The 55885-nt window shown below is 68.7% G+C and carries 53 protein-coding genes, 1 tRNA gene and 2 pseudogenes (2 of these 56 only partly in view); 28 read left to right on the forward strand and 28 right to left on the reverse strand.

What is annotated here, in order from left to right; all coding sequences use genetic code 11:
• Window positions 1-277, forward strand: partial view of a MucR family transcriptional regulator gene (locus ASC70_RS09035; protein ID WP_056049124.1) — the 3' portion only. Its footprint begins 155 nt before the window's first position; only the last 277 of its 432 coding nucleotides appear in the window; the start codon falls outside the window, past its left edge; it ends in the stop codon at window positions 275-277.
• A gap of 225 nt (window positions 278-502) precedes the next feature.
• Here ASC70_RS09035 and ASC70_RS09040 read toward each other — a convergent pair whose 3' ends face one another.
• From ASC70_RS09040 to ASC70_RS09050, 3 genes are all read right to left on the reverse strand, one after another.
• On the reverse strand, window positions 503-2311 hold the full coding sequence (locus tag ASC70_RS09040; RefSeq protein ID WP_056049127.1) for an ATP-binding protein: 1809 nt from the start codon (window positions 2309-2311) through the stop codon (window positions 503-505).
• A gap of 82 nt (window positions 2312-2393) precedes the next feature.
• Entirely contained in the window at window positions 2394-2942 is a 549-nt protein-coding gene (locus ASC70_RS09045; RefSeq protein ID WP_056049131.1) for a GNAT family N-acetyltransferase, read from the reverse strand.
• A gap of 131 nt (window positions 2943-3073) precedes the next feature.
• Window positions 3074-5257, reverse strand: a complete 2184-nt coding sequence (locus tag ASC70_RS09050) for a S9 family peptidase (RefSeq protein WP_056049132.1) — start codon at window positions 5255-5257, stop codon at window positions 3074-3076.
• Window positions 5258-5292: 35 nt separating this feature from the next.
• Between ASC70_RS09050 and ASC70_RS09055 the strand changes: the two are divergent.
• Window positions 5293-6238: pseudogene (locus tag ASC70_RS09055) on the forward strand (serine protease).
• Between the two features lie 69 nt (window positions 6239-6307).
• Window positions 6308-6489, forward strand: a pseudogene (locus tag ASC70_RS09060) (CsbD family protein); the annotation flags it as partial.
• Window positions 6490-6547: 58 nt separating this feature from the next.
• On the opposite strand, the gene ASC70_RS09065 reads toward ASC70_RS09060, so the two are convergent.
• Window positions 6548-7480 carry an alpha/beta fold hydrolase gene (locus ASC70_RS09065; RefSeq protein ID WP_200939210.1) on the reverse strand — a complete coding sequence of 311 codons (933 nt, stop codon included), beginning with the start codon at window positions 7478-7480 and terminating at the stop codon, window positions 6548-6550.
• Window positions 7481-7602: 122 nt separating this feature from the next.
• On the opposite strand from ASC70_RS09065, the gene ASC70_RS09070 reads away from it, so the two are divergent.
• Entirely contained in the window at window positions 7603-8406 is an 804-nt protein-coding gene (locus ASC70_RS09070; RefSeq protein WP_056049140.1) for a helix-turn-helix domain-containing protein, read from the forward strand.
• Here ASC70_RS09070 and ASC70_RS09075 read toward each other — a convergent pair.
• The 8 genes from ASC70_RS09075 to ASC70_RS09110 form a co-directional block, all read right to left on the reverse strand.
• On the reverse strand, window positions 8388-8861 hold the full coding sequence (locus ASC70_RS09075) for an OsmC family protein (protein ID WP_056049143.1): 474 nt from the start codon (window positions 8859-8861) through the stop codon (window positions 8388-8390). The genes ASC70_RS09070 and ASC70_RS09075 overlap by 19 nt on opposite strands.
• A 3-nt stretch (window positions 8862-8864) precedes the next feature.
• Window positions 8865-9182 (reverse strand): DUF1272 domain-containing protein, encoded by a 318-nt coding sequence (locus ASC70_RS09080; protein WP_056049148.1) that lies wholly within the window; start codon window positions 9180-9182, stop codon window positions 8865-8867.
• A gap of 232 nt (window positions 9183-9414) precedes the next feature.
• Window positions 9415-9864, reverse strand: coding sequence for a MaoC family dehydratase (locus ASC70_RS09085; protein ID WP_056049151.1), 450 nt, complete (start codon window positions 9862-9864; stop codon window positions 9415-9417).
• A gap of 117 nt (window positions 9865-9981) precedes the next feature.
• Complete coding sequence (locus ASC70_RS09090; protein ID WP_056049154.1) at window positions 9982-10398, reverse strand: surface-adhesin E family protein; 417 nt, start codon at window positions 10396-10398, stop codon at window positions 9982-9984.
• A 109-nt stretch (window positions 10399-10507) separates the two neighbouring features.
• Complete coding sequence (locus tag ASC70_RS09095; RefSeq protein WP_056050542.1) at window positions 10508-11839, reverse strand: Nramp family divalent metal transporter; 1332 nt, start codon at window positions 11837-11839, stop codon at window positions 10508-10510.
• 224 nt (window positions 11840-12063) lie between these two features.
• Window positions 12064-12432: a DUF4180 domain-containing protein gene (locus ASC70_RS09100; protein ID WP_056049156.1), complete on the reverse strand. Its 369-nt coding sequence runs from the start codon at window positions 12430-12432 to the stop codon at window positions 12064-12066.
• Window positions 12433-12473: 41 nt separating this feature from the next.
• Complete coding sequence (locus ASC70_RS09105; RefSeq protein ID WP_056049158.1) at window positions 12474-14012, reverse strand: acyl-CoA synthetase; 1539 nt, start codon at window positions 14010-14012, stop codon at window positions 12474-12476.
• Between the two features lie 142 nt (window positions 14013-14154).
• Complete coding sequence (locus ASC70_RS09110; protein ID WP_056049162.1) at window positions 14155-15822, reverse strand: GMC family oxidoreductase; 1668 nt, start codon at window positions 15820-15822, stop codon at window positions 14155-14157.
• A gap of 314 nt (window positions 15823-16136) precedes the next feature.
• Between ASC70_RS09110 and ASC70_RS09115 the strand changes: the two genes are divergently transcribed.
• The 7 genes from ASC70_RS09115 to ASC70_RS09145 all read left to right on the forward strand — a co-directional run bounded on the left by ASC70_RS09115 (window position 16137) and on the right by ASC70_RS09145 (window position 20823).
• On the forward strand, window positions 16137-17021 hold the full coding sequence (locus tag ASC70_RS09115; protein ID WP_056049165.1) for a crotonase/enoyl-CoA hydratase family protein: 885 nt from the start codon (window positions 16137-16139) through the stop codon (window positions 17019-17021).
• 212 nt (window positions 17022-17233) lie between these two features.
• Window positions 17234-18457, forward strand: coding sequence for a DUF2336 domain-containing protein (locus ASC70_RS09120; RefSeq protein ID WP_056049168.1), 1224 nt, complete (start codon window positions 17234-17236; stop codon window positions 18455-18457).
• 227 nt (window positions 18458-18684) lie between these two features.
• The gene (locus tag ASC70_RS09125) at window positions 18685-19104 is read left to right on the forward strand and encodes a MucR family transcriptional regulator (RefSeq protein WP_047410521.1); all 420 of its coding nucleotides are present in this window, start codon (window positions 18685-18687) and stop codon (window positions 19102-19104) included.
• A 196-nt stretch (window positions 19105-19300) separates the two neighbouring features.
• Window positions 19301-19795, forward strand: coding sequence for a PAS domain-containing protein (locus tag ASC70_RS09130; protein WP_082539648.1), 495 nt, complete (start codon window positions 19301-19303; stop codon window positions 19793-19795).
• Window positions 19796-19901: 106 nt separating this feature from the next.
• Window positions 19902-20288 (forward strand): hypothetical protein, encoded by a 387-nt coding sequence (locus ASC70_RS09135; RefSeq protein ID WP_056049173.1) that lies wholly within the window; start codon window positions 19902-19904, stop codon window positions 20286-20288.
• On the forward strand, window positions 20285-20551 hold the full coding sequence (locus tag ASC70_RS09140) for a DUF5985 family protein (RefSeq protein ID WP_056049176.1): 267 nt from the start codon (window positions 20285-20287) through the stop codon (window positions 20549-20551). Before ASC70_RS09135 ends, ASC70_RS09140 begins: the two co-directional genes overlap by 4 nt.
• Entirely contained in the window at window positions 20548-20823 is a 276-nt protein-coding gene (locus ASC70_RS09145) for a DUF5985 family protein (protein ID WP_056049177.1), read from the forward strand. Before ASC70_RS09140 ends, ASC70_RS09145 begins: the two co-directional genes overlap by 4 nt.
• Window positions 20824-20921: 98 nt before the next feature.
• Here ASC70_RS09145 and ASC70_RS09150 read toward each other — a convergent pair whose 3' ends face one another.
• From ASC70_RS09150 to ASC70_RS09160, 3 genes are read right to left on the reverse strand one after another with little or no spacing between them, the layout of a single operon-like run.
• On the reverse strand, window positions 20922-21833 hold the full coding sequence (locus tag ASC70_RS09150; RefSeq protein WP_047410534.1) for a ribokinase: 912 nt from the start codon (window positions 21831-21833) through the stop codon (window positions 20922-20924).
• Window positions 21834-21862: 29 nt separating this feature from the next.
• The gene (gene fliP / locus ASC70_RS09155; protein ID WP_047410800.1) at window positions 21863-22663 is read right to left on the reverse strand and encodes a flagellar type III secretion system pore protein FliP; all 801 of its coding nucleotides are present in this window, start codon (window positions 22661-22663) and stop codon (window positions 21863-21865) included.
• Entirely contained in the window at window positions 22660-22977 is a 318-nt protein-coding gene (locus ASC70_RS09160; RefSeq protein ID WP_056049180.1) for a flagellar biosynthetic protein FliO, read from the reverse strand. Before ASC70_RS09160 ends, fliP begins: the two co-directional genes overlap by 4 nt.
• A gap of 116 nt (window positions 22978-23093) precedes the next feature.
• Here ASC70_RS09160 and flgB point away from each other — a divergent pair, with 116 nt between their 5' ends.
• The 4 genes from flgB to ASC70_RS09180 are packed head-to-tail and all read left to right on the forward strand — an operon-like array spanning window position 23094 to window position 26413.
• Window positions 23094-23537, forward strand: coding sequence for a flagellar basal body rod protein FlgB (gene flgB, locus ASC70_RS09165; protein ID WP_047410804.1), 444 nt, complete (start codon window positions 23094-23096; stop codon window positions 23535-23537).
• 11 nt (window positions 23538-23548) lie between these two features.
• The gene (flgC, locus tag ASC70_RS09170) at window positions 23549-23968 is read left to right on the forward strand and encodes a flagellar basal body rod protein FlgC (RefSeq protein WP_047410538.1); all 420 of its coding nucleotides are present in this window, start codon (window positions 23549-23551) and stop codon (window positions 23966-23968) included.
• Window positions 23969-23978: 10 nt separating this feature from the next.
• Window positions 23979-24293 (forward strand): flagellar hook-basal body complex protein FliE, encoded by a 315-nt coding sequence (gene fliE / locus ASC70_RS09175; RefSeq protein WP_047410540.1) that lies wholly within the window; start codon window positions 23979-23981, stop codon window positions 24291-24293.
• A gap of 59 nt (window positions 24294-24352) precedes the next feature.
• Window positions 24353-26413 carry a glycoside hydrolase family 2 protein gene (locus tag ASC70_RS09180; protein WP_056049183.1) on the forward strand — a complete coding sequence of 687 codons (2061 nt, stop codon included), beginning with the start codon at window positions 24353-24355 and terminating at the stop codon, window positions 26411-26413.
• Window positions 26414-26502: 89 nt separating this feature from the next.
• Here the strand turns inward: ASC70_RS09180 and ASC70_RS24900 are convergent, their stop codons facing one another.
• Window positions 26503-26670, reverse strand: coding sequence for a hypothetical protein (locus ASC70_RS24900; protein ID WP_156136832.1), 168 nt, complete (start codon window positions 26668-26670; stop codon window positions 26503-26505).
• 170 nt (window positions 26671-26840) lie between these two features.
• Here ASC70_RS24900 and ASC70_RS09190 point away from each other — a divergent pair, with 170 nt between their 5' ends.
• Window positions 26841-27605, forward strand: a complete 765-nt coding sequence (locus tag ASC70_RS09190; RefSeq protein ID WP_056049189.1) for an ABC transporter ATP-binding protein — start codon at window positions 26841-26843, stop codon at window positions 27603-27605.
• Window positions 27598-29151 carry a glycine betaine ABC transporter substrate-binding protein gene (locus ASC70_RS09195; RefSeq protein ID WP_056049192.1) on the forward strand — a complete coding sequence of 518 codons (1554 nt, stop codon included), beginning with the start codon at window positions 27598-27600 and terminating at the stop codon, window positions 29149-29151. Before ASC70_RS09190 ends, ASC70_RS09195 begins: the two co-directional genes overlap by 8 nt.
• Before the next feature lie 87 nt (window positions 29152-29238).
• On the opposite strand, the gene hutU is transcribed toward ASC70_RS09195, so the two are convergent.
• The 4 genes from hutU to hutI form a co-directional block, all read right to left on the reverse strand.
• Complete coding sequence (gene hutU / locus ASC70_RS09200) at window positions 29239-30903, reverse strand: urocanate hydratase (protein ID WP_056049194.1); 1665 nt, start codon at window positions 30901-30903, stop codon at window positions 29239-29241.
• Window positions 30900-31721 (reverse strand): N-formylglutamate deformylase, encoded by an 822-nt coding sequence (gene hutG, locus ASC70_RS09205; RefSeq protein WP_056049197.1) that lies wholly within the window; start codon window positions 31719-31721, stop codon window positions 30900-30902. The genes hutU and hutG overlap by 4 nt, the downstream gene beginning before the upstream one ends.
• A 163-nt stretch (window positions 31722-31884) precedes the next feature.
• Window positions 31885-33423, reverse strand: coding sequence for a histidine ammonia-lyase (hutH, locus tag ASC70_RS09210; RefSeq protein WP_082539630.1), 1539 nt, complete (start codon window positions 33421-33423; stop codon window positions 31885-31887).
• Window positions 33408-34613 (reverse strand): imidazolonepropionase, encoded by a 1206-nt coding sequence (hutI, locus tag ASC70_RS09215; protein WP_056049202.1) that lies wholly within the window; start codon window positions 34611-34613, stop codon window positions 33408-33410. The genes hutH and hutI overlap by 16 nt, the downstream gene beginning before the upstream one ends.
• An 84-nt stretch (window positions 34614-34697) precedes the next feature.
• On the opposite strand from hutI, the gene ASC70_RS09220 reads away from it, so the two are divergent.
• From ASC70_RS09220 to ASC70_RS09235, 4 genes are all read left to right on the forward strand, one after another.
• Window positions 34698-36077 (forward strand): formimidoylglutamate deiminase, encoded by a 1380-nt coding sequence (locus tag ASC70_RS09220; protein ID WP_082539629.1) that lies wholly within the window; start codon window positions 34698-34700, stop codon window positions 36075-36077.
• Complete coding sequence (hutC, locus tag ASC70_RS09225) at window positions 36074-36781, forward strand: histidine utilization repressor (protein WP_056049205.1); 708 nt, start codon at window positions 36074-36076, stop codon at window positions 36779-36781. The genes ASC70_RS09220 and hutC overlap by 4 nt, the downstream gene beginning before the upstream one ends.
• Window positions 36782-36821: 40 nt before the next feature.
• On the forward strand, window positions 36822-37361 hold the full coding sequence (locus ASC70_RS09230; RefSeq protein ID WP_056049208.1) for a DUF1993 family protein: 540 nt from the start codon (window positions 36822-36824) through the stop codon (window positions 37359-37361).
• Window positions 37362-37432: 71 nt separating this feature from the next.
• The gene (locus tag ASC70_RS09235; protein WP_056049211.1) at window positions 37433-38233 is read left to right on the forward strand and encodes a hypothetical protein; all 801 of its coding nucleotides are present in this window, start codon (window positions 37433-37435) and stop codon (window positions 38231-38233) included.
• Here ASC70_RS09235 and ASC70_RS09240 read toward each other — a convergent pair.
• The 3 genes from ASC70_RS09240 to ybaK all read right to left on the reverse strand — a co-directional run bounded on the left by ASC70_RS09240 (window position 38230) and on the right by ybaK (window position 39289).
• Window positions 38230-38643, reverse strand: coding sequence for a GFA family protein (locus ASC70_RS09240; protein WP_056049213.1), 414 nt, complete (start codon window positions 38641-38643; stop codon window positions 38230-38232). The two genes, ASC70_RS09235 and ASC70_RS09240, sit on opposite strands and share 4 nt — an antisense overlap.
• Before the next feature lie 41 nt (window positions 38644-38684).
• Window positions 38685-38761, reverse strand: a tRNA-Met gene (locus tag ASC70_RS09245).
• 51 nt (window positions 38762-38812) lie between these two features.
• Window positions 38813-39289, reverse strand: a complete 477-nt coding sequence (ybaK, locus tag ASC70_RS09250; protein ID WP_056049216.1) for a Cys-tRNA(Pro) deacylase — start codon at window positions 39287-39289, stop codon at window positions 38813-38815.
• Window positions 39290-39425: 136 nt separating this feature from the next.
• Between ybaK and ASC70_RS09255 the strand changes: the two genes are divergently transcribed.
• Window positions 39426-41018: a fatty acid--CoA ligase gene (locus tag ASC70_RS09255; protein ID WP_056049218.1), complete on the forward strand. Its 1593-nt coding sequence runs from the start codon at window positions 39426-39428 to the stop codon at window positions 41016-41018.
• A 124-nt stretch (window positions 41019-41142) separates the two neighbouring features.
• Here the strand turns inward: ASC70_RS09255 and ASC70_RS09260 are convergent, their stop codons facing one another.
• From ASC70_RS09260 to ASC70_RS24905, 4 genes are all read right to left on the reverse strand, one after another.
• Window positions 41143-42066 (reverse strand): Gfo/Idh/MocA family protein, encoded by a 924-nt coding sequence (locus ASC70_RS09260; RefSeq protein ID WP_056049220.1) that lies wholly within the window; start codon window positions 42064-42066, stop codon window positions 41143-41145.
• Window positions 42067-42234: 168 nt separating this feature from the next.
• Window positions 42235-44514: a beta-glucosidase gene (locus ASC70_RS09265; protein WP_056049222.1), complete on the reverse strand. Its 2280-nt coding sequence runs from the start codon at window positions 44512-44514 to the stop codon at window positions 42235-42237.
• 60 nt (window positions 44515-44574) lie between these two features.
• A complete protein-coding gene (locus tag ASC70_RS09270; RefSeq protein WP_056049225.1) occupies window positions 44575-45618 on the reverse strand; it encodes a LacI family DNA-binding transcriptional regulator in 1044 nt (347 codons plus the stop codon).
• A 194-nt stretch (window positions 45619-45812) separates the two neighbouring features.
• On the reverse strand, window positions 45813-46109 hold the full coding sequence (locus ASC70_RS24905; protein WP_156396163.1) for a hypothetical protein: 297 nt from the start codon (window positions 46107-46109) through the stop codon (window positions 45813-45815).
• 156 nt (window positions 46110-46265) lie between these two features.
• Here ASC70_RS24905 and ASC70_RS09275 point away from each other — a divergent pair, with 156 nt between their 5' ends.
• The 3 genes from ASC70_RS09275 (at window position 46266) to ASC70_RS09285 (ending at window position 52583) form a co-directional block, all read left to right on the forward strand.
• Entirely contained in the window at window positions 46266-49346 is a 3081-nt protein-coding gene (locus ASC70_RS09275; RefSeq protein ID WP_082539628.1) for a TonB-dependent receptor, read from the forward strand.
• 140 nt (window positions 49347-49486) lie between these two features.
• Window positions 49487-51007 (forward strand): tryptophan halogenase family protein, encoded by a 1521-nt coding sequence (locus tag ASC70_RS09280; RefSeq protein ID WP_056049230.1) that lies wholly within the window; start codon window positions 49487-49489, stop codon window positions 51005-51007.
• 10 nt (window positions 51008-51017) lie between these two features.
• On the forward strand, window positions 51018-52583 hold the full coding sequence (locus ASC70_RS09285; protein ID WP_056049233.1) for a tryptophan halogenase family protein: 1566 nt from the start codon (window positions 51018-51020) through the stop codon (window positions 52581-52583).
• A gap of 180 nt (window positions 52584-52763) precedes the next feature.
• On the opposite strand, the gene ASC70_RS09290 is transcribed toward ASC70_RS09285, so the two are convergent.
• Window positions 52764-53372, reverse strand: coding sequence for a peptidylprolyl isomerase (locus ASC70_RS09290; protein WP_056049235.1), 609 nt, complete (start codon window positions 53370-53372; stop codon window positions 52764-52766).
• Window positions 53373-53493: 121 nt separating this feature from the next.
• Here ASC70_RS09290 and ASC70_RS09295 point away from each other — a divergent pair, with 121 nt between their 5' ends.
• From ASC70_RS09295 to ASC70_RS09305, 3 genes are all read left to right on the forward strand, one after another.
• A complete protein-coding gene (locus ASC70_RS09295) occupies window positions 53494-53883 on the forward strand; it encodes a YciI family protein (RefSeq protein ID WP_056049237.1) in 390 nt (129 codons plus the stop codon).
• A gap of 140 nt (window positions 53884-54023) precedes the next feature.
• Window positions 54024-55691 carry an MFS transporter gene (locus ASC70_RS09300; protein ID WP_056049240.1) on the forward strand — a complete coding sequence of 556 codons (1668 nt, stop codon included), beginning with the start codon at window positions 54024-54026 and terminating at the stop codon, window positions 55689-55691.
• Window positions 55692-55778: 87 nt separating this feature from the next.
• Window positions 55779-55885 carry the start of an RNA polymerase sigma factor gene (locus ASC70_RS09305; protein ID WP_162247196.1) on the forward strand. Its footprint extends 487 nt past the window's final position, so 107 of the gene's 594 nt are visible here — the first part of the coding sequence; it begins with the start codon at window positions 55779-55781; the stop codon falls past the right edge of the window.

The raw sequence follows: 55885 nt of genomic DNA on the forward strand, positions 1-55885 counted from the left end.
AGCCGTAAGCAAGGCGACGCCGGCTCAAATCCGCAAGAGCATCACACCAGAGGCCCTGATCAGCTTCGAGGACGGCAAGCCGTACAAGACGCTGAAGCGCCACCTGACCACCCACGGCATGACCGTGGCCGAGTACAAGGCCAAGTGGGGCCTGCCGAACGACTATCCCACGACCGCGCCCGCCTATAGCGAAGCGCGCTCGAAGATGGCCAAGGCCCTGGGCCTGGGCCAGGGCGGTCGCAAGGGCAAGACGGCGCCGCGCGGCCGCAAGGGCTGATCGGCTTCCAAAGCCTTCCAGACACGGAAAAGGGGACGCGGCGGGCGTCCCCTTTTTTGGTTCCCCTCTCCCCTTGCGGGAGAGGGTGGCCGCCGAAGGCGGTCGGGTGAGGGGTTGAAGAACGAAAACGCCGCGACCGGCCCATCGGCTAGTCGCGGCGTTTCTGTCTGTGCGACCCCTCATCCGGCCCTTCGGGCCACCTTCTCCCGCAAGGGGAGAAGGGTGCTACGCCGCGCCGCGCGCTTCCGCCTCGTCTTCGCTGTCCAGCGCCAGCACCTTGGCGAGCGCCTCGACCAGGCGCGGAATCTCGACCGGCTTGGGCACCAGAGCGTCCATGCCGGCCTCGGCGTAGAGCGTCCGCTCGTGGGTCAGGACGCTAGCGGTCACAGCGATGATCGGGGTGCGGGGACGGCCTGTGCGGCGCTCGCCTTCGCGGATCGCCTGGCTGGCCTGGACGCCGTCCATCACCGGCATGTGGACGTCCATCAGGATGGCGTCCCAGCGGTCCTTTTCCCACATGGCCACGGCGTCGCGTCCGTCGACCGCGAAGTGGCCGTCGACGCCCAGGTGGCTCAGCAAGGTCAGCAGCACCGCGCGGTTGGTCTGGTTGTCGTCGACCACCAGGACCTTCGGCGCGGCCATGTCGTCGATTTCGGCCGGCGCGATGTCCAGGACGGGGGCGGGCGGCGCGGCGGCGACCTGGGGCAGCGGCACGGCGATCGAGAAGCAGGCGCCGCCTTGGGCGGGGGTCGAGAAGTCGATGGTCCCGTCCATCAGCTCGACCAGGGTCTTGCAGATGGCCAGGCCGAGGCCCGATCCGCCGGCGCGGCGGGTGCTGGAGCTGTCCAGCTGGGCGAACTTGGTGAAGAGGCGGTCTTGCTGCTCTTCCGGGATGCCGACGCCGGTGTCGATGACCCGCGCCGACAGCGTCCGGTCGTCGCCCTCGACGATGATCCGCACGGAGCCGGCCTCGGTGAACTTCACGGCGTTGGAGATCAGGTTCGACAGCACCTGGCGCAGGCGCTCGGCGTCACCCAGGCGCCAGCCGGCGGCCTCGGGGGCGATTTCCAGGCTGAACTCCAGGTCCTTGTCGCGGGCCAGGCCGCCATAGAGCTGGCGCAGGGCGTCCAGCTGAGCGGTCAGGTCGAACGGCGCGGCGACGATCTCCATCTTGCCCGCCTCGATCTTGGAGATATCGAGAATGGCGTTGATGACGCTCAGCAGGGACTGGCCCGAGGCGCTGATCGTGTCGAGCCGCCGGCGCTGGTCGGTGTCCAGCGCGCCGGCGCTCATGATCTGGGCCATGCCGAGGACGCCGTTCAGCGGCGTGCGGATCTCGTGGCTCATGGTGGCGAGGAACTCGGTCTTGGCCCGGTTGGCGGTCTCGGCCGCCAGGGCCAGGTCCTGGGCGGCGGTCTTGAGGCGGCGGTTCTCGGCCAGTTCGTGCGCCAGCTCGGCGTTCAAGGCCTCGCTGGCCAGGCGCGCGCGGACCTCGCGACCCACCACGCCGCGCATCAGGGCCGACATGCCGACCGCCGAGAAGGCGGCGGCGAAGCCTACGAACATGAACTGGTCGATGGTCTCCCGCGAGGCGTGGCGAGCCACCCAGGCCAGGCTGGCGATGGCGGCGGCCACGCTGACCAGCGACACCCGCCGGCTCGGGGCCGAGGTCGCGAAGACCAGGGCCATCAGCACGAAATAGACCAGCTTCTGCGGCTCGAAATGCAGGGTCTGGTAGGCCAGGACATTGCTCAGGAACAGGGCGTTCATGCCTAGGACCACGGCCTCGAGCGGCCGGCCCATGATGTGGCCGCGCCGTACGGCGATCCAGCTCCAGAACGCATAGAGCGCCGAAAACGCCGCCAGGCCTTCCAGCACCAGCAGCGCCAGGCGCTGCTCGTAGAACGGGTGGGATAGACTGATCAGAACATAGTAAATCGCCGCGGCGATCAGGTAGCCGCGGGCGATCGGCACGTAGGCCTGCATCAGCGCGACCTTCGTCCGCTGGCGCTCGTCAGTCTTCGAAACCGCCAAGACCTGTCCCCGACTTTCCTCAGCTGAGTAGTCTAGGGGCGGGTTGGTTAAGCCTTGTTTCGGAAGAACAAAATTTTACAATTCAAACGCCGCTGAGGCTCAGTCCCGGCCCGTCGGGCGGGGTGTCGCCGCCGCCGTTCAGCGAGCGCTGCATCCAGACCAGATCGACCCAACGGCCGAACTTGTGACCCATGGCCGGGAAGACGCCTTTCTTTTCAAAGCCCAGCGACGCATGCAGGCCGATCGAGGCGGCGTTGCCGCTGTCGCCGATCACCGCGCACATCTGGCGCAGACCCAGGTCCTCGCAGGCCTGGATCAGCGCCGTCAGCAGGGCCTTGCCGACGCCGGCCCCGACCGCCTTGGGCGAGACATAGACGCTGTCCTCGACCGTGTAGCGGTAGGCCGCGCGCAGGCGGAAGGGGCCGGCGTAGCAATAGCCGACCACCTCGCCGTCCAGCTCGGCCACCAGATAGGGCAGGCCGCGATCCAGGAAGGCCGCGCGGCGACGGCCCATCTCGGCCTCGTCCGGCGGGATCTCCTCGAAGGTGCCCAGGCCGTTCAGCACGTTCCAGGCATAGACGCCGGCGATCGCCGGCACGTCGGCGTCGGTGGAGGGGCGGATAGTCAGCATCTAGATCCTCGAAAGCACGAACCCCTCCCCCCTGCGGGGAGGGGCAGGGGTGGGGGTGTCGGCGCTATCGCCGGCCGATACGGAGCGGGCGCCCCCATCCCCAACCCCTTCCCCGCGAGGGGGAAGGGGCTTTACGCCCAGCCCTGTTCCACCGCCCACACCGCGAAGGCGTAGTCCAAGGCGATCTCCTTGAGGAAGTCAAAGCGTCCGGACGCGCCGCCGTGGCCGGCGTCCATGTTGATCTTCAACAGCACAGGCTTTGCGCTGGTGGTGTGCTCGCGCAGCTTGGCGGCCCACTTCTCGGGCTCCCAATAGGTGACGCGCGGGTCCGACAGGCCGCCGGTGGCCAGCACGGCCGGATAGGGCTTGGCCGCCACGTTGTCGTACGGCGAGTAGCTGGCGATGTAGTCGTAGGCCTCCTTGTCCTCCAGCGGATTGCCCCATTCGGGCCATTCGGGCGGGGTCAAGGGCAGGGTGGTGTCGCTCATGGTGTTGACCACGTCGACGAACGGCACGGCGGCGATGATCCCGGCGAACAGGTCCGGCCGCATGTTGGAGATCGCGCCCATCAGCAGGCCGCCGGCCGAGCCGCCATAGGCCACGGTGTTGGCCGGCGCGCCATAGCCGGCCGCGTGCAGGTGCTCGGCGCAGGCGATGAAGTCGGTGAAGGTGTTCTTCTTCTTGAACTTCTTGCCGTCCAGGAACCAGCCCCAACCCTTTTCCGAGCCGCCGCGCGGGCAGGCCGTGGCCCAGATCCAGCCGCGGTCGACGAGGCTGAGGTTCCGGATCGAGAAGCTGGGCTCCATGGCGATGCCATAGCTGCCATAGCCGTACAGCAGCAGCGGGGCCGAGCCGTCCAGCTTGGTCCCCTTCTTCATCAGGATGAAGATCGGCACATCGGTCCCGTCCGAGGCCTTGGCGTTCAGGCGGCGGGTCTCGTACTGGGCCGGGTCGTGGCCGGAGGGGATCTCCTGCGTCTTGCGCAGGGTCCTTTCGCGGGTCGCCATGTCGTAGTCGAACCACTGCCGGGGCGTGGTCATCGAGTTGTAGACGAAGCGCAGCGTGTCGGTGTCGTACTCGTAGCCGCCCTCCAGCGAGAGGGCGTAGGCGGCCTCGTCGAAGCCGATCGTGTGCTCGCCGCCGCCAGCAGATGTGACGACCGCCTGGTTCAGGGCGTCGACCTTCTCCAGCCGCACGAACCAGCGCTTGTAGGCCATGGTCCCGGAGATCAGGCGGCCGGGCTGGTGGGCGATCCAGTCCTTCCAGTGGGCCTTGCCGGTGGCGGTCTCGGGACAGACGACCAGCTTCCAGTCGACCGCGCCGTCGGCGTTGGTGCGGACCACGAAGTGGTCGTTCCAGTGCTCGACCTCGTAGCGGAGGCCGACCTCGCGCGGGTGGAAGACGACCGGCGCGGCGGTCGGCGTCGCGGCCGGGATCAGCAGCGCCTCGCTGGTCTCCTGGTTGCCGCACGAGATGACGACGAACTTCTCGGACGACGTGACGCCGACGCCGATGAAGAAGCCCTCGTCGGGCTCGTCATAGATCAGCACGTCGTCCCGGGCGGTCCCGCGCGCCGGCCGGCGATAGATCTTGGCCGGGCGGCCGTTGTCGTCCCGGAACGTCCAGTAGAGCCACTGGCTGTCGGGCGAGAAGCAGAAGTCGCCGGTGGTGCTCTCGACCGGGCTTTCCAGGACCTTGCCCGAGGCTAGGTCCTTCACATGGACGCGGTAGACCTCCGAGCCCTGCTCGTCGACGGCCCAGGCGTAGAGTTTGTGGTCCGGCGAGTGGCTGGCCGCCCCGACCTGATAGAAGGCCTTGCCTTTCGACTCGGCTTCCTCGTTCAGCAGAATCTCCTCGGCCCCCCCACCAAGGGCCTTCCGAGCATGGATCGGGTGCTGCGCGCCCTTCTCGAAGCGGGTGTAGTACTCGAACGGGCCGTCCTTGGCGGGCACCGAGGCGTCGTCCTCCTTGATGCGACCTTTCATCTCTTCGAACATCCGCGCCTGCAGCGCTTCGGTCGAGGCCAGCATCGCCTTGGTGTAGGCGTTCTCGGCGGTCAGGTGCTCCTTGACGTCGGCCTTGATCAGGCTGGGGTCGCGCAGGACCTTTTGCCAGTTTTCGTCCTTCATCCAGGCATAGTCGTCGGTCCGGGTGCGACCCAGTTGTTCGATGGTCTTGGGGACCTTTCGCGCGACCGGGGGAACAGGGCGAGCGGCGTCTGAGGACATGGCGGTTCCGAAAGCTATTCCAGGAAGGACTGTGGGGGATGACGTAAGCGTCGCGGCGGCGCGCGTCATCATCTGTCGCCGGTTCATGGCCAGAATTTTCCCCAACAGGCTTTAACGCGCGACTGCGGCAGAACGACAACTTGCGGCGCAAGATTCCTGTGGTCAAACTCACTCAATAGTCGGGCGACTAGCAGTAGCTAAGCGTAACAAGGGGGCGTCATGCCGTTGGATCTGTCCGTCGACCTGATCAAGGCGACGGTCCAGCTTGAGCAGCCGTTGGGCGATGGTTCGCGGACCGTCGGCACCGGCTTCCTCATTTCCGATCCGACCCCGGACGGCAAGCCGCGGACCATCCTGATCACCGCCGCCCACGTCTTCGAGAAGATGCCCTCGATGTCGGCCAAGATCGGCTATCGCATCCAGGGCGCCGAAGGCGTCTGGCGCTACGATCCCGAGACCCTGAAGATCCGCGACGGCGACCATCCGCTGTGGGTCAAGCACCCGACCCGCGACGTCGCGGCCATGGTGGTCGAGGCCCCGCCCGAGTTCGTCAAGGCGGCTATCCCGATCAACTACCTGGCCCAGGACGACACCTTCAACAAGTTCAACCTCGGCCCCGGCGACGAGATGATGGCGCTGGGCTTCCCGCGCGGTCTGGCCGCCAATCCGGCCGGCTTCCCGATCCTGCGCTCGGGCCGCGTGGCCTCGTACCCGCTGGCCCCGGCGACCAATTTCCCGACCTTCCTGATGGACTTCTCGGTGTTCCCCGGCAATTCCGGCGGGCCGGTGTTCATGGCCGAGGGCGCGCGTCGCCGGCCGGGCGCCAGCGAAAGCCAGGAGGTCCAGTTCGTGGCCGGCCTGCTGACCCAGCAGGTCGAGTTGTCGGGCGAACGCCTCGAGATCGGCATCGTCACCCACGCCAAGTTCATCCGCGAGACCCTGGCCATCCTGGACAAGGTTCCCGGCGCGACCGTGACCCAGGCCAAGGCGTCCAAGCCCGAGCCCGCCATGCCCGGCGCGACGCCGGCGGTGGCGGTTTCGGCCATGGCGATGGGCGCTTCGCACTAGGGATTTCTCGGAACGACAGGCCCGCCGCGCCCGTTCTTGTTGGGACTTCAACACCAACAGGAGCGAGTTATGAGCACCAATCGTGTCGAAGGCGCCATCGACAAGGGCGCGGGCGCCGTCAAGCAAGCCACGGGCAAGGCCACCGGCAACGAACGTCTCGAAGCCGAGGGCGCGGCCCAGAAGGCCAAGGGCGACGTGCAGAACAAGGTCGGCAAGGTCCAGGACAAGATCGGCGACGCGATCAAGCACTGACCGTTTGCCCAAGACTGACGAAGCGGCCGCCGGAGCGATCCGGCGGCCGTTTTGCATTCAGCTCCGTGCGAACCGGATGATGTCCCCATTCAGCCGCTCGATATGGGTGAACATCAGCCCGTGCGGCGCGCCTTGGTAGACAACCAGCTCGGCGTTCGGGGCCAGGGCCGCGTAGCGCCGGCCGCTGGTCTCCAGCGGGGTCGAGGCGTCCTTGTCGCCCTGGATCACCAGCGCCGGGACCGTCACGTTCGGGATCTCGGGACGCAGATCGGCGGTGGTGGCGGCGCGGTTGCACTCGACCAGGGCCTTGGTCGTGGTCCCCAGCATCAGGCCGCGCACCCAGTCCACCATCTCGGCCGAGGTGTCCGGCGTCACGAACGGACGAGCGTTCTCCTCCAGCCAGCGCGGATAGTCGCGCATCAGCACCTGGGCCCTGAACTGCTCGAACGTCTCGGGCGGCAGGCCGGTCGGGTTGTCGGCCTTGTGGGCGGGGCAGGGGTCCAGCGGGGCCAGGAACAGCACCTTGCCGACGCGCGCGCCGCCGTGGCGGCTGAAGTAGCGTACGATCTCGCCGCCGGCCATCGAATGGCCGACCAGCACCACGTCGCGCAGGTCCAGCTGCTCCAGCACCGCGGCCAGGTCGTCGGCCAGGGTGTCGTAGTCGTAGCCCTTCCACGGCGCGTCCGAGCGGCCGTGGCCGCGCCGGTCGTATGAGACGCAGCGCAGGCCCTCCTCCGAGAGGGCGGCGGCTTGATAGGCCCAGCACTCGGATGGCAGGCCCCAGCCGGCCAGGAACACCACCGGCCGGCCCTCGCCCCAGTCGCGGTGGTAGAGACGGGTCCCGTCGCGGGCGACGATCGAGGCCGGGCGTTTGGGGGCGGGAGCTGGCTTGGGCGCGGCGGTCGCCGGCAGGCTGGCGACGATGGCCCCGATGCCGGTCATCACGGTGATCGCGCGGCGGCGGGGCAGGGGAGCGAGGGCGGCGGTCATGACGGTCTCCGGCGAGGTGTCGCTCGTCGTTCGAGCCTCGCCAGGATCTTGCCGACCGCGCCGACCGTCGATTACGCGGCAGGTAATGGCGCAGCCGCGCGGCGGGCCCTAGCTTCCGGACTATGAACACCGCGACCACCTCCGCCCCGACCAAGGTCCCCACGATCGGCGAGCGCCTGCGCGACTGGCGCCAGAAGCGCCGGCTGAGCCAGCTGGACCTGGCGCTCGACGCCGAGATCTCGACCCGCCACCTGTCGTTCCTGGAGACCGGCCGCGCCGCGCCCAGCCGCGACATGGTCCTGCGCCTGGCCGAATGCCTGGAAGTTCCCTTGCGCGAACGCAACGCCCTGCTGCTGGCCGCCGGCTACGCGCCGGTCTTTCCCGACCGGTCGTTCGAGGATCCAGGCTTGGCGCCCGTCCGCGCGGCGGTGGAGGCGGTGCTGCACGCCCACATGCCGTTCCCGGCGCTGGCCATCGACCGCCGCTGGATCCTGCTGGCCAGCAACGCCGCCCTCGCGCCGCTGCTGGAGGGCGTGTCGCCGAAGCTGCTGGAGGGGCCGGTCAACGTGTTGCGGATCAGCCTGCATCCCGACGGCGTCGCGCCACGCATCGCCAACCTGGCCGAATGGCGCGGCCACATCCTCTCGCGCCTCCGCCGCCAGCTGGCCGACAGCGGCGACGCCGAGCTGGCCGACCTGATCAAGGAGCTGTCGGCCTATCCCGGCGGCGAGGCCCATCCCCGGGCCGGCGAAGGCCTGATCGCCGCGCCGCTGCGGCTGAAGACGCCGGGCGGGGAGCTGTCGTTCCTGTCCGCCACCATGACCTTCGGCTCGCCGCTGGACGTCATGGTCTCGGAGCTGGCGATCGAGACCTTCCTGCCCGCGGACGCCGCGACGGCTCGGGCGCTTCAGTCGACCTCCTCGTAGGTCGCCGCGTAGTCGACCGGGAAGTTCACCGAGCGGGCGATGAAGCAGACCTTGTGGATCTCGTGGTGGATGGCGTCGGCCTTGGCCAGGTCCGCGCCGCGCTGGACCCGGATGTGCGGCTTCAAGGTCGCGCTCAGGAAGCGGCCGGCCCCGTCGGGCGTGCTCTCACCGACGCCGATCGGCTGGTCCTGGTAGCCGCGCACCACGATCCCGGCGCTCGAGGCCAGGTGCAGGTACCACAGCATGTGGCAGGCGCTCAGCGACGACAGCAGCAGGTCTTCGGGATTGTGCAGCGTCGGGTCGCCACCCAGCAGCGGGTCGTTGGAGCAGCTGACCACCGGCTTCCCCGGGGTGGCGATGTTCCAGGTGCGGTCATAGCCGCGATAGGTCTTGGTCCCTTCGCCCCGGTCGCCGGTCCACTCGATCAGGCAGGTGTAGTCGTGCTGCTTGGCCATTCCTCAACGCTCCTCTGGACGGACATCCTTCAGTCGCGCGGTCATGGCGGCGATCTCGTCCCGACTCCAGCGCGTGTATTTGCGGATGTCGCTGGCCGGATTGAAGCCCAGGCCCAGTGAAATATGCGGATGGTGGTAAGCCTGCCGCGGTCGGATCGGCCGGGGCGCGAAGCCACCGCCGCAGGTCGGGCAGACGTTCTGGAGCACCGTCTCGGCGCAGTCGGCGCAGTAGGTGCATTCGTAGCTGCAGATCCGCGCGTTCGGCGCGTCCGGCGGCAGGTCGAGATCGCAGAGTTCGCAGTTGGGGCGCAGCTGGAGCATGGGCTTGGCTAGCGCGCGCGGGTAGGGCGCGAAATGACGGCTATCCCTCGATTTCCGCCAAACAAATCTTGCCTCCCTAGGCCTTGTGCCTAGGGCCCAGTGTTCCGCCGGCCAGATCGTGATCGGAGCGCGCCCACGCTAGCGGAGCGCTCTATGCGAGATCCCACCTGGCGGAACCATGGGTCCTCGCCACAAGGGCGAGGAAGGCAGTGTTAGTTGCGAAGGAGAGAGCTCACCCCCCGTAGATCACCGAGATCGTCTCGGCCACGCAGGCGGGACGTTCCTCACCCTCGATCTCGATGGTGCACTCGTTCTTCATCTGCAGGCCGCCGGCCTTGGGCTCCACCGAGACCAGCTTCTGGCGCATGCGCACCCGCTTTCCGACCCGGACCATGCCCGTGAAGCGGACCTTGTCGCAGCCGTAGTTGATGCCGCGCGTGACGCCGGTGACGCGCAGGATGCCCGCGCCCAGCATCGGGATCAGCGACAGGGTGAGGAAGCCATGGGCGATCGGGCCGCCGATCTCCTGGGTGGCGCGCTCGACGTCGACATGGATCCACTGGTGGTCGCCGGTGGCTTCGGCGAACAGGTTGACCCGCTCCTGGGTGACCTCGACCCAGTCGGAGACCCCGATCTCCTGACCGACCAGGCCGGCGATGTCGGCATAGGCGACTTCCTTCATGGCGTTTCTCTCCCTCGAACAACTGTTTGGATTGATCACATGAGAGACGGTCAAGGGCAAGCATCCTAACAGCCCCTTGGGTGAGCTGAGCGGGAACTAGGCCTTGCTTTGGCGCTGTTAGTTCGATTTGGCCGGTGAATCGTTCGAGGCCGCGCAGATCGCTTTGACTATCGTTTCGCTCACGGTGTCGGGCGCAGCCAGCTCAACCTTTTGCTCATATGAAGCGAACGTCTTGCTGTAGCTCACCGTGCCATCGGCGCGGTGCGAGAGCGCCGCAAGAATTGTGTAGGTCGATGCATCGCAGCTGATTTGGTATCGCCACGTGGTCGAAACCGCTCCATCCGCATCCGGCTTTTTCAGTGTTGAGCGGATCCAGACATTCTGAGTTCTTCGGCCGATCACGACGCTACTTGCGTCGACGGCCCAAACCGTGCCGTTGGTGCTTTCGCTCAAATCCACCCATTCGGCGGCGTGCGCGTGATCCGCCAGTGCGATCACGGTGACTACCAAACCCAAGATCAATGCGCGGTTCATGGAGCCCCCTCCAAATCCAAGCGCGACCATAGCGGGGGTTTCCCGAAGTCCGCAACCAAGGGAGCCTGAGGCGCGGCGGCGCATCCACGCACTCCTCCGAGACGAAGGATTACGAAAAAGTCGAAACCACCAGCCACACGTTCGCCGCCGAGATCACCACGAACAGGAACCAGGCCACGGCCTTGGTCGCCCAGCCGTTGGCGAACGGCCCCATCAGGCTCTTGTCGTCGGTGAAGCGCAGCAGCGGCCAGATGGCGAACGGCAGCTGGGCGCTCAGCACCACCTGGGTCAAAACGAGCAGCTTGCCGACCGAATGCTCGCCCATCGTCAGCACGCCGATCAGGGCCGGGACGATGGCCAGGCCCCGAGTGATCAGCCGCCGCTGCCAGCAGGGGATCTTCAGATCGAGGAACCCCTCCAGGATCACCTGGCCGGCGATGGTGCCGGTGAAGGTCGAGCTTTGGCCCGAGGCGAACAGGGCGATGGCGAACAGGGCGCCGGCCAGCACCCCGCCGGTGACGGGCGCCAGCAACTGGTGCGCCTCCTCGATGCCCGCCACCGTTGTCAGGCCCGAACGGTGAAAGGCTGAGGCGGCCAGGATCAGGATGGCGGCGTTGATGAACAGGGCCAGGAACAGCGAGACGACGGTGTCGATGGTCGAGAGGCGGATCGCGGCCCGCTTGCCCGGCTCGTCGGCCGGGGTCACCCGCGTCTGCACGATCGACGAGTGCAGATAGAGGTTATGCGGCATGATCGTCGCGCCCAGGATGCCGATCGCCAGATAGAGGGCGTTGCCCTGCTGCAGAGCGCTCAGCGACGGCACCAGCCCGCGCGCCACGTCGCCGGCGTTCGGCGGCGCCAGGATCAGCTGGACCAGGAAACAGACCCCGACTGTCAGGATCAGGCCCAGGATGATCGCTTCCAGCTGCCGGAAGCCCTTGCCCTTCAGGCCCAGCACGATGACCGTGTCCAGGGCGGTCAGCAGCACGCCGACCCATAGCGGTATGCCTAGCAGCAGCTTGAAGGCCAGGGCGCTGCCCAGCACCTCGGCGATATCGCAGGCGATGATGGCCAGCTCGGCCAGCAGCCATTGTATTCGGACCGCGCGCGGCCCGAACCGCTCGCGCGACATCCGGGCCAGGTCCTTGCCGGTGACCAGGCCCAGACGCATGGCCAGGGTCTGCAGCACGATGGCGGCCAGGCTGGACAGCACCACGACGAACAGCAGGCTGGTCCCGTAGCGCGACCCGGCCTCGATGTCGGTCGCCCAGTTGCCGGGGTCCATGTAACCGACGCTGACCAGCAGGCCGGGCCCCGCCACCCGCAGCATCCGCTTCCAGGTCGACAGGCCGTCCGGCACCGTGACGGCGCCGCGCACCTCGGCCGGGCAGAACGGGGCGGTGGCGGTTTTCGGCAGGCGGTCGAGCAGGGCGGCGAACATACGGCCAAGGTGGCGAGTGTCGGCCGCGTTGTCAGCCCCGGCGCCGCGAACTTGAGCGCCGTTGATCAACCCGTAGGCGAAACGCGACGATCTCGCGCGACGACGGTCTCATGGCGGAACGTTCGCATCGTCCGGCCCTTCCCCGAAAGCTCGCATCGCGTCTCCCCGATCCCTGGCGAGCCCGCAAACCCCAGCGGCGGCCCCGGCGACATGTGGCGCCGGGGCTAGCGGGAAGCTTCGGAGAGCCGCGCTTCCAGCTCGGGCCGATCGGTCACGAACCAGACCTGCCGGCCCTGGTTCGACTCATGGACGAAGTCGCGCAGGCTGCGGCTGATCTCGGTTCGGGCCGAGATGTCGCCGACGAAGGCCAGGCGGATGCGATAGTTGGTGAACTTCTGGACGACCTCGCCGGCGATGCGGGTGGAAAGGTCCAGGAAGCCTTCGGCCAGGCGCGCAAGCGGGACCGCGACCAGGTCGGCCTCGACGCCCCAGGCCTCGCCCAGCAGATCGCCGGCGGTGATCGCGTCCAGTGGCGCGCCGTCGGCGGCGACGAACAGGACCTTGGTTCCGGCGATGGTGGCGATCTCGGTCATGGCGGCCAGATAGGGCGCGCCCGTGAATCCCGCAATCGCGGCTAGACGATCCGGCTCTCGCCCTTGCCCCAATAGGCGTCGCGGATCAGGCGCTTGTAGAGCTTGCCGGTCGGATGCCGGGGCAGTTCGGCCATGAAGTCGATCCGCCTTGGAGCCTTCACGTGACTGAGATTGGCGCGGGCGAAGGCCAGCAGTTCGGCGGCCAGGGTGGCCTGGTCGTCGGCGGGGTCCATTGGCTGGATCACCGCCACGACCTGCTCGCCCATCTCCTCGCACGGGGCGCCGACCACGGCGGCGTCGGCGACCTTGGGGTGGGTGATCAGCAGGTTCTCGATCTCCTGCGGATAGATGTTCACCCCGCCCGAGATGATCATGAAGCTCTTGCGGTCGGTCAGGTAGAGATAGCCGTCCTCGTCGGCCCAGCCGACGTCGCCCAGCGTCGTCCAGCCGTGCTTGTTGTAGCTCTCGGCGGTCTTCTCCGGGGCGTTGTGGTAGTTCACGGCCGGGCCGTTGGCGAAATAGACCGTCCCCTCCGCGCGGGGCGGCAACGGGTCGCCGGCCTCGTCGCAGATCCGCAGCTCGCCCAGCACCGCCTGGCCGACGCTGCCCTTCCGCGCGAGCCAGTTGTCGGAATTGATCCAGCAGAAGCCGTTGCCCTCGGTGCCGGCGTAGTACTCGTAGATCACCGGCCCCCACCAGGCGATCATCTGCTCCTTGATCGGGACGGGGCAGGGGGCGGCGGCGTGGATGGCCGACCGCATCGACGAGACGTCGTACTTGGCGCGCACCGCCTCGGGCAGTTTCAGCATCCGCACGAAATGGGTCGGGACGAATTGGCCGCAGTTGATCCGGCGATCCTGGATCAGAGCCAGGGCCGCCTCGGGCTCGAACTTCTCCATCACCACCACCGTGCCGCCCAGCTTGTGGACGGTCATGCACCAGCGCAGCGGCGCGGCATGGTACAGCGGGGCCGGCGAGAGATAGACGCTGTCGCCCGAGAAGCCGAAAAGGCCCTGGGCGATCGCCTGCAGGGCGTTGGGCGCGTCGATCGGGCCACCGCTCAGGGCCGGCTTGACGCCCTTGGGCCGGCCGGTGGTGCCGGACGAATAGAGCATGTCGGAGCCGGCGGTCTCGTCGGCGATCGGCGTGGTCGGCTCGCGGGCGCGGGCGTCCTCGTAACTCTTGTAGGCGCCGTGCGGACCGCCGACGGCGAACAGGGTGAGGTCCGGGACCAGCCGGGCGACCTCGTCGATCAGCGGGCCCATGGCGGTCGAGGTGACGAACACCTTGGCCCCGCAGTCCTTCAGGATGTACTCGACCTCGCCGGCGGTCAGCTTGGTCGAGATGCAGACGAAGTACAGCCCGGCCCGCTGCGCCGACCAGGCGACCTCGAACAGGCGGGCGTTGTTCTCCATCAGGATGGCGATGACCTCGCCCGCGGACAGGCCCAGCGACCGGAACAGATGCGCCCCCTGGTTCGAGCGCGCGTCCAGCTGGCCGTAGGTCACCACCTCGCCCGAGCCGGCCATGACATAGGCGGGCTTGTCCGGTTGCGTTTCGGCGTGGCGGCAGGGGTGCATCGCGGGGGCCTCTTCTTCTCGAACTTGAATGTCATCCCGGGCGGAGCGCAGCGGAGACCCGGGACCGCAACAGGCGTCGGCGCTTCCGGCGGTCCCGGATCGGCGCGCTGCGCGCTTGTCCGGGATGACAGGGAGGCGGGGACTAAGCCGCCACCGCCTCCCTCGCCGCGGCGCGGATCATGTCGCTGGCCTTCTCGGCGATCATGATCGTGGGGGCGTTGGTGTTGCCCGAGACCAGGCGCGGCATGACCGAGGCGTCGACCACCCGCAGCCCCTCGATCCCGCGCACCCGCAGCTGGGCGTCGACCACGGCCATCGGACCCTGGCCCATCTGGCAGGTGCCGACCGGGTGATAGATGGTCGAGCCGCTGAGCCGGGCATAGGCCAGCAGCTGCTCGTCGGTCGCGAACGCGCCGCCCGGATTGAGCTCGCTCTCGACATAGGGCGACAGCGCCGGCGCCGCGCCGATCCTGCGCGCCCACTTCAGGCCCGCCACCGCCACCTCCTGGTCCAGCGGATCGGCCAGGTAGTTGGCGAAGATGGTCGGATAGGTCGACGGATCGGCCGACTTGATCCGCACATGGCCTCGGCTCTCGGGACGCAGCTGGCAGGGGGCGATGGTCAGGCCGGGGGCGTCCTCCAGCACCATCTTCTGCTCGTTGTTCAGCTTGGCCAGGTCCATGGTCGCCGGCAGGATGTGGAACTGGATGTCCGGTCCCGCCAAATCCGGACGCGATTTACAGAAGGCGGCGATGTGGGCGGCCGACAGGGTCAGCAGGCCCTTGCGCTGGAACAGATAGCGCAGCGCCTCGCCGGCCAGGCGCCCGCCCTTGGACTGCTCGTTGACCGAGACGACGCCGGGCTTCAGCCGATAGCGCACGCTCATCACATAGTGGTCCTGCAGGTTCTCGCCGACCCCGGGCAGGTCGGCGACCACGGGGACGCCGTTGCGGATCAGCAGCTCGGCGGGGCCGACGCCCGACAGCTGCAGCAGCTGGGGCGAGTTGATCGCTCCACCGGCCAGGATCACCTCGCCCCGCGCCTTGGCGACGCGCTGGACGCCGTTCTGGGTGAAGGCGACGCCGACCGCGCGCTTGCCCTCGAACAGGATCTTGCCGGCCAGGGCGTTGGTCTCGACCCGGAGGTTCGGCCGCGTCATGGCCGGATGCAGATAGGCCACCGCCGCCGAGCAGCGCTGGCCGTTCTTGACCGTCAGCTGGTAGTAGGTCGCGCCCTCCTGGGCCGAGCCGTTGACGTCGTCGTTGCGGGGTATGCCGGCCTGCTCGCAGGCCTCGATCACCGCGTCCGACACCGGGTGCTTTGTGGTGACGTCCGAGACGTTCAGCGGGCCGCCGGTGGCGTGCCAGTCGCAGTCGCCGCGCTCCTGGTGCTCGGCGCGGCGGAAGTAGGAGGCGACGTCGTCCCAGCCCCAGCCCTCGCAGCCCAGCTGCCGCCAGCCGTCATAGTCGGCGTGCTGGCCGCGGATGTAGAGCAGGCCGTTGATCGAGGACGAGCCGCCCAGCACCTTGCCGCGCGGCCAGACGTGGGTGCGACCACCGGTGCCGGGGTCCGGCTCGGTGGTGTAGAGCCAGTTGACCTTGGGATCCTTCAAGGTCGACGAATAGCCGACCGGGATGTGGATCATCAGGTTCGAGGCGAACTGTCCGAGGTTCTTGGTGGGGCGGTCGTCGCCGCCGGCCTCCAGCAGCAGGACCTTGAGGCGTCCGCCTTCCGACAGCCGCGCGGCCAGCACGCAGCCGGCCGAACCGGCGCCGACGATCACATAGTCGGCCTCGAGGGTCCCGGTCATCGTCTCTCTCCCTTTTGCCCGTTCTCTTGGGCGGCCGTTCGCGTGTGTCCCGCGTTATCGGCGTTCAGTTGAGAGGATGCGCCCAGGTTTCCAGATCGCGCAAGGCGCCGTGGGGGGTGCGTGATCTTCCTTCTCCCCTTGCGGGAGAAGGTGGCCGCGAAGCGGACGGATGAGGGGTCGAAAGTCCTGTCCGGAACGGCTTGTACGACCCCTCATCCGTCGCCTGACGGCGACACCTTCTCCCGCAAGGGGAGAAGGGATGTTGCGCCTGATTCATACGCATGTTTGGATCGCGGAAATCAGAGGACGCCCCTATGTCGCAACCCAACTTCGAGACCCTGCTGTACGCCGTCGAGGACGGGGTCGCGACGGTCACCCTGAACCGGCCGGAGCGGATGAACGCCTTCACCGCCCGGATGATGAAGGACCTGATCGAGGTGTTCGACCTCACCGACGCCGACGACGCGGTGAAGGTGGTGATCATCACCGGCGCGGGGCGGGCGTTCTGCGCCGGGGCGGACCTGGGCGCCGGCGGAGCCACCTTCGACCGCACTTCGCCGCAAGCCCTGGAGCGCGAGGAGGGCAAGGTCGGCGACGTCTATCGCGACGGCGGCGGCCGCGTGGTCCTGCGGATGTTCGACAGCCTGAAGCCGATCATCGGCGCGATCAACGGCGCGGCGGTCGGGGTCGGCGTCACCATGCAATTGCCAATGGACATCCGGATGGCCTCGACCGAGGCCAAGTTCGGCTTCGTCTTCGCCCGCCGCGGCATCAATCCCGAGGCGGCCTCGTCCTGGTTCCTGTCGCGGCTGGTCGGCCTGCAGACGGCGCTGGAGTGGTGCTACACCGGTCGCGTGTTCCCGGCCCAGGAGGCGCTGGACAAGGGTCTCGTCCGCTCGCTGCACGCCCCCGAGGACCTGCTGCCGGCCGCCCGCGCCCTGGCCCGCGAGATCGCCGACAACACCGCCCCGGTCTCGGTCGCCCTGACCCGCCAGCTGCTGTGGCGCATGGCTGGCGCGGCCCATCCGATGGAGGCGCACAAGGCCGACAGCCGCGCCATCCAGTCTCGCGGTTCGTCCGGCGACGCCAAGGAGGGGGTGACCTCGTTCCTGGAAAAGCGCGCGCCGGTCTATCCGAACAAGGTCTCGACCGATCTGCCGGACATCTGGCCGGAGTGGGAAGAGCCGGCGTTTCGGTAGGCCATTTCTCCTCCCCCTTTGGGGGAGGGGGACCGGCGAACGCCGGTGGAGGGGCCCTGTGAATTGGCCAATGCAACACCGCTTCGCGGACCCCCTCCGTCTCGCCGCGTATTCGCGCCGATCCACCTCCCCCTAATGGGGAGGAGAGAGTGTCGTACTGTCGCGGCCAACTGCTCATCACCCGTTAAGCACGTCGTGCTCTTGTCGATCCGATGAGCGAAGCCGCGCTGACATCGTCGTTCGGAGAGCCCGAGGCCCCCAGGCCCGCGCCGCGCTCGCGCACGACCCTGCTCAAGCGCCTGGCCGACGTGGTCTGCTTGCCGACCAGCCGGATCAACGCCTTCGAGCGGTCGATGACCGCCGACCTGCTGGTTGAGATGCTGCGCGACGCCAACGTCGTCGAGCGCGAGAAGGTCGCCCGCCGCCTGGCCATGCTCAACGAGATGCCCGGCGTGCTGGTCCGCCTGCTGCTGCGCGACGAACTGCCGGTGGCGCGGGCCCTGCTGGTCGACGCCGAGAAGCTGTCGGACGCCGACCTGATCAGCTGCCTCTACCACGCCTCGATGGAGCACCGCCGTCTGATCGCCCAACGGCGCGGCGTCAGCGAGGTGGTGGCCGACGCCCTGATCGACATGGGCGAGTCGCCGGTGATCGAGGCCCTGCTGCGCAACGAGCTGGTCAAGATCAGCCACCAGGGCGTCGAGAACATCGTCGCCGCGACGCGCGACGCCCAATACCTGATCCCGATGCTGCTGCGCCGCGCCGAGCTGCGGCCCAGCCATGCCTATGTGATGTTCTGGTGGGCCGACGCCGAGGCGCGGCGGACCATCCTCCAGCGCTTCGCGGTGTCGCGCGAGATCCTGCAGGACGCGGTCGGCGACGTCTTCGCCCTGGCCTCGGCCGAGGGCTGGCAGGACCCGCTGTCGCGCAAGGCCCTGCAGTTCATCGAGCGCCGCCAGCGCAACCGCGCCGCCATCGCCAAGAGCCCGTACGACAGCCTCGACGAGGCGGTCGCCGCCGGCGAGTCGGGCCTGACGCGCGAGATCTGCGAGGAGATCTCCTATCTCTCGGGCCTGAAGCCGATGACCGGCGCCAAGATCTTCACCGATCCCGGCGGCGAGCCCCTGGCCATCCTGTGCAAGGCCACCGGCCTGCCGCGCGCGGCGCTCCGTTCGTTGTGGCGCGGCCTGCGCCGGCAGGAGGTCGACCGCAGCGGGGCCATCGACCACGCGCTGGAGCGGGTGCTGCGCGTCTATGACGCCATTGCCGTCGATCGGGCCCAGACGGTGCTGCGCTACTGGAACTGGTCGCTGACCTCGGCCCTGACCCCGGCCCTGCTGAAAGCCATCCGCGAGGGCGACGAGGCCGCCGTCGACGAATACTCGGCGCCACAACGCGCGGCGATGTTGGCGCTCTCCCGCGATTTCGGGCGCTAACTCCCGAATATCGTTGGTCTCCCACTCCGGCCGCTTGCTGTGGTTCAGGAACTCAACCGGACTTACTCATTTTGTGACGGGTCGAGCCAAAGGCCTGAACACTGCTCTATTACGGATAATCTCTTGGCGAGATCGTATTGCCGGCCGTCGGCAATCTTTGTATGCAGCCCTCGACTGGTTCGGGAATCAGCCGGATCAACAAAAAGTTGGCGTCGAGCGAGGCCTTAATGGAAGATCAATCCGACCTGATCGAGATGACGGCGGGCATCGTCTCCGCCTATGTCGGCAACAACGTGGTCTCGACCGCGGACCTGCCGGCCTTGATCAAGCAAGTCCACGCCGCCTTGGCCACCGTCGGATCTCCGGCCGCCGAGCCGGCGCCGGCGCCGAAGGAGCCGGCCGTGCCGGTCAAGCGCTCGATCACGCCCGACTATCTGATCTGCCTCGAGGACGGTCGGAAGTTCAAATCGCTGAAGCGCCACCTGCGCACCAAGTACGATCTGACCCCCGAGGACTACCGTTCGAAGTGGGGTCTGCCCAAGGATTACCCGATGGTGGCCCCGAACTACGCCGAGGCGCGTTCGAACCTCGCCAAGCAGATGGGCCTGGGCCAGGGCGGTCGCAAACCGGCGCGCAAGGCGAAATAGCCGAGTCGGAACAAAAGCTTGGCCGTAACAGGCCGAAAACATCGCAGCGCCCGTCGTCCAGTTTTGGACGGCGGGCGTTTCTCTTGGTGGTTGACTCATCTCGGGAATCTTGTCGCGCGACATGTTTTTCACTTGCCGCCGATTCGTTCCTTAAGCGATAGTGAATCGAAGTGATTCCAATAGCTTGTTAAGGACTCTGAAGATGTCCGCGCAATTGAGCGCATCGGCCTCGGCGGCCCGCGCTCATCAGGAGATGTTCGCCTACTGGGCGTCCCTCCGTCGGGGGGCTAGCCTCCCCGCGCGCGTCGACCTGCATCCCGCGAGCATGAAACGGCTGCTGCCGACGGTGTCGTTGATCGACGTCGTCAACGAGCCGCGCGACTACCGCCTGCGCCTGGCCGGCACCGGCCTCTACGGCGTCTATGGCCGCGAGATCACCGGCCGGATGATCGGCGATGTCTACAACACCGCCGCCTTCGACTACTGGCGCAAGGAACTGGACAAGGTGGTCGACGAACGTCGCCCCGGCGTCGGCGTCCACAGCCTGGCCTGGCGCGGCGCCCCGCACACCTCGATCCTATGGCTGCGACTGCCGCTGGCCAGCAACGGCAAGGACGTCGACATGATCCTCGGCTACGACGCCGTGGTCGGCTCGCAAGCCGAGGGCTTCTCGGGCATCCGCGCGGCCTGATCCGGCCGAAGACCTTCTCGACCCCAGAAATCTCTACAGCTCAGCTTGCTCGCCGGGGCTCGACCCTTAAAGTCGCGCGCTTCCGAGGGGCTGCTTTCGAGATCGTGTGACCGGGGATCCAGACGTTCTGAGCTTCATCCGCGAACACATCCGTTCGGTGTGGGCGCTCGAACTGCTGTTGAGGCTAAAGGCCGATCCTGAGCGTTGCTGGACGGCCGACGAACTGGTCGAGGCCATGCGCGCCAGCCACGCCCTGGTCGACGACAACCTGGCGGCCCTGATGAGCGCCGGCCTGGTCGTTCCGGACGATCGCGGCTGCTTCCGCTACCGGCCGGCCGCCGCCGCCTTGGCGACCTTGTGCGACGAGCTGGAAGAGACCTATCGCGTGCGCCCGGTCACGGTGATCCGCTGGATCTCGGCGCCGGTGGAGCGCCTGAAGTCGCTGGCCGACGCGTTCAAGTTTTCAGGCAAGCCAAAGGGAGGGGACAAGTGACGCCCGCTGTCGTCTACGGCCTCTGCCTGCTGGCCAGCCTGCTGTGCGCGGGCCTGTTGGCGCGCGCCTGGGCCAAGGCCCGCACGCGCCTCCTGCTCTGGACCGCCGTCTCGTTCGCGTTCCTGGCGCTGAACAACCTGCTGCTGGTCGTCGACCTGGTGCTGTTGCCGACCCAGACGTCGCTGTGGTGGCCGCGCCAGATCGCCCTGATCGCGGCGATCGGCGTGCTGGTCTACGCCTTCATCTGGGAGGTAGACCAATGAGCCCCTTGGAGGGACTGGTCGCCGGCGGCCTGGCCGCGGGCTTCCTGGTGCTGGCGGCGTTCTTCCTGCGCTTCTGGGGACGGACGCGCGAGGGATTGTTCCTGGCCTTCTCGGCGGCCTTCGCCCTGATGGCGCTGAACCAGGCGCTGCCGGTGATCCTGGGCATCCCGCAGGAAGAGCGCGGCGGCATCTACCTGATCCGGCTGGCCGCCTTCCTGCTGATCATCGTGGCGGTGGTGGCCAAGAACCTGAAGCGAGATCCGGAGGGCTAGAGCAAGCCGCGCGATGTCGGAATCGCGCGGCTTGCTCTAGCTTTTTGTTTTCGCATCACTTTCGCGGAAAACCGGCGACCACTTTTCCGCGCGATGCTCTAGCTCTCCAGGAACACCTCGACCTCGCGGCGCGACGGCATCGAGGGCGCGGCGCCGGCCTTCTGCACCGAGAGGGCGGCGGCGGCGTTGGCCATCTCGACGGCGTCGCGCAGGTCGATATTGCCGGCCAGGGCCGCGGCCAGCGCGCCGCAGAAGCAGTCGCCGGCCCCGACGGTGTCGATCGCCTTGACCTTCTTGCCTTCGATCAGGAAGGCCTCGTCGCGGCGCACGGCGGCGACGCCGGCCGAGCCCAGGGTGACGATGATGATCTGGTCCGGGCGGCTCATCAGCTTGCGCGCGGCGATCGAGACCTCTTCCAGGCGCACGGGCTCGCGATCCAGCTTGGCGTAGGTGGCCAGCTCGGTCTGGTTCAGGATCAGGATGTCGGTCAGCGGGAAAAGGGCCGCGCCCTGCGGCAGGGCGGGGGCGGCGTTCAGGACGCGCAGGGCCCCCTTGGACGCGCCGGTGCGGAACAGGGCCTCGATGGCGGTGGGCGGGGTCTCCAGCTGGCACAGCAGCACGCGCTGGCCCTCCAGCGGCGTCGCCGAGACCTGCTGCGGCGTGACCCGCGCGTTGGCGCCGGCGGTGACCACGATCATGTTCTCGGCGCTCTTGGCGACCCAGACGTGGGCCTGGCCGGTGGCCACGCCGTCCAGCTCCATCACGTCGGCCACCTGCACGCCGTAGCCAGCCAGCTTGGCCTTCAGGTTGCGGCCGCTCTCGTCGCCGCCGACCGCGCCCATCAGGCGGGTGGGGGCGCCCATGCGCGCGGCGGCGACCGCCTGGTTGGCGCCCTTGCCGCCCAGGAACAGTTCCAGCGAAAGGCCGGCCACCGTCTCGCCGGGGCGCGGCAGGTCGTCGACCCGGGCCACGGCGTCCAGATTGATCGAGCCGAGAACGAAAACAGTCATGGTCCTGGTCTTCTAGGTCTTCTTGTTGGCTATCCGCCGCCCCCGCGCTGGAAGCTCTCGACGAGACTTCCGGCCACGAGTCGCCACCCGTCCACTAGCACGAAGAAGATAAGCTTGAACGGAAGACTGATCGTCGCTGGCGGCAACATCATCATCCCCATGCTCATCAGCACGCTGGCCACCACCAGGTCGATGACCAGGAACGGGATGAACAGCAGGAAGCCGATTTCGAACGCGCGCTTCAGTTCGGAGATCATGAAGGCCGGGGTGACGACCTTCAGCGGGGTGTCCTGGGCGGTCTTCGGCTGCGGGATCTTCGACAGGCGGACGAACAAGGCGAGGTCGTCGCGGTCGACCTGGCGCAGCATGAAGCCCTTCACCGGGCCGCCGGCCGCCTCGAAGGCCTCGGGCAGCTCCATCTGGTGGTCCAGCAACGGCTTGATGCCGGCGTCGTAGGACTTCTCGAACGTGGGGCCCATGACGATGGCGGTCAGGAACAGCGCCAGGCTGATGATCACCGGGTTCGGCGGGCTCTGCTGGACGCCAATGGCGGTGCGCAGCAGGCCCAGCACCACCACGATCCGCACGAACGAGGTGGTCATGATCACGATCGACGGGGCCAGCGACAGCACCGTCATCAGGCCGACCAGCTGCACCACGCGATCGGTCAGGCCCGCGCCGGTGCCCAGATTGATGTTCACCGCCGACTGGGCCAGGGCCGCGGCCGGCATGACGGCGCAGGCGATGGTCGCCAGCAACGAGATGATCGCGGCGCGGCGCAGGTCCTCGGCCTTGGCGCCGGTCACGGATTTGAGCAGGTCGCGCATCAGGCCACGGGCTCCGGCGTGGAAACGGTGGGGGCGAGGGCGGGCTTAGCCGTTCCGGGTTGGGGAACCCAGTCCAGCAGCTTGCCGTCGCCCAGCAGCACCATGCGCTCCTCGCCGTCCAGGCTGACGATCAGGAGGCGGCGCGTGGGATCGATCGCCAGGCTCTCGACGATCTTCAGCCGGCGGTCCTGGCGCGCGGCGATCAGCCGGCCCACCGCGTCGGGGCCGAACTTGCGCAGAGCCCAGGCGGCCAGGCCGATCAGGCCCAGGGTGACGGCCAGCGCCGCCAGGGCGCGGATGAATTCGATGGGATCCATGGGGCGAAAGGGCCGCCTGAGCGAGACAAGATAACGCAGGGCGAATGCCCCACATGTCCTGGTGTGCCTGACGCTTCTTAATGCCGGATTAACCCTGTTTCTTCACCATGATCGCCATGGGTCCGGACGACATTCCCCTCTTTGGCATGCTCAAGAGCCGCCTCGGTTATCTGACCGAGCGCCAGAAGGTCGTCGCCCAGAACGTCGCCAACGCCGACACGCCCGGCTATCGTCCCAGCGACCTGAAGCCCTACAGCTTCCAGGCCTCGCTGATGAACCAGGCGTCCGGCGCGGTCTATCGCGGCGGGCCCAGCGCGCCGACCTCGGGCGTCCAGATGATGGCGACCTCGACGGCGCACATGGCGCCCTCGAACGCGCCCAGCGCCTGGCGGGCGACCTCGGGCGCCGATTCGGAGACCACCCTCGACGGCAACGCGGTCTCGCTCGAGGACCAGATGCTCAAGATGACCGACGCGCGGATGAACTACGACGCGGCGATCACCTTCTACCAGAAGTCCATGAACATGCTGCGCATGGCCGCGCGCAAGCCGAACGGCTGAGGATTTAGGCGATGCCCGAGATCAAATCCAATTCGCTGGCGACCATGGCCGTGGCTTCGTCGGCCCTTCGCGCCCAACAGGGCCGCATGCGGGTCATCGCCGAGAACCTGGCCAACGCCAATTCGACCGCTCGCACCGCCGGCGGCGACCCCTACCGCCGCCAGGTCCCGGTGTTCCAGCCCACCAAGGTCCAGGGCGGCGAGGGCGTGCAGATGCTGCGCGTCGATCCCGACCAGAGCGACTTCAAGACCGAGTACGACCCCGGCAACCCGGCCGCCGACGCCAAGGGCTACGTCAAGCTGCCCAACGTCAATTCGCTGGTCGAGGCGCTGGACATGAAGGAGGCGCAGCGCGCCTACGAAGCCAACCTCAACGTCATCGAGACGGCGCGTTCCATGGCGTCTCGCACGCTCGACATCCTGAAGAAGTAGGGGCCAGGCCATGATCACCGCGCTCGCCGCCGCCAAGGCCTACGCCTCGCAAGGCGCCATGGGCGTCGGTTCCATCGGTGGAATCGGCGGCTCGGAAAAGAAGGGCGGCATCGACTTCGGTGAGCTGCTCAAGTCGACCATGGACGGCGCGACCAAGGCCTCCAAGGTCGCCGAACACAAGATCGCCGACCAGGTGGCCGGCAAGGCCGAACTGGTCGACGTGGTCACCGCCATCAGCTCGGCCGAGGCCAGCCTCGAGACGGTGATGGCCGTGCGCGACCAGGTGATCTCGGCCTATCAGGAAATCATGCGGATGCCGATCTAGGGAGCGCTTCGGCGCCGCCTGGCTTTATCCCGACGCGCGGTGTGCTTTAGTCGCCGCGCATGACCTTCACCGACCTTGTTCGCCGACTCGGCGCGGCCCTTGTCCTCGCCGGCTTCTGCCTCGCCGCACCCGCCTGGGCGGCGCCGCGCCAGGCCTGGCCGCTGGACGCCGGCTGGCGCTTCCTGAAGGCCGACGCGCCCCGCGCCTCGGACGTTGATTTCAGCGACGGCGACTGGGCGCCCGTCACCCTGCCTCACACCTTCAACGCCGCCGACGGCGCGGACGGCGGCGGCTATTATCGCGGCCCGGCCTGGTATCGGCGGACATTCGAGGTTCCCGCCGCCAAGGCGGGTGAGCGCAGCTATCTCGAATTCGACGGCGCGGCCCTGGTCGCGGAGGTCTGGGTCAACGGCCGGTTCGTCGGCCGGCACGAAGGCGGCTATGCGCGCTTCCGCCTAGACGTCACCCGCGCCTTGCGGCCGGGCCGGAACCGGCTGGCCGTGAAGGTCGATAACAGCGCCAGCAAGACCGTGGCCCCGCTGGGCGGCGACTTCACGGTGTTCGGCGGTCTCTATCGGTCGGTGCGGCTGGTTCGGACCGCCGACGTACACCTGGACATGCTCGACTACGGCGGACCCGGCGCCTATGCGCGCGGCGAGGCGGTCAGCGCCGATAGCGCCCGGGTGCACGTGCTGGCGCGGGTCAGCAACGACCGAGCCCGGCCCGCGCGACTGCGGGTCGTCGCCAAGCTGGCGGACGCGGACGGCAAGACCGCGCTGACGCTGCGGGCCGCCGTCACGGTCCGGCCGGGGCAGACCGTGCCGGTAAGCCTGAGCGGCGCGCTGGCCCGGCCTCATCTGTGGGACGGTCGGCGCGATCCGTATCTCTACCGCCTGACGACGTCGGTGGCCGAAGGGGACGAGACCCGCGACGCGGTGACGACGCCGTTGGGCTTTCGGACGATCACGATCGACCCCGACCACGGGGCCAGGCTGAACGGCCGTCCGACCAGCCTGCATGGCGTCAACCTGTTCCACAGCGGCCGGCCCGACCGAGGCCTGGCCGTGACCGACGCCGACATCGACGAGGACTTCGCCATCGTCCGCGACCTGGGCGCGACGGCGCTGCGGTTCGTGCATTTCCAGCATCCGCAACGGGCCTATGACGACGCCGACCGCGACGGCTTCCTGGTCTGGACCGAGATCCCGCTCAACAGCGCCGTCGAAGCCAGCCCGGCCTTCGCGACCAACCTGGTCCAACAGACCCGCGAGCTGATCCGCCAGACCTACAACCACCCCTCGGTCTTCGTCTGGGGCCTGGGCAACGAGATCTACAAGTCCGACGAGACCAGCCAGCGGATCCTGAACCTCGTCCAGCAGGCGGCGCACGAGGCCGACCCGTCGCGGCCGACGGTCTACGCCCACTGCTGCGGCGCCGACACCGCGCCGCACGCCCGCGTCACCGACCTCATCGCCTTCAACAAGTATTTCGGCTGGTACCCGGACCAGGTCGGCGAGATCGGCGACTGGGCCGACCGGGCTCACGCGGCGGCGCCGACCCGGGCCATGGCGGTCAGCGAGTACGGGGCCGGAGCCTCGATCCTGCACCAGGAGGATCCACCCGCGCGGCCCAAGCCGAACGGCCGCTGGCATCCCGAGCAGTATCAGGCCCTGTTCCACGAGAACGCCTGGCGGCAGCTGCGCGCCCGGCCCTACCTGTGGGCCAATTTCGTCTGGGTTGGGTTCGACCTCGCCTCCGACGGCCGCGACGAGGGCGACCGGCCGGGGATCAACGACAAGGGCCTGGTCACCTACGACCGCAAGACCCGCAAGGACGCCTACGCCTGGTACCAAGCCAATTGGTCGGACGCGCCGATGGCCTATGTCACCAGCCGCCGCTTCACCGTGCGGACGACCGCCAAGGTCGATGTGAAGGTCTATTCGAACGCGACGTCCTTGCGCCTGGCGCTGAACGGCGCGGACCTGGGCGAGCGGCCGGTCCTGGACCACGTGGCGCTCTGGCCCGCCGTCGCGCTCGCGGAAGGGGAAAATCGGCTGACCGTCACCGACGCCGGCGTGGTCCGGGACGAGGTGGTCTGGACCTATCGCCCGGCGCCTTGAGCAAAAGAAGGGCCGCCTCCGAGGGAAGGAGGCGGCCCAGTTCGCTTCAGGGGAGAAATGAAAACGCTACGCTTACTGAACGAGGGGGCTCACAAATGCAGGAACGCCTTGGCCACGGCCAGCAGTCCGCCCCAGACGATCGCGTTCAGCACCGAGGCCAGCAGCACGGCGAAACCGAGCGGCCATTGGCGGGGCGCGCGGCTCTGCGCGCGACGGGGGCGCGGATCGAACGGACGGGCTTGCGACGCGACGTTCATGGAAAGCTCCTTAACCATGACCCCATGGTCGAGATTGACTCGGCCTTCGCGAACCTGACGACCTGTCGCGCGCCGCCTTGTCGCACCCCCGAACGTACGAACGGCCGTGAGGCTTTGATTCAACGCCCGAGGTCGGCCAAGGTTGAGTCCCGTCCGCCGCCGGAGTCCGCATGATCGAAGCCATTGTTCTGGACGCGGCCGGCAAGTCGTATGACGGCCAGGCCGTCCTGGCGCCGACCACGCTGTCGATCGCCAAGGGCCGCTTCGTCGCCCTGGTGGGCGGGTCGGGCGCGGGCAAGACCACGCTCTTGAAGCTGATGAACGGCCTGTCGACGCCGACCACCGGCCGGGTGCTGGTCGAGGGCGTCGACGTCGCGGCGCGACCAGGACCCGAACTGCGGCGCGGGATCGGCTACGTCTTCCAGGAAATCGGCCTCTTCCCGCACATGACCGTGGCCCAGAACATCGGGATCACCCCCAACCTGCTGGGCTGGCCCGAGGGCGAGATCGCCGCCCGGGTCGATGAGCTGCTGGACCTCGTGGCCCTGCCGCGCGCGGTCGCCGGCCGGGCGCCGTCGGAACTGTCGGGCGGCCAGCGCCAACGGGTCGGCGTGGCCCGGGCCCTGGCGGCGCGCCCCTCGATCCTGCTGATGGACGAGCCGTTCGGGGCGCTGGACCCGGTCACTCGCGTCGCCCTGGCCGACGACGTCCGCCGCCTGCACGAGGCCCTGGGCCTGACCACGGTGATGGTCACCCATGACGTTGGCGAGGCTCTGCTCTTGGCCGACGAGGTGGTGGTGATGGCCGGCGGCAAGGTGCTGGCCCACGCGCCGCCTCGGGACCTGCTGGCGGGCCATCCCGATCCGGTCGTCACCGACTTGATCGCCGCGCCGCGCCGGCAAGCCGAACGTCTCGCGGAGCTGGCCCGTGGCTGACCGTCTTTCCGCCGCGCTCACCGTCTTGCCTGAGCGCCTGGGCTGGCACGTGACCCTGTCGGCCGCCGCCCTGGCCCTGGGCCTGGCCATCGCCCTGCCGGTGGGCATCGCCGCCGCCCGCAACCCGCGCCTGAAGTGGATCGCCCTGGCCACCGCCGGCCTGGTGCAGACCATTCCCAGCCTGGCCTTGCTGGCCCTGTTCTATCCGCTGCTGCTGCTGCTCTCGGGCCTGGCGGTGAAGGTGCTGGGCCACGGCTTTCCGGCCCTGGGCTTCCTGCCGTCGCTGCTGGCCCTGACCCTCTATTCGATGCTGCCGATCCTGCGGAACGCGGCGGCCGGCGTTTCGGGTGTCGACCCGGCCGTGGTCGAGGCGGCGCGGGGCGTCGGCATGACCGACCGCCAGCGGCTGTGGCGGGTCGAGCTGCCCCTGGCCGCGCCGGTGATCATGGCCGGCGTGCGCACCGCGGCTGTCTGGACGATCGGCGCGGCGACGCTCTCGACTCCCGTCGGCCAGACGTCGCTGGGCGACTACATCTTCTCCGGTCTGCAGACCGAGGACTGGGTGGCGGTGCTGGTCGGCTGCGCGGCCTCGGCGGGCCTGGCCATGGTCGTCGACCAGCTGTTGGGCCTGATCGAGGGCGGTGTGGCGCGGCGCGATCCCCGGCGCCTGTGGGCCGGCGGCGCGGGCCTGGCGCTGGGCCTGCTGGCGGCGGTGGCCCCCTTGGCCGGCGCGGCGTTGTCGCAAGGGCGGCCAGCCTATGTGATCGGGGCCAAGAACTTCTCCGAGCAATATATCCTGGCCGAGCTGATGGCCGGCCGCCTGGAGGCCGAGGGCGCCAGCGTTCAGCGCCGCGTGAACCTCGGCTCGGCGGTCGCCTATCGCGCCCTCGCGGCCGGCGAGATCGACGCCTATGTCGACTATTCCGGCACCCTGTGGGCCAACGTCCTGAACCGCCAGGACAACCCCGGCCGCCAGGCGGTGCTGGACGGCCTGCGGACCGAGCTGAAGCGCCGCGACGGCGTCGTGCTGCTGGCCCCGCTGGGCTTCGAGAATGCCTACGCCCTGGCCATGCGCCGCGACCGCGCCGAGGCCCTGGGCGTCAAGACCCTGGCCGACCTGGCCGCCAAGGCCCCGGACCTGGTGATGGGCGGCGACCTGGAGTTCTTCTCGCGACCTGAATGGGCGGCAGTGGTGAAGGCTTATGGCTTGAGCTTCAAGACCAAGCGCCAGTTCCAGCCGACCTTCATGTACCGGGCGCTGGCCAGCGGCGAGGCCGATGTGATCTCGGCCTTCTCGTCGGACGGACGCATCGCGGCGGACGATCTGGTGCTGCTGGGCGATCCGAAGGGCGCGCTGCCGCCCTACGACGCGGTGATCCTGGTCGCGCCGAAGCGGGCGGGGGACCGACGGCTGCTGGCGGCGCTGACGCCGCTGGGCGACAGCATCGACGTCAAGGCGATGCAGGCGGCCAACTACGCGGTGGATCGGGATACGGGCAAGAAGAGCCCGGCGGAGGCGGCCCAACTCTTGTCATCCCGGCCGTAGCGAAGCGGAGAGCCGGGACCGCGGCAAGCTCGGCGCTTGGGGCGGTCCCGGATCGGCGCGCTGCGCGCTTGTCCGGGATGACAGCTGTTAAAGAATCCCCGGCAGGTCCAGCCCCTTCTCCCGCGCGCACGCCACGGCGTCCTCGTACCCCGCATCCGCGTGGCGCATCACGCCCGAGGCCGGGTCGTTCCACAGCACCCGCGCGATCCGCTTCGCCGCCGCCTCGGTGCCGTCGCAGACGATCACCATGCCCGCGTGCTGCGAAAAGCCCATGCCGACCCCGCCGCCATGGTGCAGCGATACCCAGGTGGCGCCCGAGGCGGTGTTGAGCAGGGCGTTCAGCAGCGGCCAGTCGGACACAGCGTCGGAGCCGTCCTTCATCGCCTCGGTCTCGCGGTTGGGCGAGGCGACCGAGCCGCTGTCGAGGTGGTCGCGGCCGATCACGATCGGCGCCTTCAGCTCGCCGCTGGCGACCATGGCGTTGAAGGCCAGGCCCAGGCGGTGGCGGTCGCCGAGGCCGACCCAGCAGATGCGGGCGGGCAGGCCCTGGAACTTGATCTTCTCGGCCGCCATGTCGAGCCAGTTGTGCAGGTGCGGATTGTCCGGGATCAGTTCCTTCACCTTGGCGTCGGTCTTGGCGATGTCCTCGGGATCGCCCGACAGCGCCGCCCAGCGGAACGGGCCGATCCCCCGGCAGAACAGCGGGCGGATATAGGCCGGCACGAAGCCGGGGAAGTCGAAGGCGTTGGCCACGCCTTCCTCCAGCGCCATCTGGCGGATGTTGTTGCCGTAGTCGACGGTCGGCACGCCGGCGGTCTGGAAGTCGAGCATGGCCTTGACGTGAACGGCCATGGAGGCCCGGGCGGCCTTGCCGACGGTTTCGGGCGCACGCTCCTTGGCGTCGGCCCACTGGTCCAGCGTCCAGCCGGCCGGCAGGTAGCCGTTGATCGGGTCATGGGCGCTGGTCTGGTCGGTCAGCAGGTCGGGCCGCACGCCGCGCTCGTAGAGCACCGGCAGCAGCTCGGCGGCGTTGCCCAGCAGGCCGACCGAGATCGGGGTCTTGGCCGCGCACGACGCTTCGATCCAGGCCAGGGCCTCGTCGACATCGTCGGTGGACCTGTCGAGATAGCCGGTTCGAAGTCGCATCTCGATGCGAGAGGGCTGGCACTCGATGGCCAGGCACGAGGCCCCGGCCATCACCGCCGCCAGGGGCTGGGCGCCGCCCATGCCGCCCAGACCGGCGGTCAGCAGCCACTTGCCCGAAAGATCGCCGCCGTGGTGCTGGCGGCCCATCTCGACGAAGGTCTCGTAGGTGCCCTGCACGATGCCCTGGGCGCCGATATAGATCCACGAGCCGGCGGTCATCTGGCCGTACATGGCCAGGCCCTTGCGATCGAGCTCGTTGAAGTGCTCCCAGGTGGCCCAGCGGGGGACCAGGTTGGAGTTGGCGATCAGCACGCGGGGCGCATCCTGGTGGGTGCGGAACACGCCGACCGGCTTGCCGGACTGGACCAGCAGGGTCTCGTCGTCCTCCAGCCGGCGCAGGGTCTCGACGATCTTGTCGAAGCTCTCCCAGTCGCGGGCCGCGCGGCCGATGCCGCCATAGACGACCAGTTCCTCGGGCCGCTCGGCGACGTCGGGGTGCAGGTTGTTCATCAGCATCCGCAACGGCGCTTCGGTCAGCCAGGACTTGGCGGAAAGCGCGGTCCCGGTGGCGGGGCGGATGACTCGGGTGTTGTCGCGGCGGGTCATGCGGGGCTCCGGGCGAAGGTCAGACAGGCGGAAAGGATGTCCTCCAGCACGGCGCGCAGCGGCTCGGCGCGATCGGCCTGGAAGGGCGTGGGCCAGGTGTCGGGCGTCGGCGGCTCGGCGGGATCGTCCATGTAGCCGCGGCAGGCCAACTCCATCTGGAGGGCGTGGACGCCCATCGCCGGCCGGCCGTAGTGGCGCGTCGTCCAGCCGCCCTTGAAGCGGCCGTTGGTGACCCGCGAACGTCCCGAGGCGTCGCAGGCGGCCTCGACCGCCGCGGTCAGGGCGGGGTCGCAGCTCTGGCCGCTGTTGGTCCCGAGGTTGAACTGCGGCAGCTCGCCGTCGAACAGGCGCGGCACGCGCGAACGGATCGAATGGGCTTCGTACAGCACCACGCGCGGATGGACGGCGCGCAGGCGGTCGATCTCGGCGCGGAGGGCGGCGTGGTAGGGCTCGAAGTACGTCTCGCGCCGGCGGGCGATTTCGATCTCATCGGGCGTCTGACCGTCGCGATACAGCGGCTCGCCGTCGAAGGTGGTGGTGGGCGTGAGCTCCGTCGTCGCCTGACCCGGATAGAGCGAGGCGCCCGACGGGTCGCGATTGACGTCGATGACCGTGCGCGAGATCGCGGTTCGGACGAGCGTGGCGTCCAGGCCCTCGGCGAAGGCGTACAGCCGGTCGACCCACCAGTCGGCGTCCTTGCGGGCCAGCCAGGGGGAGACGAGGCGAGGTTCGATGTCGGCGGGGATCTCCGTGCCGGTGTGCGGGAGGGAGATGATCAGCGGGGCTTGGCCGGGCGTGACTTGGAGCCAATCGCTCATGCTCCAAGCCCTCTGAACTCCGACTTCCCCGGCGAAGGCCGGGGTCCAGATTCAGCCTGAGCGGCTTGAGTGTTCGCGCCCACAGCCTCGCCAAGATCACGAATGGCCATGGGCTCGATCTGGGCCCCGGCCTTCGCCGGGGAGGTCGGAGGAAGAAGAGGCACTAAGCCACCCCCGGCAAATCACCCGCCGCCGCGATCACCGCGCCGCTCCGCACCAGGGCGTTGGCCGCCTCCAGGTCCGGATGGAAATGCCGGTCATCCGTCAGGTGCGGGACCTTGCTCCGCGTCAACTTCCGCACCGCCTCCAGCGCCGCGCTCGACCGCAGCGGGGCGTGGAAGTCGCAGCCTTGCGCCGCCGCCAGGAGCTCGATCCCGACCACCGCCGTGGCGCTCTCGACCATGCCCATCAGGCGCCGCGCGCCGTGGGCGGCCATCGAGACGTGGTCCTCCTGGTTGGCCGAGGTCGGGATCGAGTCGACGCTGGCGGGATAGGCCTTCTGCTTGTTCTCCGAGACCAGGGCGGCGGCGGTGACCTGCGGGATCATGAAGCCGGAGTTCAGGCCTGGCTTCGGCGTCAGGAAGGCGGGCAGGCCGGACAGGGCCGGGTCGACCAGCATGGCGATGCGGCGCTCGGCGATCGAGCCGATTTCACAGACGGCCAGGGCGATCATGTCGGCGGCGAAGGCCACCGGCTCGGCGTGGAAGTTGCCGCCCGACAGGGCCTCGTCCGTTTCCGGGAAGATCAGCGGATTGTCCGAAACGCCGTTGGCCTCGGTCTCCAGCGTCGTGGCCGCCTGGCGCAGCACGTCCAGCGCCGCGCCCATCACTTGCGGCTGGCAGCGCAGGCAATAGGGGTCCTGGACCCGCTCGTCCTCCTTCAGGTGCGAGGCGCGGATCTCGGAGGCCGCCATCAGCTCGCGCAGGGCGGCGGCGGTCTCGATCTGGCCGGCGTGGCGGCGCAGGGCGTGGATGCGCGGATCGAACGGGGTGTCCGAGCCCTTGGCGGCTTCGGTCGACAGGGCGCCGGTGACCAGGGCCGACTGGAACAGCAGCTCGGCCTCGAACAGGCCGGCCAGGGCGTTGGCGGTCGAGAACTGGGTGCCGTTCAGCAGGGCCAGGCCTTCCTTCGGGCCCAGGGTCAGGGGCGATAGGCCCGCTTGTTTCAAGGCTTCGGCGGCCGGCAGCCGCGCAACGCCGACGAAGATCTCGCCGACCCCGATCATGGTCGCGGCCATATGGGCCAGCGGCGCGAGATCGCCCGAGGCGCCAACCGAGCCCTGGCATGGCACCACCGGCGTCAGGCCTCGGACCAGCATCGCCTCCAGCAGCCGCACCGTCTCGACCCGCACGCCCGACGCGCCTTGGGCCAGGCTGGCCAGCTTCAGGGCCAGCATCAGGCGGATGACCGGAACCGGCGACGGCTCGCCGACGCCGGCGGCGTGCGACAGGACGATGTTGCGCTGCAGGGTCTCCAGGTCGGCGTCGCCGATGCGGACGCTGGCCAGTTTCCCGAAGCCGGTGTTGATCCCGTAGACCGGCTCATGGCGGGCCAGGATGCGTTCCACGGCCTTGGCGCTTTCGGCGATCACCGGCCAGGCGGTCTCGGCTAGGCGCGCCGTCGCGCCGCGATAGATCGCCTTCCACTCGGCCAGCGGGACCGCGCCCGGATTCAGAACAAGCTCGGTCACTGGCCTCTCCACACGCGCGCATGGAGCGGATTGAAGCCCATGCGATAGACAAGTTCGGCGGGACGCTCGATGTCCCAAATGGCGAGATCGCAGGCCTTGCCGGCCTCCAGCGTCCCGCGATCGTTCAACAGGTCCAGGGCCCGCGCGGCCTCGCGCGTGACGCCGGCCAGACACTCCTCGACCGTCATCCGGAACAGGGTGGCGGCCATGTTCATGACCAGCAGCGGCGAGGTCAGGGGCGAGGTGCCGGGATTGCAGTCGGTGGCCAGGGCCATCGGCACGCCGGCTTCCCGCAGCGCCGCGATCGGCGGGACCTTGGTCTCGCGGGTGAAGTAGTAGGCGCCGGGCAGCAGGGTCGCGACCGTGCGCGAGGCGGCCATGGCGGCGACCCCGGCCGCGTCGAGGTGCTCCAGGTGGTCGGCCGACAGGGCGTCGAACTCGACCGCCAGCGCCGCGCCGGAGAGGTTCGACAGCTGCTCGGCGTGCAGCTTGACCGGCAGGCCGTGGTCACGGGCGGCCTCGAACACCCGGCGTATCTGGGCAGGGGAGAAGCCGATCCCCTCGCAGAAGCCGTCGACCGCGTCGGCCAGGCCGCGCGCGGCGATGGCGGGGATCATCTTCTCGCAGACCAGGTCGACATAGCCGTCCGGATCGTCGCGATATTCGGGCGGCAGGGCGTGGGCCCCGAGGAAGGTCGTGCTGACGCCGACGCGGCGGATCTCGCCCAGCGTCCGGGCGGCGCGCAGGCTCTTGGTCTCGTCGTCCAGCGACAGGCCGTAGCCGGACTTGATCTCGACCGTGGTGACGCCCTTGGCGATCAGGGCGTCGAGGCGGGGCAGGGCGGCGGCGACCAGCTCCTCTTCCGACGCGGCGCGGGTGGCGCGCATGGTCGAGACGATGCCGCCGCCGGACCGAGCGATCTCCTCGTAGGACGCCCCGGCCAGGCGCAGCTCGAACTCGTGGGCGCGGTCGCCGGCGAACACGAGGTGAGTGTGCGGGTCGATCAGGCCGGGGGTGATCCAGCGGCCTTCCAGGTCGATGACCTCGGCGGCCTCAAAGACCGGCGCCTCGGCGGTGGGACCGGCATAGGCGATGCGGCCGTCCAGGCTGGCGACGACGCCGTTCTCGACGACGCCCAGCCCCTCGCGGTCCGGGGCGAGCGTGGCGAGACGGGCGTTGATCCACACCCGATCACAGCGCATGAGCCTGCCTCCCGACACATGGGCCGACCCTTGCGGCCCGTTTCAATATGTATAGACATATTTGCGAACGATGAGGCTTGTCCAGTGACCGACACGCAGAATCCGGCTGAAGCCTCGACGGTGGTCTGGTGCGAGAGCGCGATGCTGGCCGACGGCTGGGCGCGCGGCGTGAGGTTCACGATCACCGACGGCCGCATCGCCCGGATCGACACTGACACCAGCGCCGGCGACGCTCTCCGCCTCGGTCCGGCCTTGCCGGGTCTGGGCAATGTCCACAGCCACGCCTTCCAGCGCGCCATGGCCGGTCTAGCCGAGACGCGCGGCGACACCGGCGACAACTTCTGGACCTGGCGCGAGGTCATGTACCGCTTCCTGGAGCGGTTGGATCCCGACATGGTCCAGGCCATCGCCGCCATGGGCCAGATGGAGATGCTGGAGGGCGGCTTCACGCGGGTGGGCGAGTTCCACTACCTGCACCACGCGCCCGACGGCGGCGCCTACGACAACCCGGCCGAGATGGCGGCGCGGATCGCGGCCGCCGCCGAGGAGACGGGCATCGGCTTGACCCTGCTGCCGGTGTTCTACGCCCACGCCAACTTCGGCGGCCTGCCGCCCACCGACGGCCAGAAGCGCTTCATCCACGGTGTCGACGCCTTCGCGCGGTTGGTCGAAGCCTGTCGAGGCACCGTCGCGGCGCTGCCCGAGGCGGTGGTCGGGATCGCTCCCCACAGCCTGCGCGCGGTTACCGCCGAGGAGCTGGACGCGATCCTGCCCTTGGCCGCCGGCGGGCCGATCCACATCCACGTGGCCGAACAGACCAAGGAGGTCGACGACTGCCTGGCCGCCACCGGCCAGCGTCCGGTCCGCTGGCTGATGAACCATGCCGAGGTCGACAAGCAGTGGTGCCTGATCCACGCCACCCACATCAACGCCACCGAGACCGAGCGCCTGGCCAAGAGCGGCGCGACGGCCGGCCTCTGCCCGGTGACCGAAGCCAACCTCGGCGACGGGATCTTTCCGACCCCCGACTACCTGGCCGCTGGCGGAGCCTTCGGAATCGGCACCGACTCCAACATCCTGATCAGCGCCGCCGAGGAGCTGCGGACCCTGGAATACGCCCAGCGCCTGACCCGCCGGGCCCGCAACGTGCTGGCGGGCGGCCCGCGCCGCGCGACCGGCGGCGACCTGTGGCGGGCGGCGACGATGGGCGGGGCTCAGGCCCTGGGCGTCGGGCGCGGTGGTCTGCGGCGGGGCGCGGCGGCGGACTTCGTCACGCTCGACCGTGAGCACCCGAACTTGATCGGCCGCTCGGGCGACACGCTGATCGACAGTCTGGTCTTCGCTGGCGGCGGCGTCGACACCGTCTGGCGTCACGGCCGTCAGCTGGTGTCGGGCGGTCGCCACCATGGCCGTGAAGGTATCGTCGCCCGCTACAACACTGCCCTGAAAGCCCTGTTGGCGTGACGGGCCCGCTGCACCAGCGCATCCGCGCCGACATCGAGGCCCGCATCCGCTCGGGCGAATGGCCGCCCGGCCACCGCGTGCCGTTCGAGACCGAGCTGATGGCCCAGTACGGCTGCGCCCGGATGACGGTCAGCAAGGCCATGGCCGCCCTGGTCGAGGCCGGGCTGATCGTGCGGCGCAAGCGGGCCGGCTCGTTCGTGGCCCGGCCCAAGGTCCACGCGCCGGTGCTGAACATTCCCGACATCCAGTCCGAGATCGTCGCGCGCGGCGAGGCCTACGCCTTCCGCCTGCTGTCGCGGCGGGTGCGGGCGGCCGATCGCGACAGTCCCGAAGAGGTCGAGCTGGCGGCCGGCGGCAAGCTGCTGGAGTTGGATGGCGTCCACGACGCCGGCGGAAGGCCCTTCTCCCTGGAGCGGCGCCTGGTGTCGTTGAAGGCCGCTCCCGAGATGGAAGCCGCCGACTTCGCCGACGTCCCGCCCGGCGCCTGGCTGCTGGAGCACGTCGCCTGGACCGAGGCCGAGAGCCGCATCGGCGCGGTCAACGCCGACGCCGAGGCTGCTCGCCTGCTGGCTCTGGATGAGGGCGCGGCCTGCCTGGTCGTCGACCGCCGCACCTGGCGCGAAGGCCAGCACGTCACCCGCGTGCGGCAGGTGTTCCCCGGCGAGGCCTACGACCTGGTGGCGCGGTTCGGGCCTGGCGCCTGAGGGCGAGTCCGGCTTAGCTGCGGCCAACCGGAGAACACCCATGGACCTGCACGCGCTCGTCATCCCCACCTATGTCCAGATGCTCAAGGGCCTTGGCAATCAGCTGACAAAGGCCGAGGCCTTCGCCGGCGAAACCGGCCTGTCGACCGAGGACCTGCTGGGCGCGCGCCTGGCGCCGGACATGTTCCCGCTGGCGACCCAGGTGCGGCTCGTCTGCACCCAGGCCAGCGACGTGCTGCGCCACCTGACGGGCGCGGACTCGTTCGCACCCGCCGAAGACGCGACCGACTTCGACGGCCTGCGCGCTCAGCTGGCCGACGCCGCCCAGCGAATCCAGGCGACCCCGGCCTCGGCTTTCGAGGGCGTCGCCGAAAAGACGATCGAGCTGAAGCTGCCCAACGGCATCGTCTTCGACATGACCGGCGAGTCGTTCGCGCGCGACTGGGCGCTGCCCCAGTTCTACTTCCACCTGATGGCCGCCTACGCGATCCTGCGCCACAAGGGCGTGGCGCTGGGCAAGCCCGACTGGGTCAGCCACATGTTCGCCTACATCCGGCCGGGGACGTTCCCGGGCGGCTAAGGGGCGAACACCCTTGCTCGTTTCAAGTGCTGATGATCATCATGCAGCCTTGGATCGAGTGGGGGTAGTCGATGATCGCATTCTTCGCGGCCATGGCCGTGGCGACGGCCAGTTCCTGCCCGCCCGTCGACGGCGCGGCGGCCCTCTTCACGGAGAAGACCAAGTACGTCTGGGTCGGCGAGGTCCACGGGACGGCCGAGGAGCCGGCCCTGTTCGGCGACCTGGTCTGCCAGGCCGCCGCCACGCGGCCGGTCGTGGTGGCGTTGGAGCGGGACGTCGCCGAGCAACCCTTGTGGAATGCCTATCTCGCCTCCGACGGCGGCGCCGCGGCTCGAGCCGCCTTCCTGCAAGCCCCTTCCTGGAACTGGGAGGTTCAGGACGGCCGTAGCAGTCAGGCGATGCTGGGCTTGGCCGACCGCCTGCGGCTGGCCAAGCGTCAGGGCGCCATCAAGGACGTCAAACTGATCCTGGCGGGCGGCGCTTCGGCGGCCGTCTACGAACAGTCCATGGCGCAAGCGGTGTTGGCCGCGCGGGATGCTGATCCGCGGACCTTGGTGATGGCCTTCTCGGGCAACCTGCACGCAAAGCGCGGCGAGAACGTCCGGCAGGGAGAGACCTACGCCTTGGCGGCCAAGGCGATGCCGGTCGGAGAGACCCTTTTGGTGGTGATCCGGGGTGGGTCGGGCACGGCCTGGAACTGCCGCCAAGAGTGCGGCGAGAACCCGCGCGGCGGTTGGAGCGACCAGGCGCGCCGCGTCGACTTCACCAATCCGCCGGAGGGTTTCGACGCGGTCGCCTATACCGGCCGTTCGAGCACCGCTTCGCCGCCAGCAGCCCGACCGGCGAAACGGACCGTCCTGCCCGGCGGCTAGTCCGGCATCGTCTCGAACAGCGTCACGCCCTCGGGCGGCACGACCCAGGCCGGGCGGTCGCGGTTGAACAGCAGCATGGCCGGCTTGAACAGGCTGGGGTCGTCCAGCGAGCCGGCATAGATCGTGTGCGAGTCGTGCAGGCCATGCTCGCCGCCGAACACCAGGCCGCCGCAGGTCGGGCACGAGTTGCGGGTCGCCTCGCCGCCGCGGAAGGCCCGGCTGCGATACTGGCGCGTCGGGCCGGTGATGGTCAGCGCCTCGGCCGGAAAGCCCATGAACGGAATGAACCCCGAGCCCGACGCCCGGCGGCAATCGCCGCAGCAGCAGACGCCCATATAGTTCGGCGCGCGGTCGGCCTCCCAGCGCAAAGCGCCGCACAGGCATCCGCCCTTGAAAGGAGTCTGGGTCATGTCCCGGAGGGTAGAGGCCGGGGCGCGAGCCGGTCAATCTGTGGTGGCTGGGGGCGGGATCGAACCGCCGACCTGTGGGTTATGAATCCACCGCTCTAACCATCTGAGCTACCCAGCCGGACCAGGAGGCGCGGCTTATAGGCGAGAACCCCGGGGCGTTTCAAGCACCCTAGTCCGCCACGATCGCCGCCGTCACCGCGCTCAACGCCTTGACCGCGTCCGCCGGCGTCAGCTTCACCTGCAGACCGCGCTGGCCCCCGTTGATGAAGACGTAGGGCTCGGCCAGGGCGGCTTCTTCCAGCACCGTCGGCAGGCGCTTCTTCTGGCCGAACGGGCTGACGCCGCCGACCTTGTAGCCGGTGATCCGCTCGGCGTCGGGCACAGGGGCCATGGCGGCCGACTTGCCCTTCAGAGCGGCGGCCAGCTTCTTCATGCTGACCTCCTTGTCCGAGGGCAGGATGGCGCAGGCCGGCTTGCCGTCCAGCATCACCACCAGGGTCTTGAGCACCCGGCGGGGATCCTCGCCCAGGGCTTCCGCCGCCTGCAGGCCTACACGCTCCGAACCGGGGTCGTAGTCGTAGGTATGCAGGTCGAACGCGACGCCGGCCTTGGTGAGCGCGAGGGTGGCGGGAGTGCTCTTGGACATGGTCGGGTGATACCTCAAGCGCGCGACGGCTGTCATCCCGCGCCCAAGCCCGCACGTCGCGCTTGCCGTGCGGGTGAGCCTGTCCCAACATCCGTTTGACCCGGCGCCGAGACCGGAACCCGAGGGAGCAGGCCAGATGTCCGACGCGATCGCCTTCGACCGCATGCCCACCCTGGGCGACGTCGCCCGCTATCACGCGGAGGTGCGCCCCGACGCGGTCGCTCTCAGCTTCGAGGGGCGCGAGACGACCTTCGCCGCCTTCGACCGTCACACCAGCCAGGTGGCCAACGCCCTGATCGCGGCGGGCCTCTCGACCGGCGACCGCGTCGCCTATGTCGGCAAGAACAGCGACCATTATTTCGAGCTGCTGATCGGAGCCGCCAAGGCCGGGGTGGTGACCACGCCGATCGGCTGGCGCCTGGCCCCGGCGGAGATCGCCTACATCATCGCCGACAGCGAGGCCAAGCTGGTGTTTGTCGGCCCCGAACTGATCGCCCATGTCGGCGAGGTGGCGGCCGAGCTGACCCACCGGCCGGTGGTGATCGTCATGGAGGCTTGCGGCGCCGGAGAGCATCCGACCTTCGAAGCCTGGCGCGACGCGCGGAGCGACGTCGACCCGCACAAGCCGATCGAGACCTCGGACATCGCCATCCAGCTCTACACCTCGGGCACCACGGGCCGGCCGAAGGGCGCGATGCTGACCCACGACAATCTGCTGGCCATGCGCCGCGAGGCCGCCCGCTCGCCCCTGGCCTGGAACCAGTGGGGGCCGGAGGACGTCAGCCTGGTGGCCATGCCTGTCGCCCATATCGGCGGCACCGGCTGGGGCCTCGTCGGCCTGTTCAACGGCGCCAAGGGCGTGGTGGCTCGCGAGTTCGACCCGACCAAGGTGCTGGACTTCATCGAGAAGGACCGCGTCTCGAAGATGTTCATGGTCCCGGCCGCCTTGCAGATCGTGGTGCGCCAGCCCCGGGCCCGCCAGGTCGACTATTCGCGGATGAGCCACATCCTCTACGGCGCCGCGCCCATCCCGCTCGATTTGCTGCGCGAGTGCATGGAGGTGTTCGGCTGTGGTTTCGTCCAGCAGTACGGCATGACCGAGACGACCGGCACGGTGGTCTACCTGCCGCCCGAGGACCACGACCCGGCCGGCAACGCGCGCATGCGGTCGGCGGGCCTGCCGATGCCGGGTGTCGAGCTGAAGGTGATCGACGAGGCCGGGAACAGCCTGCCGACCGGCGCGGTGGGCGAGATCGCCGTGCGCTCCCTGGCCAACATGGCCGGCTACTGGAAGCTGGACGAGGCCACCCGCAAGACGCTCGACGCCGACGGCTGGCTCCGCACCGGCGACGCCGGCTATCTGGACGCCGACGGCTATCTGTTCATCCACGACCGGGTGAAGGACATGATCATCTCCGGCGGCGAGAACATCTATCCGGCCGAGGTCGAGAGCGCCGTCTACGGCCATCCGCACGTGGCCGAGGTGGCGGTGATCGGCGTGCCGGACGAGAAATGGGGCGAGGCCGTGAAGGCGGTGGTCGCGGCCAAGCCGGGGGTGACGCCGGACGCCGACGACATCATCGCCTTCGCCCGGACCCGGATCGCGCATTTCAAGGCGCCGAAGAGCGTGGACTTCGTGGCGGCGTTACCGAGGAACGCGTCGGGCAAGATCCTGCGGCGGGAGCTGCGGGCGCCGTATTGGGCGGGGCGGGAGCGGCAGGTGAATTAGGTGGCTGGCTCGGCGGGCCCCCACCTGACCTGCTCCGCAGGTCGTCCGCCCCCGGAGGGGGCGGAAGGTGTTTCTTCTTCCCCCTCCGGCGGAGGAGCGCCGAAGGCGCGGAGGGGGCAAGTGGCTACTCGATGAACGCCTCGACCACCTCCCGCGTCCCCACCAGAAACGCATCCGCCACCAGGGTGAGCGGCCGCACATCGACCTCGGACCGCCCCTCGGCCACCAGGGCCGCGAAACGGTCGTAGAGGCCCGGATATTCCCGGTTCTCGCCGTCCACGACCAGCGCCTCGTCGATCTCCAGCTTGGCCCCGCCCAGCGACAGCTTCAGCACGCCGTCGTCGGTCCAGGCGGTGATGTCCCAGGTCTGCGGGCCGGTCTGCAGGAAGTCGAGGTCGGCGGTGATCTCGGTTCCGCCCAGCGTGGTCATATCGACGTGGGCGGCGATCGGCGACTGGACGTTCTCCGGGACCCGCAGCCGGGCGTCGGTGACGAACACCTCGGCCGGCATGATCTCGGTCAGGATCGACAGGGCGTTGATGGCGGGATCGAAGACACCCATGCCGCCGGCCTGCCAGATCCAGGTCTGGCCGGGATGCCAGCGGCGCACGTCCTCGCGCCACTCGATCGCCAGCTTGCGGACGGCGCGGGTGGCCAGCCAGGCCTTGGCCTGGGGCACGCCGGCGGCGAAGCGCGAGTGCCAGCTGGTGAACAGGACGACACCGTGGTCGCGGGCGACGGCGGCCAGTTCGGCCACCTCGCTGACCGTGGCCCCGGGCGGCTTCTCCAGGAACACGTGCTTGCCGGCGCGCAGGGCGGCCAGCGCCGTCTCGCGGCGGGCCTGGGGCGGAGTGCAGAGGGCGACGGCGTCCAGTTCGGGGCCCCGCGCCAGCATCTCGTCGATGTCGTGGTAGACCGGGATCCCGCCCAGGTCGGGCTTGCTGCGGCTGGCGGCGGCGACCAGGCTGAAACGCGGGTCCGCGGCGAGGGCGGGGATGTGCTGGTCATGGGCGATCTTGCCCACGCCGACGAGGCCGATCCGGATCACGCTGTGCTTCCTCCCGCCGTCACGCGCGGCTCGGCCTAATTATAGTATAAATGCGGCCGCGCAAGCACGCCGCCTGCGAGGACCATAAAAAAGGAGCGCCGCTTGGGGCGACGCTCCTGAAGGGGAAGAGACTGAAGGGCCGGCGGAAAAGGGGTCTCCGCCGATCCTTTACTTGCCCGCCGGAGAGACCGGCAGGCTCCGGGCCGCCAGGGTGACCTGGGCGGTGGAGGCGAGCGCCCGGGACGAGGATCCCAGGGCGACGTCGTATTGGCCGGCCGCGATCGACCAGCCGTGGGCCTTGCCGTCCCAGACCGCCAGCAGGCGCGGATCGACCGTCAGGGTGACGTGCTGGCTGGCGCCGGGCGCGAGGGACACCTTCTTGAAGCCGGCCAGGCGCTTGGGCGCTTCCCAACCACCGGCTTTCGGGCCGACATAGACCTGCGGCACGTCCTTGCCGGCGCGAGGGCCGACGTTCTTGACGTCGAAGCTGACCGTGACCTTGTCGCCGGCGGCGCTGGCCGTCAGGTTCGAATAGGCGAACTTGCTGTACGAGAGGCCGTGGCCGAACGGGAACAGCGGCTGGACCTGCTTGAGGTCGTACCACTTGTAGCCGACCGCGGCGCCTTCGATGTCGTAGTTCACGTCGAACAGGTCGCCGGGCTTCTTCGGATCGCCGTCCAGCTTGGGACGCGGCAGATCGGCCACGCTCTTGGGGAAGCTGACGGGCAGGCGTCCCGACGCGTCGACCTCGCCGGTCAGCACGCGGGCGATGGCCTCGCCGCCGGCCGTGCCCGGATACCAGGCCTCGACCACGGCGCCGACCTTGTCGAGCCACGGCATGACCACCGGACCGCCGGTGATCAGCACCACCACGGTCTTCTTGTTGGCCGAGGCCACCGCGTCGATCGTGGCGTCCTGGTTCCCGGGCAGGTTCAGGCTCTCGGCGTCCACCGACTCGGTGGTCCACTGGTCGGCGAAGACCAGGGCCAGGTCGCTCTCCGCCGCCAGCTTGGCGGCGCGGGCCGGGTCGGTCCCGTCGTCATAGACCACCTTGGCGCCGGGATAGCGGGCCTGCAGCGCCTTCAGCGGCGACGAGGGATAGTAGATCACCGGGCCCGGCCAGGTGGCGGGCTGCAGGCCTTTCACCGCGCGGCCGCCAGCCGGATAGACCTGGGACGAGCCGCCGCCCGACAGCACGCCGACGTCGGCATGGGCGCCGACCACGGCGATGGTCTTGGCGGTCTTGACCAGGGGCAGCAGGTCGCCGTCGTTCTTCAGGAGGACGATGGCCTCCTCGGCGTCGGCCTGGGTGACCTTGGCGTGGGCGGCCAGCTCGGCGGCGGGCAACGCGTCCGGGCCGCCCTTCAGCGGATGGTCGACGAGGCCGCTGGCGAACATGGCGCGCAGCACGCGGCGGGCCATGTCGTCGATCCGGGCCTGGCTGACCCGGCCGGCGGCGAGGTCGGCCTTCAGCGGCGCGCCGAAGAACGGCGCCTTGTCGAAGGCGTCCCCGGCCGACTCCTGGTCGAGGCCGGCATTGGCGGCCTTGGCCGACGAGTGGTCGGCGCCCCAGTCCGACATGACATAGCCCTTGTAGCCCCAGTCCTTCTTCAGGACGGTGTTCAAGAGCCAGTCGTTCTCGCAGGCATAGGTCCCGTTGACGCGGTTGTAGGCGCACATCACCGAGTGCGGGTCCGACTGCTCGATCGCGAACTGGAAGGCCAGCAGGTCCGAGGTGCGGGCGGCCGCGTCGCTGATGTTCGAGCTGACCACGAAGCGGCCGGTCTCCTGGCCGTTCAGGGCGTAGTGCTTGATCGTCGAGATGATGTGGTTGGACTGGATGCCCTTGATCTGGGCCGCGACTATCGCGCCGGCCAGCCAGGGATCCTCGCCGCCATATTCGAAGTTCCGGCCGTTTCGCGGCTCGCGCATCAGGTTGATGCCGCCGGCCAGCTGGACGTTGAAGCCCGAGTCGCGGGCCTCCTTGCCGATCATCGCGCCGCCCTTGAAGGCCAGCTCCGGGTTCCAGGTGGCGGCGGTGGCGATGCCCGAGGGCAGGGCGGTGCGCGCGCGCAGGTCCTGGTGGCTGCCCTGGGTGGCGACGCCGACGCCGGCGTCGGTCTGCCACTGGCCCGGAATGCCCAGGCGCGGCACGCCGGCGACATAGCCGGCCGAGGCGTCCAGCGAGTCCGGATGGCGCGTGTACTTCGGCTTCATGTCCGAGCCGAAGTAGCCGAAGATGATCGTGAACTTCTCGTCGTTGGTCATCGCCGCCAAAGCGAGGTCGGCCCGCTTGTCGGCGGCGAGCTTGGCGTTCAGCCACGGGTGAGCCGGCGCGGCGGCGGGCTTCTTGGCGGCTTGGGCCAGCGCCGGGGCGACGGTCAGCGCCGAGGCCGAGGCGCCGATCAGCAGGGCGAGCGTCAGGCCCCGCCAGGTCGTCGAAGTCATGTTTCCTCCGTGGTCTTGTTCTAGAGCCCCGCGCGGCGTCGGACCGCGGCGGGGGAGGGTTTAAGTCTTGCGGCGGGGCGGCGAGCCGCTCCGCGCGGGACCGGTGGACTCGCGCACTACCAGGCTGTGCTGCGCGAGGAAGGGGGTGTTGGTCTTGCCGGCGCCCTCGTTGGCGTTCCACGCGGCGAAGGCCTGCATCGCGCGCAGGGCCATCTGTTCGAACGGCTGGCGGATGGTGGTGAGAGCGGGCCAGATCACGCCGGCGATCGGCGCGTCGTCGAAGCCGACCACCGACACGTCGTCGGGGATGCGCAGGCCCCGACGCTGGACCTCCATGCAGGTGGCGGCGGCCATGTCGTCGTTGCTGGCGAAGATCGCGGTCGGCGGCTCGTCGATGTCCAGCAGCGCCTTGGCCGCGTCGATGCCGGTCTTGAAGGTGAACTCGCCCTGCACGATCAGCTCGGGCGACGGACGGGGGAGGCCCCGGGCCGCATAGGCCTCGAAGAAGCCGTTGCGGCGATGGGTGCTGGCGGCGTGGTCCGGATGGCCGGCGATGTGGCCGATCCGGGTGTGGCCCAGCGAGAACAGGTGCTCGACCACCTCGCGCGCGGCGGCGCGATCGTCCATGCCGATGGCCGGGAAATAGGGATCCGGCGTGGTGGGGGCGATCAGCACGCAGCGCACGTCCAGCTCGCGCATCAGCTCCTTCATCGGGCCGAAGTCGCACTCGGGCGGCAGCAGGATCATCTCGCGGATGCCGCCGTCGCGCACGAAGGCGCGGACCCGGTCCTGCCAGCCGGGGACGGGTCCTTCCGACAGGTCGACCGACAGGTGACGGCCGGTCTCGACGCAGGCCAGCAGCAGGGCGTGATGGACGCGGGTGTGATAGCCGCCGGACGGGTCGCCCATCAGCACGCCGACCGAGCCGGAGCCCTGCGAGCGCAGGCTGCGGGCCACGGCGCTGGGCTGGTAGCCAAGGTCCTGCATGGCCGCGCGGACGCGATCACGCGTCTTGGCGCTGACGCTGTCGTGATCGTTGAGAACGCGGGAGACGGTCTTGGGCGAAACGCCCGCCCGTTCGGCCACGTCTGTGATCGTTGTCATTGGTCCCCGTACCCGCTCCACCGCCAAGCTTGCCGCGCCACCCCATCAGTGAAAGGCGGCGCCCGCAAGGCGGCGAACGTCCAAAGCCATAGTCCATGCTGTCCTGAATGTCATGTCATCAGGACAATAATGGGTCAAAATTAGTCGATCAGTAGGACATTATCAGGACATTTACGACGGTTGACGTCGCGTCTTCAGGGGTTTCCGGTGGTTGCCCACGTCTCGACCGAGATGTTGCGACGATAGTGTGAAGCTCCTAGCGCCGGCGTGCCACGTGGAAGAAAAATGTGAGTAAAATCAATGATAAGCATGGCCGGTGACGATTGATTGAAGCATTCGGTCTCGCCGAGATTTCGGTTCAAGGTCTGGTCGCGGATGCTCGAAAACCCTTGTCTCGCAAGAATGACAACGTTGACATTGTTGTTGACTTGATCGGGACATTTGGCGAAGGTGCCGGCGTTCGATGAAGGCGCGGGGCTGGAATCGAACATCTGGGCGCCGAGGCCGCCGAGGGATTGGACAGTCGCCGGACAGGCGTCTGGACACGCCCGCAAAGTCTCAAACGTTCCTCGACAGCCGCCATCAGAGCGGCGGCGCGAGGCGCGGGCGGGCGGCCAATAAGAACGATTCATTTGGGGAGCGAGCAATTGTCACAGGAAGCAAGGAAAGCCGTGCTCAGGCGCGGCCTGACGCTGGCGCTGGTCGCCGGCGCGTCGCAACTGGCCCTGGTCAGCGGGGCCTTCGCCCAGCAGGCCGACGGAACCCAGGTCGAAGAGATCGTCGTCACCGGCGTTCGCGGGTCACAGATCAAGTCGGTCGACGTCAAGCGCCGCGAGGCCTCGATCGTCGACGCCATCTCGGCGGAAGACATCGGCAAGCTGCCCGACGTCACCATCGCCGACTCGCTGCAGCGGATCTCGGGCGTGCAGATCCAGCGCGACGCCGGTGAAGGCAAGACCGTCAACATCCGCGGCCTGCGGCAGGTCATCACCCTGCTGAACGGCGAGCAGTACCTCAGCGCCGGCAACATGGGCTCGGCCCAGCCCGACTTGTTGGACGTGCCGTCGCAGCTGATGAACCAGGTGCTGGTCTACAAGTCGACCGACCCGAAGAACGCCCTGTCGGGCATCTCGGGCACCATCGACCTGCGCACCCGCCGTCCGTTCCAGTTCGACCAGGGCCTGACCTTCACGGGCGCGGCCGAGGCGCAGCGTGGCGACCGCACCAAGAAGGACGACTATCTGGTCAACGGCGTCGTCAACTGGCGCAACGAGCGGGTCGGCCTGATGGTCGGCGTCGCCGCCAGCGAGGCCAATCTCGGCAACAACTATTCGGGCACCGTCGGCCTGTCGGGCAACAACGACTGGGGCGGCGGCTTCGCCACCAGCTACATCTCGCCCCACGGCTACGAGAGCTTCAACCGGGTGGTCGAGCGCAAGCGCCTCGGCATCAACGCGGCGTTCGAGGCCGACCTGGGCGAGGGCTTCACCCTGATCGCCGAGGGCTTCTACGCCAAGCTCGACGAATACAACCGCGCCGTCGGCATCAACATCTCCAACCGCTGGGACGGCGGCGCCTTCGGCACCTGGAACAAGCCGACCGTGTCCTCGCCCGTCGGCATCGGCAACTGGCTGGCGGTCGACGAGTACGACATCAACGCGTGGTGGGTGAACTCCTTCACCGTCAACCGCACGACCAAGTCGAAGACCAAGAACTACAATCTCGAACTCAACTACGACAACGGCGGTCCGTTCACCTTCGAGGCCCGCGCCATCCGCGCCGACGGCGATCGGCTCAGCATGAATGGCCAGGCCCAGGGCGACCTGAGCAACTGGCGCTATGCCGACGGCCGCTTCAACCTGTTCCGGGATCCGGCCGACCGCACGCGCGGCACGTTCTATCCCAAGGCCATCTGCGACAAGTTCGGCTCTTCGCGCCGCACCAACGCCGTCACCGGCAGCGCTGGCGGCTGCTTCCTGGATCCGAACCCGCTGGGCTACGGCGCCAATCCGCAGCTGCACTACGACATCAGCGGCGACCACCCGGTGTGGAGCGGCTTCGACCGTCCTCTGGCCGGCGGCCTGGGCGCGGGCAAGTCCCTCAAGGACTACATGGCCAACAAGGACAGCTACGCCATCGGGGCCTTCTCGTCGGAGGGCAACAACGAAGTCAATTCGGACATGAACGTGTTCCGCGCCGACGGTCACTACAAGTTCGACGACAAGCTGCTGGGCTTCATCACCAAGGTCGACGGCGGCGTGCGGCAGAGCGAACGCTCGGTCGAGGTCGAGCAGTTCCACCTGTTCTCGGGCTTCTACGGCGGCTCGCCGGGCGCGGTGCAGGCCAACGGCTCGCCCGTTCCGGCCGGCGGCTGCGAGGCCCAGTGGAAGGCCATCGACGTCGTCATGAACCAGAACCAGTGCCAGGCGGGCGAGTTCGTGCCCGACCCGGTCACCGGCAAGCCGGTGTTCCAAGGCTACACGGTCAATGCGCCGACCCGTCTGGACACCTACAACAACGTGGTCTGGGTCGACGACCTGGGCGGCGTGACCAGCGGCATGCCGGGCTTCTGGGCCATCGACCCGCGCGACTTCGACGACGCCGAGGCCTTCCACAAGAAGGTGTTCGGCGGCGCCATCCGCGTCCAGGTCCCGGGCCAGACCTATGACGTCAGCCTGCGCGAGCAGAGCGCCTACGGCGCGGCCAATTTCGAGGCCGGCGGCCTGTCGGGCAACTTCGGCCTGCGGGTGATCGAGACCGAGCTGACGGTGAAGCAGAACCTCACCGGCGACACCCGCAACTACGGCGACACTAACGCCGACGCGGGCGACAACGTCACCAAGCGCAAGTACACCGACTGGCTGCCGTCGCTGAACGTCTCCTATGACGTCAACGACCACCTGAAGCTCCGCTTCGCCTACAGCAAGACGATGCAGCCGCTCGACCTGGGCAACTATGGCGGCGGTCTGAAGATCAACACCGCCGACTGCGGCGCGGCCCTGCCGAACGTCCGCTGCGTCACCAGCGCCGAGGCGTCGGGCAACCCGATGCTGGATCCCTGGCGGTCGCAGAACTTCGACGGCGCCATCGAGTACTATTTCGGCCGCGCCTCGATGCTGAACATCTCGGCCTTCAAGCTGAAGATCGACAGCTTCGTCACCAATGGCGTCACCACCGGCCGCTTCCCCGACCAGGACGGCGTGACCCGCCGCACGGTCAACGTCACCCTGCCCATCCAGGGCGACGGCGGCGAGGTGAAGGGCCTGGAAGTCGGCGCCAAGCTGGCGGTCAGCGACTTCCTGCCCGACGCCGGCTTCTTCTCGAACTTCGGCGTGGACACCAACTACACCTACTCGCCGAGCAAGGAGTCGCGGACCGGTCTGGACGGCGAGGAGCTGGCCTTCCAGGACAACTCCAAGCACCAGTTCAACCTGGTCGGCTGGTACCAGGACGACAAGCTGCAGGCGCGCGTCGCCTACAACTATCGCACCGACCGCCTGGCCGAGGTGATGAGCAACAACATCCCGATCTACCAGAACAGCACGGGCTATGTGGACGTGAACGTCAGCTACAACGTTCGCGACAACGTCACCGTCTACTTCAACGGGTCGAACGTGACCGGCGAGATCGAGGATTACTACGCTCGTTTCGCCAAGGGTAAGACCCAGTACATCCGCCAGAACGAGTTCGAGCCCCGCTACACGCTGGGCGTCCGGGCGCGCTGGTAAACCATCCCTCTGACCTCCTGCGGCCGCCGTGAACCCTCACGGCGGCCACTTTTTTCAGGAGGCGGGGCCTGTCCGGTCGTGACGTGAGCCGATAGCTTGCGGCCAACCGGACCTCCAAGAGACCGGAGTGGGAGCGCTCCATGCAGGACAACCGAATCCGCAAGCTCGTGATCGTCGGCGGCGGGACCGCCGGCTGGATGGCGGCCGCGGCGCTGCGCCGGCACTTCCAGGGCGGCCCGCTCGAGATCACCCTGGTCGAGAGCTCCGAGATCGGTACGATCGGGGTGGGCGAGGCGACCATCCCCACCATCCGCGGCTTCTACCAGCGGCTGGGCCTCTCCGACATCGAGGTGATGCGGGCCACGGGGGCCACCTGCAAGCTGGGCATCCGCTTCAACGGCTGGGCCGGCGAGGGTCAGTCGTTCATCCATCCGTTCGGCCTGTTCGGCCAGGACCTGCGCGGAATCCCGTTCCACCACTATTGGCGGAAGCTCGCCCAGGCCGGCGAGCCGACCGACATCGCCGACTACTCGCTAGGCGCCTCGCTGGCGGCGGCGGGCAAGTTCATGGCCCCGCCGCGCAACCCCGCCTCCAGTCTGTCGATCTTCGACTGGGCCCTGCACTTCGACGCCAGCCTGTTCGCGCAGCTGATGCGCCGGGTGGCCGAGGACAACGGCGTGCGCCGCATCGACGCCAAGGTCACCAAGGTCAACCTGCGGCCCGAGGACGGCTTCGTCGCCTCGTTGGACCTGCATACCGGCGAGACGCTCGAGGGCGACCTGTTCATCGACTGCTCGGGCTTCCGGGGCCTGCTGATCGAGGAAGCGCTCCGGACGGGCTACGAGAGCTGGAGCGACGTGCTGTTCTGCGACCGCGCCTACGCCGTCCAGAGCGAAGGGGTCGGCGACCCGATGCCCTATACCGACGTCACGGCCCAGAGCGCCGGCTGGCGCTGGCGCATCCCGCTGCAGCACCGCTACGGCAACGGCTACGTCTATTCCTCGCGCCATGTCAGCGACGAGGACGCCCTGGCCGAGCTGAAGGCCGCCGTGCCCGACCCGCCGCTGCACGAGCCGCGCCAGATCCGCTTCAATCCCGGTCGCCGCAAGCAGGCCTGGAACAAGAACGTCATCGCCCTGGGCCTGGCGTCCGGCTTCCTGGAGCCGCTGGAAAGCACCTCGATCGCGCTGATCGAGACGGGCGTCGAAAAGATCAAGGCGCTGTTCCCGGACAAGGACTTCGCGCCCGAACTGGTCGACGAGTTCAACGATTGGTCCAAGCGCGAGATGGAGCGCGTGCGCGACTTCATCATCCTGCACTATTGGGCCAACAAGCGGGGCGATACGGCCTTCTGGCGCGACTGCAACACCATCACCTTGCCCGACACGCTCCAGCGCAAGGTCGAGCTATTCCGCCAGCGCGGCCACTTCGTCCGCTATCGCTGGGAGATGTTCCAGCCGGCCAGCTGGATGGCGATCTATGCCGGCTTCGGACTGCTGCCGGAGATGGTCGATCCGGCCTTGGACGGCATCGATCCGAAGACGCTCAGCGCGCCGCTGGCCGAGATGCGCAAGGCCGTTCGCGAGGTGGTCGCCGCCGCCCCGCCGCACGGCGCCTTCCTCGAAGAATATTGCCGCCCTGTTCCCATAGCCGCCCAGTAGGAGGCTCCCGATGACGAACACCAACCCCAACGCCATCAAGAAGATCGTCATCGTCGGCGGCGGTTCGGCCGGCTGGATCTCGGCGGCGATGCTCAGCCACTATTTCCAGAAGGGCGGCCCCCAAAAGGAAACCTGCGAGGTCGAGCTGATCGAGTCCGAGGAGATCGGCACGATCGGCGTCGGCGAGTCGACCATCCCGCCGTTCCTGCAGCTGATCGCCAGCCTGGGCGTCGACGAGCGCGAGTTCATCCAGGCCACCCAGGCCAGCTTCAAGCTGGGCATCCGGTTCGAGGACTGGAAGCGGAAGGGCGAGCACTACTACCATCCGTTCGGCGCCATCGGCGGCCCGATCGGCCCGCACGAGTTCTACCAGTGCTGGTTGCGCGCCAAGGCCAACGGCCATCCGTCGAACCTGCAGGACTTCGCGCCTGGCACGGTGATGGCCGACCAGTGGAAGTTCATGCTGCCGTTCAAGGCCCAGCGCAGCCTGATCGCCGGGGCCAGCTACGCCCTGCACATCGACGCGCGGCTGGTGGCCAAGTTCCTGCGCGACTACGCCGAGGCCCGAGGCGTCAAGCGGACGGAGGGTATCGTCACCGACGTCGTCACCCGTCCCGACGGCGGGGTCGCCAAGGTGATCATGAAGAATGGCCACGAGGTCGAGGGCGACCTGTTCATCGACTGCTCGGGCTTCCGCGCCCTGCTGATCGGCAAGACCCTGGACGTGCCATTCGTCGACTGGTCGGACCTGCTGCTCTGCGACCGCGCCGTGGTGGTGCAAACACAGAACGTCGGCGCGCCGCACCCCTTCACCCTGTCGAAGGCCGAGGACGCCGGCTGGCGCTGGCGCATTCCGCTGCAGCACCGGTCCGGCAACGGCTACGTGTTCAGCTCCAAGCACCTCAGCGACGACGAGGCCCGCGCCACCCTGGTGAAGACCCTGCAGGGCGAGGCGCTGATGAACCCGATGTTCATCCCGTTCAAGACCGGCATGCGCCAGCGCCCGTGGGAGAAGAACGTGGTCGCGGTGGGCCTGGCCGGCGGCTTCATCGAGCCGCTGGAGTCGACGGCTCTGCACCTGATCTATCGCGGCATGGACTTCCTGCTGCGGTTCTTCCCCGACCGTGATTGCGACCCGGCCTTGGCGGCCGAGTACAACCGCCGCATGACGGCGGACTACGAGGAGATCCGCGACTTCATCGTGCTGCACTACTGCACCAGCCAGCGCGAGGACACGCCGTTCTGGAGGGCCTGCCGCGACGCGCCGATCCCCGACAGTCTGAAGGAACGCATCGCGCTCTTCCGGGCCCACGGCGTATTGCGCGAAGGCGTCGACGAGATGTTCCGCAACCCGTCCTGGCAGTCGATCATGGAGGGCATGGGCGTACGGCCGCGCCGCTACCAGCAGCTGGTCGACACCGTGCCGTACGAGGTGATCCAGAACACCCTGGACCAGTCGGCCCCGATGCTGGCCGCCCAGGTCGCCGGCCTGCCCAGCCACGGCGAGTTCCTGGCCCAGAACTGCCCGGCCCCGCCGCCGGAGCCAATAGCCGCGCCGATGAAGACGGTGGCTTAGGAGGATAAGCTCAGAACCAAAACCCCGACCTCCCCGGCGAAAGCCGGGGCCCAGATCGAACCCCGAACGTCCGACGCGTTGGCTCGGGTCGTGGGCGGATCATCCCAAATGGTCCTGGATGAATCTGGGCCCCGGCTTTCGCCGGGGAGGTCGGGAATTTGGGGCGAGAGGCTCCGAACCCTAAACCCGCTTCATGCTCAGGATCTTCACCGGCGGGTTCAGGATCTGGCCCTTCATCGAGGGGACGTTGGTCGCGCCGTCGGTGCGACCGGCCAGGATCTTCTTCACCACGTCCATGCCCTGGACCACCTGGCCGAACACGGCATAGCCGGCGGCCGCGTCGGACTTGCCGGGCTTGGCGTCGAGATAGGGTTGGGCGCTGGCGCAGATGAAGAAGTCGGCCGTGGCCGAGCCCGGCGCGTCGCGGCCCATCGAGATGGCCCCGGCCTTGTGGCGTAGGCCGGTCTTCAACGTGCTCTCGTGGGCGATCGGCGGGGCGCGGCGGGAGTAGGGCTTGGGCTGGCCCTGGATCGAACCCGCGCCCGGCGCGCCCTTGGCGCGGTTGGCGCGGAAGAACTGCCCGCCGTCGAAGCGGCGCCTGTCGACGTAGGAAAGGAAGTTGGCCGCCGTGATCGGGGCTTTCTTGTCCTCCAGCTCGACGACGATGGTCCCCTTGTCGGTCTCGATCGCCACACGCGGCTTGGCGGGCGCGGCGAGGGCCGGCGCGGTCAGAAGGGAGGCGGCGAGGGCTCCCAGCACGAGGCGGCGGGCGATCTTGGCGCGGTCCATGGCGGCTCCTGTGTTCACCCGGTTATGGCGCAACATTTCGACCGCGTCAGCCCGGCCGACGGGTTGGCGAACGGCGTTATTCCGTGCCACTTCTCCGCGATCGCAAGCCTAAGGAAGCCGCATGCTCTACGCCATCCTGGCCTATCACGAGGAAGGGATCGTTCAGTCCTGGACGCCCGAGGAAGACGCCGCCCTGATGAGCGACCTGCATGAGGTTCATGGCCGCCTCACCGCCGCGGGCCAACTTGGGCCGGCGGCGCGGCTGGGCGGCACCGGTGGCGGCGTCACCTTGCGAGGGCCCGGCGCCGGCGTCGTCACCGATGGTCCGTTCGCCGAGACCAAGGAGCAGCTCCTGGGGCTCTACGTCGTGGACGCCGCGTCACAGGACGAGGCGGTCGGCATGGCCCGAGACCTGCGCAAGGCCAACCCGACCGCCGTCTACGAGATCCGGCCGATCCTGCTGTACCTGCCCGGCGCGCCGTTCCCGGTGACCGAGGCGCCGGCCCCCTGACCTCGAAACGTTTGTCCGACAAAAGTGACCGCTAACAGATTTCCTCGGTCGCAAAGGTCACGGTCGCCGCGTTAGGGTCGCCGCCGAATTGGGGTGACCGCGGGCGACGCGCGGCGCATTTGAGGGAAGGAACTAAGCGTATGGGGGCTGACAGCCAAGCCGCGCCCGGCCAAGTGAAGGCGGGGAAGGGGCGCGACGCGCTGGTGATCGGGGCATCTTCGCTCGGCACCGTGTTCGAGTGGTACGACTTCTATCTCTACGGCTCGCTGGCGGTGATCATCACCGGCCACTTCTTTTCGGGCGTCAACGAGACGACCGGCTTCATCCTGGCCCTGCTGGCCTTCGCCGCGGGTTTCGCGATCCGGCCGCTGGGCGCGGTGATCTTCGGACGTCTGGGCGACATCTGGGGCCGCAAGAACACCTTCCTGATCACCATGCTGCTGATGGGCCTGTCGACCTTCGTCGTCGGCCTGCTGCCCTCCTACGAGCAGATCGGCGTGGCCGCGCCGATCGCCCTGATCGTCATGCGCCTGGTCCAGGGTCTGGCCCTGGGCGGCGAGTACGGCGGCGCGGCGACCTATGTCGCCGAGCACGCGCCGGAGGGAAAGCGCGGCTTCTACACCAGCTGGATTCAGACCACGGCGACCGTGGGCCTGTTCCTGTCGCTGCTGGTGATCCTGGTCACCCGCACCCAGCTGGGCGAGGACGCCTTCAAGGCCTGGGGCTGGCGCATCCCGTTCCTGGTCTCGCTGCTGCTGCTGGGCGTGTCGCTGTGGATCCGCTTGAAGCTGCACGAGAGCCCGACCTTCCAGCGCATGATCGCCGAGGGCAAGGGCACCAAGAAGCCGCTGGCCGAGGCCTTCGGCAATTGGAAGAACCTCAAGGTCGTGTTCCTGGCGCTGTTCGGCCTGACGATGGGCCAGGCGGTGGTCTGGTACACCGGTCAGTTCTACGCCCAGTTCTTCCTGGAGAAGACGCTGAAGCTGGACGGCGCTCACGCCAACATGCTGATCGCCACCAGCCTGCTGATCGGCACGCCGTTCTTCGTGTTCTTCGGCTGGCTGTCGGACAAGATCGGCCGCAAGTGGATCATCATCATCGGCTGCGTGCTGGCGGCGGCGACCTATTTCCCGATCTTCAAGGCCATCACCGTGGCCGCCAATCCCGTGCTGGCGCGGGCCGAGGCCTCGGCCCCGGTGGTGGTGTCGGCCGATCCGGCCTCGTGCGCCTTCCAGTTCGATCCGGTCGGCAAGGCCAAGTTCAACACGCCCTGCGACGTGGCCAAGGCCTATCTGGCCAAGGCCGGGGTCAGCTACAGCGCCCACGCCGCCCCGGCCGGCGCTGCGACCACGGTGAAAGTCGGCGGCGTCACCCTGGAAGGCTTCGACGCCAAGGGCGCGACCGGCAAGGCCTTCGCGGCCGCCCGCAAGGCCTGGGAAGCCGATCTCGGCGACCAGCTGAAGGCCGCCGGCTATCCGGCCAAGGCCGACCCGGCCCTGGTCGACAAGCCCAAGGTCATCGGCCTGCTGGCCCTGCTGGTCATCTATGTGACCATGGTCTACGGCCCGATCGCGGCCATGCTGGTCGAGATGTTCCCGACCCGGATCCGCTACACGGCCATGTCGCTGCCCTACCACATCGGCAACGGCTGGTTCGGCGGCTTCCTGCCGACCACGGCCTTCGCCATCGTGGCGGCCACCGGCGATATCTATTCGGGCCTCTGGTACCCGGTGATCATCGCGGCGGTGACCGCCGTTATCGGTGGCCTGTTCCTGAAGGATACGCGGCACAATCCGATCGAGGATTAGGCGCCGGCGTTCAGCAACCCGGCGGCGAGGCCGCCGCCGGGTTGCCATCTTCCCGCCAATGAGCTTGGCTGCGCTCCGAGGGGAGCGTTGATGGCTCAGGACGACGAAGACAGGCGCGCCTGGTTCCGGCGGGAAATCCTGCCGTTGGAGCCGGACCTGACGGCCTATGCCCGGCAGTTCTGTCGCGACGGGCA

Source organism: Caulobacter sp. Root343, assembly GCF_001425745.1.
GTDB lineage: Bacteria > Pseudomonadota > Alphaproteobacteria > Caulobacterales > Caulobacteraceae > Caulobacter.

Coding starts and splice junctions, on each gene's coding strand:
- ASC70_RS09145 (WP_056049177.1), top strand. CDS start 20,548: ATGAGCCCCTTGGAGGGACTGGTCGCCGGCGGCCTGGCCGCGGGCTTC.
- ASC70_RS09290 (WP_056049235.1), bottom strand. CDS start 53,372: ATGGACCGCGCCAAGATCGCCCGCCGCCTCGTGCTGGGAGCCCTCGCC.
- ASC70_RS09100 (WP_056049156.1), bottom strand. CDS start 12,432: ATGACCGAGATCGCCACCATCGCCGGAACCAAGGTCCTGTTCGTCGCC.
- ASC70_RS09285 (WP_056049233.1), top strand. CDS start 51,018: ATGACGAACACCAACCCCAACGCCATCAAGAAGATCGTCATCGTCGGC.
- ASC70_RS09090 (WP_056049154.1), bottom strand. CDS start 10,398: ATGAACCGCGCATTGATCTTGGGTTTGGTAGTCACCGTGATCGCACTG.
- ASC70_RS09050 (WP_056049132.1), bottom strand. CDS start 5,257: ATGAACCGGCGACAGATGATGACGCGCGCCGCCGCGACGCTTACGTCA.
- ASC70_RS09095 (WP_056050542.1), bottom strand. CDS start 11,839: ATGTTCGCCGCCCTGCTCGACCGCCTGCCGAAAACCGCCACCGCCCCG.
- flgB (WP_047410804.1), top strand. CDS start 23,094: ATGGGTCCGGACGACATTCCCCTCTTTGGCATGCTCAAGAGCCGCCTC.
- ASC70_RS09045 (WP_056049131.1), bottom strand. CDS start 2,942: ATGCTGACTATCCGCCCCTCCACCGACGCCGACGTGCCGGCGATCGCC.
- ASC70_RS09085 (WP_056049151.1), bottom strand. CDS start 9,864: ATGAAGGAAGTCGCCTATGCCGACATCGCCGGCCTGGTCGGTCAGGAG.
- ASC70_RS09105 (WP_056049158.1), bottom strand. CDS start 14,012: ATGCACCCCTGCCGCCACGCCGAAACGCAACCGGACAAGCCCGCCTAT.
- ASC70_RS09265 (WP_056049222.1), bottom strand. CDS start 44,514: ATGACTTCGACGACCTGGCGGGGCCTGACGCTCGCCCTGCTGATCGGC.
- ASC70_RS24905 (WP_156396163.1), bottom strand. CDS start 46,109: ATGTTCGATTCCAGCCCCGCGCCTTCATCGAACGCCGGCACCTTCGCC.
- ASC70_RS09125 (WP_047410521.1), top strand. CDS start 18,685: ATGGAAGATCAATCCGACCTGATCGAGATGACGGCGGGCATCGTCTCC.
- hutU (WP_056049194.1), bottom strand. CDS start 30,903: ATGACCCGCCGCGACAACACCCGAGTCATCCGCCCCGCCACCGGGACC.
- ASC70_RS09190 (WP_056049189.1), top strand. CDS start 26,841: ATGATCGAAGCCATTGTTCTGGACGCGGCCGGCAAGTCGTATGACGGC.
- ASC70_RS09300 (WP_056049240.1), top strand. CDS start 54,024: ATGGGGGCTGACAGCCAAGCCGCGCCCGGCCAAGTGAAGGCGGGGAAG.
- ASC70_RS09070 (WP_056049140.1), top strand. CDS start 7,603: ATGAACACCGCGACCACCTCCGCCCCGACCAAGGTCCCCACGATCGGC.
- flgC (WP_047410538.1), top strand. CDS start 23,549: ATGCCCGAGATCAAATCCAATTCGCTGGCGACCATGGCCGTGGCTTCG.
- hutI (WP_056049202.1), bottom strand. CDS start 34,613: ATGCGCTGTGATCGGGTGTGGATCAACGCCCGTCTCGCCACGCTCGCC.
- hutG (WP_056049197.1), bottom strand. CDS start 31,721: ATGAGCGATTGGCTCCAAGTCACGCCCGGCCAAGCCCCGCTGATCATC.
- ASC70_RS09150 (WP_047410534.1), bottom strand. CDS start 21,833: ATGACTGTTTTCGTTCTCGGCTCGATCAATCTGGACGCCGTGGCCCGG.
- ASC70_RS09160 (WP_056049180.1), bottom strand. CDS start 22,977: ATGGATCCCATCGAATTCATCCGCGCCCTGGCGGCGCTGGCCGTCACC.
- ASC70_RS09120 (WP_056049168.1), top strand. CDS start 17,234: ATGAGCGAAGCCGCGCTGACATCGTCGTTCGGAGAGCCCGAGGCCCCC.
- ASC70_RS09280 (WP_056049230.1), top strand. CDS start 49,487: ATGCAGGACAACCGAATCCGCAAGCTCGTGATCGTCGGCGGCGGGACC.
- ASC70_RS09255 (WP_056049218.1), top strand. CDS start 39,426: ATGTCCGACGCGATCGCCTTCGACCGCATGCCCACCCTGGGCGACGTC.
- ASC70_RS09270 (WP_056049225.1), bottom strand. CDS start 45,618: ATGACAACGATCACAGACGTGGCCGAACGGGCGGGCGTTTCGCCCAAG.
- ybaK (WP_056049216.1), bottom strand. CDS start 39,289: ATGTCCAAGAGCACTCCCGCCACCCTCGCGCTCACCAAGGCCGGCGTC.
- ASC70_RS09065 (WP_200939210.1), bottom strand. CDS start 7,480: ATGACCGCCGCCCTCGCTCCCCTGCCCCGCCGCCGCGCGATCACCGTG.
- ASC70_RS24900 (WP_156136832.1), bottom strand. CDS start 26,670: ATGAACGTCGCGTCGCAAGCCCGTCCGTTCGATCCGCGCCCCCGTCGC.
- ASC70_RS09115 (WP_056049165.1), top strand. CDS start 16,137: ATGTCGCAACCCAACTTCGAGACCCTGCTGTACGCCGTCGAGGACGGG.
- ASC70_RS09080 (WP_056049148.1), bottom strand. CDS start 9,182: ATGCTCCAGCTGCGCCCCAACTGCGAACTCTGCGATCTCGACCTGCCG.
- ASC70_RS09295 (WP_056049237.1), top strand. CDS start 53,494: ATGCTCTACGCCATCCTGGCCTATCACGAGGAAGGGATCGTTCAGTCC.
- fliE (WP_047410540.1), top strand. CDS start 23,979: ATGATCACCGCGCTCGCCGCCGCCAAGGCCTACGCCTCGCAAGGCGCC.
- ASC70_RS09230 (WP_056049208.1), top strand. CDS start 36,822: ATGGACCTGCACGCGCTCGTCATCCCCACCTATGTCCAGATGCTCAAG.
- ASC70_RS09110 (WP_056049162.1), bottom strand. CDS start 15,822: ATGACCGGGACCCTCGAGGCCGACTATGTGATCGTCGGCGCCGGTTCG.
- ASC70_RS09235 (WP_056049211.1), top strand. CDS start 37,433: ATGATCGCATTCTTCGCGGCCATGGCCGTGGCGACGGCCAGTTCCTGC.
- ASC70_RS09180 (WP_056049183.1), top strand. CDS start 24,353: ATGACCTTCACCGACCTTGTTCGCCGACTCGGCGCGGCCCTTGTCCTC.
- ASC70_RS09075 (WP_056049143.1), bottom strand. CDS start 8,861: ATGGCCAAGCAGCACGACTACACCTGCCTGATCGAGTGGACCGGCGAC.
- ASC70_RS09240 (WP_056049213.1), bottom strand. CDS start 38,643: ATGACCCAGACTCCTTTCAAGGGCGGATGCCTGTGCGGCGCTTTGCGC.